Raw genomic sequence first — 56,988 nt, 5'->3', positions numbered from 1 at the left:
TCCTCGACTGCGAGAAGCCGGTGATCGCGGCGGTCAACGGCACGGCGGCCGGCCTGGGCGCCCATCTGGCCCTCGCCTGCGATCTCGTGCTGGCCGCCGAATCGGCCCGCTTCATCGAGGTGTTCGTGCGCCGGGGCCTGGTCCCCGACGGCGGCGGCGCCTACCTCCTGCCGCGGCTCGTCGGCCCCCGGCGGGCCAAGGAGCTGATGTTCTTCGGCGACGCCCTCCCGGCCGCGGACGCCGAGCGGCTGGGCCTCGTCAACCGGGTCGTCCCGGACGGGGAGTTGGACAAGACGGCCCGCGAGTGGGCGGCCCGCCTCGCCACCGGCCCGACCCGCGCCCTCGCGCTGACGAAGCAGCTCGTCAACGCCTCCCTCGACAGCGACCGCGCCACCGCCTTCGCCGCCGAGGCCGCCGCACAGGAGATCAACATGACGACGGCGGACGCACAGGAGGGCGTGGCGAGCTTCGTGGAGCGCAGGAGCCCGGAGTTCCGGGGGCGGTGAGGCTCACGTGTGCCCGGCTCTTCCTATCTGACGCACCGTCAGCTTCAATGGAAAGGTGATGGGACAAGCGGGGACGGCGGAAGCGGCCGTCCGTTATCTGAGGTCGACCGGGGCGCGGCCGGTGGAGGCACTGCCCCGGCCCGAGCTGAGGTGCGTCCGCGAGGACGAGCGCGCGCCGCTCGACCCGGCCGAGTTCCGGCGGGTGCTCGGGAACTTCGCGACCGGCGTCACCGTGATCACGGCCCCGGGCACACCTCCCGCCGGCTTCGCCTGCCAGTCCTTCTCCTCCCTCTCCCTGGACCCGCCGCTCGTCGCGTTCATGGTGGGCCGTACGTCGGGCACCTGGCCGCGGATCGCCCAGGCGGGCGTCTTCTGCGTGAACGTCCTCAGCGCCGAACAGGGCGAGCTGTGCCGGGCGTTCGCGGTGAGCGGCGCCGACAAGTTCGCGGGCGTGCGCCATGAACCGTCCCCGGTCTCCGGCTCACCGCGCCTCGCGGGCACGCTCGCGTGGATCGACTGCACGATCCACGCGGTGCACACCGGCGGTGACCATCTGATCGTGGTGGGACGGGTGGACGCGCTGGGGGCGGGAGAGGGCGAGCTGCCCCTGCTGTTCCACCAAGGGCGCTTCATCTGAGGGACCCGTCCGGACCGGTCCGGTGGGGCCGGTTGTCAGTGGCCGCCGCGATAATCGCTGCGCCACGACCGCCGGAGCGACGGAGAGCCCGCCTTGTCCCCGATCCATGAATTCACCACCTGGGAACCGCTGTTGTGGCTCCTGTACACCGACAACGCGGAGCGCCTCGCCGCGCCGGGCGGCCATGTGGCCGGGCACATCAGCCACGGCGCGTGGAGCGTGCCGGTGCGACGGCGATCGCCCCCTCCCGGCCAGGCCGCCCAGATCGAGGACATGCAGGAGGAGTTCGACGCGGTGCGGCGGGTGCACACGGCGCTCGCCGAGTCCGGGGTCGACGGCGTCGCGTTCGTCGCGGAGATCTCACCGGCCGGCCGGGCCGTCCTGCACCTCATCGAGACCGGTCCCGCCGTGGAACCCGGCATCGGCGGACCGCACCCGGGCTCGATCCTGCTGGTCGAGGGCGCCGTACCCGAGCCCTGGCGGCGGCTGCCCGACCCCGTGGCCGGGGCCGCCCCGGACCCGGCGGCCGATCCCGCGCTGCTGGAGCGGACCCTGCGCGAGCGGCTCCCCGACGCGATCGGCGCCACCGAGGCGGAGATCGCGGCCGCGGAGGAGCGCCTCGGCAGCACGCTGCCCGAGGAGCTGAAGGCGCTGTACCGGGTGACGCGGGCGCGGTGGGAGGACTGGGGCGACTACGACACGGCGGAGCCGGTCTATGACGCGGTGGGCTGCGAGCTGTTCCCGCTGGACCGCCTGTACGTCGCCGACGCCGCGTCCCGCAGGAGTCCTTGGCAGTTCGCGGCGATGGAGGCGGTCGTCACCCCGCCCGACGCGGCGGTGCAGGGCCTGGTCGGCTCCCCCGGCTGGATCGTCTTCGGTGACAACGGCGGCGGTGACCGGCTCGCGGTCGACCTGACCCCGGGTCCACGCGGTCACACAGGGCAGATCATCCTGATCGGCCACGAGGAGAACATCGGCGCCGACCTGCTCGCGGCCTCGCTGACCGGCCTGGTGCGCGACGGGGAGCGCGAGGAGCGCGCTCACCGCAGAGAGGCGCCGGAGGTGGCGTACGTCAATGTCGCGAGCCTCGGCAGTGTGGAGGAGGCCGCCGACCCCGCCCTCGAAGTCCTGTCCATCGGCGTGTGGGAGGGCGCCCCCGTCAGCCTGGCCCCCGTCGTCGGGCTCCCCCGGCTGCGGACGCTCAGCGCGTATCCCGGGACGCTCGCCGACCCGCTGGAGATCGCGAAGCTGACCGGCCTCGAATATCTGGAGCTCGCCCCGGAGGACTGGCGGACGCTCCTGGACGCCGACGCGGTCCCCCGGAGCCTGCTCGCGGCCGGCATCGAGGTCCACGGCGAACGGCACCCGCTCCCAGTGGTCGACCTCGCCAACGAACTCCTCGCCCGCTGGGACCGTCCGCCGATGACCCGGACGGTCCTGGAGGGCGACCTGTGAGCGGGGGCCGGCGCTAGGCGATCGCGAGCGCGGGGGCGGCCGGCCGGCGCCGGATCACGAGGGCCATCAGCGCCGCCGCCGCGCACAGCGCCCCCGAGGCGTACCAGACCATGTCGTACGTGCCGAACACGTCCCGGGCCACTCCGCCGAGGAAGGCGATCAGGGCCGCGCCGACCTGGTGGGAGGCGAGGACCCAGCCGAAAACGATCGCGCTGTCCTCGCCGTACTGCTCACGGCACAGCGCGACGGTGGGCGGGACGGTGGCGACCCAGTCGAGGCCGTAGAAGACGATGAAGAAGAGCATCGGCGGGTGCACCGACGGGGCCAGGAGCATGGGCAGGAACAGCAGCGAGATGCCGCGCAGGGCGTAGTACACCGCGAGCAGGCGGCGGGGTTCGAAGCGGTCGGTGAACCAGCCGGAGGCCACCGTGCCCACGACGTCGAAGACGCCGATGACCGCGAGCAGCGAGGCGGCGGCCGTGACGGGCATGCCGTGGTCGTGGGCGGCGGGCACGAAGTGGGTCTGGACGAGGCCGTTGGTGGAGGCCCCGCAGATCGCGAAGGTGCCGGCGAGCAGCCAGAAGGGGCCGGTGCGGGCGGCCTTGAACAGCACCGTCACCGCTCGGCGGGCGGCACCGGGGACGGGCTCCGGCTTCGGTACGAACTCCTTCGCGCCGTACGGCCTGAGGCCCACGTCGGCCGGGTGGTCGCGCAGCAGCAGCCAGACGAAGGGAACGACCGCGAGGGCGGCGAGTGCGACCGTGATCGCCGCGGGCCTCCAGTCGTGCTCCTCGACCATCCAGGACAGCAGCGGCAGGAAGATCAGCTGGCCGGAGGCGGAGGCGGCGGTCAGGATGCCGGTGACCAGGCCGCGCCGCTCGGTGAACCAGCGGTTGGTGACGGTCGCGGCGAAGGCGAGGGCCATCGAGCCGCTGCCGAGGCCGACGAGCAGACCCCAGTAGAGCATCAGCTGCCAGGCGGCCGTCATCCACACGGTCAGGCCCGAGCCGACGGCGATCACGGTCAGCGCGACGGCGACCACCCGCCGGATGCCGAAACGGTCCATCAGCGCGGCCGCGAAGGGCGCGGTCAGGCCGTAGAGGGCGAGGTTGACGGAGACGGCCGCGCCGATGGTGCCGCGTGACCAGCCGAAGTCCTGGTGCAGGGGGTCGATGAGGAGGCCGGGCAGGGAGCGGAAGGCGGCGGCGCCGATGATCGTCACGAAGGTGACGGCGGCGACGAACCAGGCGCGGTGGATGCGGAATCCTCCGGGGGACCGGGTTTCCTCGACGGCTGCGGCTTCGGTTGTCTGGGTCACGACATAGAGCGTGCGGCCTGCGGCCCGGCGAATCCATTGGCCCGAAGGACAGCATTCGTTAGGATCGGGCCATGAAGCCGCACCGCGTCGTCGTCCTCGCCATGGACGGTGTCCTCCCCTTCGAGCTGGGCATCCCGCACCGGATCTTCGGCCGGCCCCGGGACGCCGAGGGGCGGCTGCTGTACGACGTCGTCACCTGCTCGATCCGCCCGCCGGGCCCGGTGCAGACCGACGCCGACTTCGCCATCCAGGTCGAGCACGGCCCGGAGACCCTGGCCACCGCCGACACCGTGATCGTCCCGGCGTCGTACGAACTGGGCCCGGTCTTCGAGCGGGGCGAGCTGACCGACGAACTGGCCGCCGCGCTCGCCCACATCCGCCCCGGCACCCGGCTCGCCTCCATCTGCACCGGTGTCTACGTCCTCGCCGCCGCCGGTTACCTCGACGGCCGCCCCGCCACCACGCACTGGGCCGACTCCGACCGGCTCCAGGAGCTCTTCCCGCAGATCAGGGTCGATCCGGAGGTCCTGTTCATCGACGACGGCGACGTCCTGACGTCCGCGGGCGTGGCGGCCGGTGTCGACCTGTGCCTGCACATGGTCCGCCGCGACCACGGCACGGCGGTCGCCAACGAGGTGGCCCGCCGCACCGTCGTACCGCCGCACCGGGACGGCGGTCAGGCGCAGTACATCCACCGCCCGGTTCCCGACCCCCAGGCGTCGACCACCACCTCGGCCCGCGCCTGGGCGCTGGGCCGCCTCCACGAACCGATCCAGCTGCGGGACATGGCCGCGCAGGAGGCCATGTCGGTGCGCACCTTCACGCGCCGCTTCCGCGAGGAGGCCGGCATCAGCCCCGGCCAGTGGCTCACCCAGCAGCGGGTGGAGCGCGCTCGGCACCTCCTGGAGTCCACCGACCTCTCCGTGGACCAGGTGGCCCACGACGCGGGCTTCGGCACGGCCCAGTCGATGCGCCAGCACCTCCAGGCGGCGCTCGGCGTCACCCCGACCGCGTACCGCCGCACCTTCCGGGCCGGGACGACAGGTCAGAAGGTCAGCACTCCTCGCGCCACCCGTCCCGCCTCCGCGTCCCCGACCGCCTTCTCGAAGTCCTCGATCGGGTAGGTCTCGGTGACCAGTTCGTCGAGGAAGAGGCGGCCCTGGCGGTAGAGCTCGGCGTACCTCGGGATGTCCCGCTGGGGCCGCGAGGACCCGTAACGGCAGCCGAGGACGGCCTTGTCGAGGAACATCGACGAGACGACGAAGGACGCCTCCGCACCCGCGGCCGGCGTCCCCAGCAGCACCGCCTGTCCGTGCCGGTCCAGCAGGTCGATGGCGGCGCGCACGAGTTCGACCCGCCCCACGCACTCGAAGGCGTGGTCCACGCCGTACGGCAGCAGCTCCCGCACCCCCTCCACCGACGTCAGGAAGTCACTCGCCCCGAACTGCCGGGCCACCGCCTCCTTGGCCGGATTGGCGTCCACGGCCACGATCCGCGACGCCCCGGCGATCCGCGCGCCCTGGATGACGTTGAGCCCGATCCCCCCGGTCCCGATCACCAGCACGCTGTCCCCGAGGTCCACCCGGGCCCGGTTGAGCACGGCTCCCGCCCCGGTCAGCACCCCGCACCCGATGAGCGCGGCGGACGTCAGCGGGATGTCCTCGGGGATCCGGACCGCCTGGACGGCCTTCACCACGGTCCGTTCCGCGAAGGCGGAGTTGCTCGCGAACTGGAACACCCGCTCCCCGCCCCGCGAGAAGGGCTTCTGCGGCCGCCCGATGGCCTTGCGGCACATGGTCGGCCGCCCCCGGTCGCAGTCGGCACAGGCACCGCAGTTGGCCAGCGTGGACAGCGCCACATGGTCCCCGGGCCCGACATGCCCGACCCCCTCCCCCACGGCCTCCACGACCCCGGCGCCCTCATGCCCGAGCACCACCGGCACCGGGAACGGAATGGTCCCGTCCACCACGGACAGGTCGCTGTGGCACAGCCCGGCCGCCGCGATCGCGACCAGCACCTCCCCGGGCCCCGGATCCCGCACCTCCAGGTCGTCGACGACCTGGATCTGCCTCCCGTCGAACAGCACGCCGCGCATCAGACGACCCCCTTGGGTTCCCTGGGCAGACCGAGCACCCGCTCGGCGATGATGGTGCGCTGGACCTGGTCCGAGCCGCCGTAGACGGTGTCGGCCCGCGAGAACAGGAACAGGTGCTGCGCCTCGTCGAGTTCGTACGGCGACGCCGGGGACCACTCCCGGGGCCCGACCGCGGCCTGCGCCCCGCGCACGAGCATCGCCAGCTCCCCGAGCCGCTGATGCCACCCGGCCCACAGCAGCTTGGCCACATTGGGCGCCCCGGTGTCCCCCGAACCGCCCAGCGTGCGCAGCGCGTTCCACCGCATGACCCGCAACTCGGCCCACTGCCGCACGAGCAGAGCGCGTACGACGGGATCGGCGACGGCGTCACTGCGTACGGCGTCCCGCACGACCCGGCTCAACTCCTGCGCAAAACCGACCTGTTGGGCCAGCGTGGACACCCCGCGCTCGAAGCCCAGCAGGCTCATGGCCACCCGCCAGCCGTTCCCCTCGCCCCCGACGACATGTTCCGCCCGCGCGTGGGCCCCGTCGAAGAAGACCTCGTTGAACTCACTGGTCCCGGTCATCTGCCGAATGGGCCGCACCTCGACGAGCCCCGGCTGATCCATGGGCACGAGGAGAAAGGACAGCCCATGGTGCCGACGCGACTCCGGATCGGTCCGGGCCAGCACAAAACACCAGTCCGCCTCGTGCGCCAGCGAGGTCCAGATCTTCTGCCCACTGATCCGATACGACCCGTCCCCGCCCCGCACGGCCCTGGTCCGCACCCCGGCGAGATCGGACCCGGCCCCGGGCTCGCTGTACCCCTGACACCACAACTCCTCCCCAGCGGCGACGGGAGGCAGAAACCGCCGCTTCTGCTCATCACTGCCGTGCGCGAGAAGAGTGGGCGCGAGCAACTTCTCCCCGATGTGCCCGGACCGCGCAGGCGCCCCGGACCGCGCGTACTCCTCGGCCCAGACGACTTGTTGGGTCAGCGTGGCGGTCCGATTCCCGTACCCGGCCGCACCCCAACCGAGCCCGATCCAACCGGACTTCCCGAGAGTGCGTTCCCAGCCACGACGGTCCTGAGCGCCATCGGCGTGACAGGAGAGCCATTCCCGCACTTCGGCACGGAACGCCTCGTCCTCGCCGGTGAATCCGAAATCCACGAGGGTCTCCTATCCACACCGGTCCAGGTATCCCACCCAGGGGCGCAGGGAACTGCGCGACCAGCCACACACGACCCGCACCCGCCAGATCACGCGCACCCCCGACCCCCTAGGCACCCGGCCCCGAAAGCAACGGCATCGGATCCACCCCCACCGACCCCGGCAGGAACTCCGCGATCGACTCGGGCGTCCACCCGCCGGAGGCATACGCGGCACGCACCTCCCGCGGCTGAGCCCACACCGCGATCTTCGCCCCCGCCACCGTGTACACCTGCCCGGTGATCTCCCGGGCCCGCGAGGACAGCAGATAGACCACCATCGCCGCCACATCCTCCGGCTCCCCGATCTCCGCCAGATCGAAGGGAACGTTCGCCGACATCCGCGTACGAGCCACCGGCGCCACCGCGTTCGCGGTCACCCCGTACTTGTGCATCGCGAGAGCCGCACTGCGCACGAGCGAGATGATCCCCCCTTTCGCCGCGCTGTAATTGGCCTGCGAAAAGGACCCCTGATGGTTCCCGCTGGTGAATCCGATCAACGTCCCCGCCCGCTGCTGCCGCATCACCGCGGAAGCCGCCCGGAACACGGTGAACGTCCCCTTCAGATGGGTCGCGACCACCGGGTCCCACTCCTCCTCGGACATGTTGAACAGCATCCGCTCCCGCAGGATCCCGGCCACGCAGACCACACCGTCGAGCCGCCCGTAGGAGGACAGCGCGGTGTCGACGACCCGCTGCCCACCCGCCATCGTCGAGATGTCGTCGGCCACGGCGACGGCCTCACCCCCGGCCGCCTCGATCTCCTTCACCACCGCGGAGGCGACCTCGCTCGTGGGGGACGCCCCGTCCACGGAGACGCCGTAGTCGTTGACGACGGCCTTCGCCCCCTCGGCCGCCGCGGCCAGGGCCACCGCCCGTCCGATCCCCCGCCCCGCGCCGGTCACGGCGACGACCTTGCCTGCCAAGAAGTTCCCCACGCCCGGCCCCTTCCCGCGGTTTCTGACGGACCGTTAGATTTTATGACCCGTCAGATGTGCGGACACAAGCCCCGGGGAGGGCCCGATGTCACTTCCGGCCGCGTTCCACGACATCGCCAAGCGCGTGAACAACTGGGGGCGTTGGGGGGCCGACGACGAGATCGGCACCCTGAACCTGATCACCGACGAGGTCGTCCGCGAGGCGGCGGCGACGGTCCGCACGGGCCGCCGCGTCCCGCTGGCGCTCCCCCTGAAGCAGGACGGCGTGCAGACCGGGATGGTGCCGGGCCGGGTCAACCCCCTGCACACGATGGTGCAGATCAACCAGGAGATCTTCGGCCCGGGGACGGTCGCGTGCAGCGACGACGCGGTGACCATGGGCCTCCAGGCGGCCACCCACTGGGACGCCCTCACCCACGTCTCGCACTCGGGGACGCTCTACAACGGCCGCCCCGCAGGCACCATCACCCCGCACGGCGGCGCCGAGTTCAGCGGGATCGACAAGGCACGGCACGTCGTCTCGCGCGGGGTGCTGCTCGACGTGGCCCGCGCGCGGGGCGTGGCGCGGCTCGACGGGGGGCACGCGGTGACGCCGGAGGACCTGGAGGCGGCCGAGGAACTCGCGGGCACGCGGGTGCGTGCCGGTGACGTCGTGCTCGTACGGACCGGGCAGGTCCAGGTGTATCTGGCCGGGAACAAGGAGGCGTACGCCTATCCGTCGCCCGGTCTGTCGGTGCGCACTCCGGAGTGGTTCCACGCGCGCGATGTCGCGGCGGTCGCCAATGACACCCTGACGTTCGAGATCTTCCCGCCCGAGATCGAGGACCTGTGGCTGCCGGTGCACGCGCTGCACCTGGTGGAGATGGGGATGCTCCAGGGTCAGAACTGGAACCTGGAGGAATTGTCCACAGCCTGTGGAGAAGCGGGCCGCTACGCGTTTCTGCTGTCGGCAATGCCCGAGCCGTTCGTCGGCGGCACCGGAACGCCCGTGGCCCCGGTGGCCGTGCTGTGACAGGTCGGTCGGCGGCGCGCGCAGGCCCGCCCCGAGCTCGGCATCGCGCGCCGCCGTCATCGACTCCCGTGCGCCCTGGGGGAGTCGACACCGCGTCACGATCCGCTCTCGTCGAGGACCTCCGTCACCGAAGCCCTCGGCGTCCCCTCGCGGCGAATCGCTGACTCCAGCGTGATCAATCGAACACTTTGCGTCAACACCCTTAGGGCGATTAATTACTTACGCCCTGTTTGCCGCGACCGCGCACCGATGCACCTCCCGGCGCACCGGCACACCGCGAGAGAGAACGGGACCGGTTTCTGCACCCATGCGCCGGTCGATCCCACACCCGACCGAGGACCGACGCCCGACGGCACAACCCCGCGCCGGGTGGCCGCCGGGTCTTCGGGCCGGGCAGGTTCGAGCGGATCCGCAACCCCACGCCGGACGCCCACCGAGACCGCAGCCCGGGCAGGTTCGGGCCGCGGGCCGAGCACGTCCGCAACCCTCCGCCGGGCAGCCACCGAGACCACAGGCCGAACACGTCCGCAACCCCACGCCGGACGCCCACCGGGCCACAAGCCGGGCAAGTGCGGGCCGCGGACCGAGCACGTCCGCAACCCTCCGCCGGGCAGCCACCGAGACCACAGGCCGAACACGTCCGCAACCACGCGCCGGACGACCACCGGGCCGCGGGCCGGGCAGGTTCGGGCCGCAGCCGGGCGCGTCCGCAATCCTGCGCCGGACGCCCACCGGGACCGCAGGCCAGGAGGTTGGGCCGCAGGCCGAGCGCGTCCGCAACCCTGCGCAGGACGGCCTCCAGGCCACGGGCCGGGCGAATTCGGGGCCGCGAGCCGGGCAGGTCCGCAGCCGAGCGCCGGGCGGATCCGGGGCCCCGCACGGTCACATCGCCCCGCGCTGCCACACCGCCCCGCACGGTCACATCGCCCCGCGCTGTCACACCGCCTCGAACGCCGCCAGCCCCTCGTACGCCGAGGCGTCGATGTCGTAGACCTTGGTGTCGTAGACCTCGGTGTTCTCCTGCGGCCGCTCGCTGCGGTCGAGTTCGCACCAGATGCTCTTGCCGGCGCCCTCCCGGCTCCAGCCCCAGCGATCCGCGAGGCCGTCGACCAGGGCGAGGCCGCGGCCGCCTGTCGCGTCGCCGTCCACACATCTCGGCACCGGAGCCCGGCCGCTGCGGTCGGCCACCTCCAGGCGGACGGGGGCCGACTCCGCCTCGGCGCCCGGCAGGGACAGCCGCAGCACGGCGGGCCGGCCGGTGTGCACCACGGCGTTGGTGACCAGTTCGGACACGAGCAGGATCAGGGTCTCGGCGAGCGGTTCGTCGACCCCTATCCCGGACCCGGCGAGCCGTGAGCGGGCCCACCGCCGGGCTCGCCCCACCTCTGCGGGGTCGGGCCGGATCTCCAGCTGCACTTGAAGCACCTGCACCGCTCACACCATCCGAACCGGCGGGCCCATGGCCTCGCGCCTCACGAGGGCCACGATCGTAGCCATTTTTTGCATGACCGGGACAATGACCGAAGCCGGGGTCACAGAACGTGAGTCCCTTACGAGACAGCATGGTTGACGTACAGTCACGCCAACAAGCGCTTCGGGCATATTCCAGCGCGAAGGAGTACCCGTGCGGGATACTGTGCGACGCTCGCGACAGGGAGTCGAACAGGGGTCAGGCGAAAGCCCTCCCACCCTGCGAGCAGCGGCGCGCACCGCCGGGTCCGGCGCGGCCCCATCGGCAACACCGGCATGGCTCAGGCTCCGAACCACTCGCATCTCACACAAGGTACCGGAGCAGGACGCCGACTCCAGGACGTGACGAGTCACACATAGGACACAACCCGATATCAACGCTCCGTGATTCCGGTATGCCACAATCCGCGACATCCGCACCGGGCGCACCGGAGACGGGGCAGGCCGCGAGCCACCTCAGGCCAACAGATCGACGGCGAGCGACTCCTCACTCTCCGCACCACCACCGCCCCGCCGGGCCCGCACCCAGGCCCGCTTCAGCAGCAGCTGCACCTCGCACTCCCAGGTGAACCCCATGCCGCCGTGCACCTGAAGACAGTCCCTGGCACCCCGCTCTGCCGCCTCGTCGGCCAGCAGCCGGGCCGCGGCGATGTCCACGGGGTCGGCGGTCACGGCGGCCGCGTACACCGCGGCCCGTGCCGTCTCGGCCCGCACCAGCATCCCCGCGCACAGATGCTTGACCGCCTGGAACGCCCCGATCGGCTGCCCGAACTGCTCCCGCGTCCGCGCGTGTTGCACGGCCAGCTCACACGCACGCGTGGCCGTACCGAGCTGCTCGGCGGCGGTGAGCAGCACGGCGACGGGATCGACGGCACGCGCGCGTGCGCCGGGCACCCGGTGCAGCGGGGTGAGCGGATCGACCGAGGCCAGGGGTACGGCCCCCGCAGCCTCCCCCCGGACGACATCGGCCTCCTCCAGCCACTCCACGAGCCCGCTCGGGTCGACGTCAGCCACGACGACGGCTCCCTCGGCGGCCCCGTCCACGACGCCCGCGGCGAGGTGGGTCGCCACCAGAGGCCCGGGCAACAGCACCCGTCCGGCCTCCTCGAAGGCCAACACGGCCTCCGGCAACCCGAGTCCGACCCCACCGTCCGCCTCGGGCACCCGCAGCGAGAAGAACCCGGCGGCCCCCAGCTCCCGCCACAGCCCACGGTCGAGCCCGGGAGCATCCGCGGCATCCCGCAGCGCCGCACCACCGAACCGACGGGCAAGCAACCCCCGTACACCGTCCCGCAACGCCACCTGATCACCGGTCAGTTGAAACCGCATGTCACGCCCCCATCTTCTCGACGAGGGCTGCGGTAACCCACCCAGGGGCGCGGGGAACTGCGCGACCAGCCCCCACCGGCCCGCACTCGCCAAACCACCGCACGCCGCACTCACCGCCCCTTCGGCAACCCCAGAACCCGCTCAGCCACAATGTTCCGCTGAATCTGAGACGTCCCCGCCGCGATCGTGTAGGACAACGACGACAACCGCTCCAGCACCCACTCACGCTCAAGATCCAGCGCCCCCACCCCCAACACCTCCGCGGCCACCTCGTACAACTCCTGCCGCGCATGCGAGTACCGAAGCTTGAAGACGGAACCCCCCACCCCCGGCACCCCCCCACTCCCCTCCGCCTCACTCACGTTCCACTGCGTGAGCCGCCACAACGCCCGGAACTCCGCGTTCAACCGCCCCAACCGACGCCGCACCACGGGGTCGTCCCAGCACCCGTTGTCCCGAGCCTCCACGGCAACGGCCCGCAGCACCCGCCGACAGGCGACCACCTCTCCCACGAACGCCGTCCCGCGCTCGAAGGACAGCGTCACCATGGTCACGCGCCACCCGTCGTTCTCCTCGCCCACCCGGTTCGCCACCGGCACCCGCACGTCGTCGAGGAACACCTCGGCGAACTCGGTGGACCCGGCGAGCGTCCGCAGGGGCCGCACCACGACACCGGGCGAGGACATCGGCATGGCCAGCCAGCTGATCCCCCGATGCTTCGGTGCCGCCGGATCGGTCCGCACCAACAGCTCGCACCAGTCGGCCACTTCGGCGTGCGAGGTCCAGATCTTGGACCCGGTCACCACGTAGTCGTCGCCGTCCCTGCGCGCGCGTGTGCGCAGGGAGGCGAGGTCGCTGCCGGCGTCCGGTTCGCTGAACCCCTGGCACCAGACCTCCTCGCCGCGCAGGATCGGCGGCAGCCAGCGTTCCCGCTGCTCGGCGGTGCCTTCGGCGGCGATGGTGGGCCCGGCGTGCAGCAACCCGACGAACCCGGCGCCCACATAGGGCGCGCCCGCGGTCTCGGTCTCCTCCAGGAAGATCAACCGCGTGGTCGGCGAGGCGTCCCAGTGCACGTGCGCGTACCCGGCGTCGTAGAGCATGCGCTGCCAGCCGAGGTCGTACGCCCTGCGCCCGGGCCAGTCCTGCGGGGACGGCTTCGGCGGGAGGGTGGGGAGCGCCTTGGCGAGCCACTCCCGCAGCCGCGCCCGGAACTCCTCCTCCTCCGGCGTGTACGCGAGGTCCATGACAGCCGTCCCTACCTGATGAACCGTCAGATTCTGGCAGGCTAAGTCCCGCACCCCTGGACCGACAAGGCATGGAGCCCTACGCTCTGCCCACGATCTGACTGCCCGTCAGATCTGTCACCGCACAAGGGGGCCGCCGTGACCGACACCGCCCACGCGCTCAGCGCGTCCCGCACCCTGTGGGAGCTGGTCGCCCGCCGCGCCGAACTGACCCCCGACCGCCCGGTCCTCCTCCAGGACGACCGCACGCTCACCTTCGGCGAACTTCGCGCGCGTGCCGAGCGCGTGGCGGCGGGCCTGTACGACAGGGGCGTACGCCCCGGCACGGTCGTCGCCTGGCAGCTGCCCACCCGCATCGAGACGGCCCTGCTCTCCTTCGCGCTCGCCCGCCTGGGCGCGGTGCAGTCGCCGGTCATCCCCTTCTACCGGGACCGTGAAGTCGGCTTCGCCCTGAGGGAGTCGAAGGCGGAGTTCTTCGCGGTGCCGGGCGTCTGGCGCGGCTTCGACCACACCGAGATGGCCCGGCGGCTCGGCGCCAAGGGCATCTTCGAGGCGTACGACGACCTCCCGGACGGCGATCCGGCGATCCTGCCCGCCCCGCCCGCCGACGGCACCTCGGTCCGGTGGATCTACTGGACCTCGGGGACCACCTCCGACCCCAAGGGCGTGCTGCACACGGACCGTTCACTGATCGCGGGCGGCTCCTGCCTCGCGCACGCGCTGCGTCTGACGGCGGACGACGTGGGCTCGATGGCCTTCCCGTACGCGCACATCGCGGGCCCGGACTACACCGTGATGCTGCTGCTGTACGGCTTCCCGGCGGTGATGTTCGAGCAGTTCGCGCTGCCGGACGCGCTGGCGGGCTACCGCAGGCACGGGGTGACGGTGGCGGGCGGTTCGACGGCCTTCTACTCGATGTTCCTCACCGAGCAGCGCAAACAGCCCGGTGTTCCGGTGATTCCCACGCTGCGGCTGCTCGCGGGGGGCGGGGCGCCCAAGCCGCCGGAGGTCTACCACGCCGTCGTACGGGAGCTGGGCGTGCAGCTCACCCACGGGTACGGCATGACCGAGGTGCCGATGATCACCATGGGGGCGCCGGACGACACGGTGGAGAACCTCGCGACGACCGAGGGGCGGCCGCCGGAGGGGATGTCCGTGCGGATCGTGGACGGGGAGGTGCGGCTGAAGGGGGAGGCGGTGTGCCAGGGGTATCTGGATCCGGCGCAGACCGCCGAGGCCTTCGACGAGGACGGCTATCTGCGCACCGGTGACCTGGGGTTCGTGAAGGACAGCGGCCATCTGGTGCTCACCGGACGGCTCAAGGACGTGATCATCCGCAAGGGCGAGAACATCTCGGCGAAGGAGATCGAGGACCTGCTGGCCGCGCATCCGGCCGTCGGGGACGTGGCGGTGATCGGGCTGCCGGACGCCGAGCGCGGGGAACGCGTGTGTGCCGTGGTGGAACAGCCCGAGGGCGCCGAGGAGTTGACCCTGGACGCCGTAGCGGACTACCTGCGCGCGGAAGGACTGTCGACGCACAAGCTGCCCGAGCAACTGGAGGTGGTGCCCGCCCTGCCGCGCAACGAGACCCTGCGGAAGGTGCTCAAGTACAAGCTGCGGGAGCGCTTCGGGGGGCCGGTGACCTAGCGGGCGCTGCTCGGGGGACGTGAAATCGGCGGGCGCTACTCGGGCACCGTGAAGTAGCGGGCGAAGGCGGGGACGATCTCGGCCTCGCCGACCCTGCCGTCGCCGTCGGTGTCCAGGCCGGCGGCGACCGTCCGGGCGAGGTCCTCGGCGACGCCCAGGATCCTGAGCACGCGCGCGGTGTCCTCCACCGTGGCGCGTCCGTCGCCGTCCTGGTCGGCCACGTCGATCGCCGCGTGCAGGAAGGGGCGCGCGATCTCGGCGAACCGGTCCGGGTTGTCGCGCAGCCGCTTGACCGCGCCGTTCACGAACTCGTCCCGGGTGATCCGCTGGTCGCCGTCCCGGTCCGCGATCCCCGCCATGCCCTGCCAGAACGCCTCCGCGCCGGCGTACAGCGCCTGCCCCTTGTCGGAGCGTGCCGTGGTGCCGAACTCCGCGAGCAGCGCCTTGGCCGCCACGTTGAAGTCCTCGCGGTCGATGTAGCCGTTGCCGTCCTGGTCGAAGGTGAGGAACCGGCCGGCGATCCTGCGCTCGTACTCGCTGCTGACCATGATTCTTCGGACCGCCTCACATCACATCGGGTGCATCTCGCACGGAGCGTACGACGCGAGCGGCGCCCCGGGGGCCGGAAGGCGGCGCTTGTGCCAAGACCGGGGGAATTTCGGGACAAAGGTGTGGCAGAGGCGAGGCCTATGCCGACAGTGGTCCCGCCTCCTCGTCGGTCGCCGAGTCGACGTCCGGATGGACCTCGAACAGCCGGCGCACGCCCAGCGCCCCGAGGACGCGATTGACGTGGGAGCCGTCGGCGGCGCCCTGGGCGGGCAGGATCAGCCGCAGGTCACCCCCGCAGGAGCGGATCAGCCGACGGGAGGCGATGAGCACGCCGACCCCGCTGGAGTCGCAGAAATACACGTCGGAGAGGTCGAGGACGAGACTGTGACGGCCCTCGGCCACCACGTCGTGGACGCGCTGGCGGAGCACCGGTGAGGTCACCAGGTCCAGCTCGCCCGACACACGGAGCACGGCCCACTCGCCCTGCTCGTCGCCGGTCACCTTGAACGCCACCACCATGCCCTTCCTTCGCCGGAAAGCAACCGGAAGCCTTTCCTTCGCTTCCTTGGAGCGCGGCTGCCCAGCGGCCGTTCCCTGAAACACAGACCGAGAAACGGGAAACGTTCGAAAGAGGCTTGTTTTAGTCGACTTCGATCCTGTTCGATCGTGTCTGATCAGAGAGGGAAGGGGTAGGCAAGGTCCACTACCACTCGCGGGCCCTCGGGGGGCGCGCATTGGAACAAAGGGGCGTGCGCCGTCGGGGGTGCCGACTACATTCGAGGAGACGGTGGGCGCAGGCTTGACTCGGGCACTTCCAGGGTGAGGGGGCCGTATGGCGAAGAAGGACGCACCGCCCCGCTGGGACCGCAAGATGCAGCAGCGGCTCGCACGCGGTGAGGCGGCCGCCCTCGGCGAGCTCTACGACCGTTTCGCTTCGCTTGTGCACGGTCTCGCCCACCGCGTGCTCGGAGACGAACACGCAGCCGACGGCATCACCCGGGACGTCTTCGCCCACGTCTGGGAACACCCCGAGACCTACGACCCCCAGCAGGGCCCCCTGCGCTCCTGGGTCGCCGGACTGACCCACCGCCTGGCCGTGCAGCGGCTGCGCGCCACCGAGACCGCCGCGCTCACCCAGGGCGGTGAGGGCGCGGTCGCCGACACCGAGGAGCTGGAGCGCAAGGTGCACCGCGCCTCCGTCGCCGCCCGCGCCGACTACATCGTCCAGGCCATGCCCACCCCGCTGCGGGCCGCCCTGGAGCTGGCCTACTTCCAGCGCCGCGACTACCGCCAGGCCGCCGCCGACCTCAGCATCACCGAGGACGAGGCCCGGCGCCGTCTGCGCCTCGGCCTGCAACTCCTGTCCACCGCCCACGACTCCGGAGCGCCGGGGTCCCCGCCGGGATACGGGGGCGCGGCGTGAGCGACCGTTTCGAGGCGTACGACGACCCGCGCGACGGTGACGAGGGCCAGGTTCCGGGCGGCACCGGCCACACGGGCGGCCGCGGGAACGGAAGCGACGGCACCGGCGACCCCGACGGCACCCCCGAGCGGGACGGCGACCCCCTCGCCCCGGGTGCGCCCGGCGGCGGCCACGGCTCGCCCGGCATGCCCGGCGACCGTGACGGCCGGGGCGGCCCCGGTCTGCCCGGCGGCGGTGACGGTCCCGGCGTTCCCGGCCCCGACCGCCCGCCCCGCATACCCCTGCCCCGCGCCTCCGTGGAGGACACCGGGCGCCCCCTGCCCGAGCCGGCCGAACCGCCCGCCCCCCTGATCCTGGAGCACCCCGTGCTCAAGTCACTGCTCGGGGCATGGGCACTGGCGGCGTGTTCCGCGGCGGAGACGGCCGCCGTGGAGGATCACCTCGGGGTCTGCGGCACCTGCGCCGAGGAGGCACTGCGGCTGCGCGGCGCGGTCGGGCTGCTCCAGCGCCCGGAGAGCCTCGACCTGGACCCCGGTCTGCGCACCCGCGTCCTCGACGGCTGCCTCGACCGCCGCCCGCCGCGCATCCCGATCCCCAAGTGGGCGACGCCGTACGACGCCGAGACCGCCCGTCTCGACGCCCTGCTCCAGGACTTCGGCGACGCCGAGTGGCACGCCCCGGTGCGGCTGCGCTGGTTCGACGCCGACGAGGCCACGAGCCGCCGTACGACGGTCGCCGGGGTCATGGCCCACCTGCTGTCGGTCGACGGCCTGGTCGCGGTCGCGCTGGGCCTGGACGACCCCATGGGCGAGGTCCCCGCGGACGCGCCCACCCCGGCCGGCCGCACCGAGGCGTACTGGCGCGCGTCGCACTTCCCGCCGACCCGCTCCGTGCGCACCCCCTGGCGCGAGCAGAGCCACGACCTGGTGCGCACGGTGTCCTTCACCGGCGGCACCACCGGCGAACTCCCCGTGCCCTACGGCGACTTCTCGCTGCCGCTGCGCGACGCGATGCTGGACCGCGCCTTCGAGTGCTGGGTCCACGCGGAGGACATCGCGGAGGCGGTCGACTACCCCTACGACCCGCCGTCCCCCCGCCACCTCAACAAGATGATCGACCTGGGGGCGCGGATGCTGCCGGCGGTGCTGGCGGAACGGCGGAAGAAGGGCCTCGCGGCCCCGGCCCACGGCAGGCACCTGGTCCCGGCCGGCCGCCCCGGCCGCAGCCTGCGGCTGGAGATCGAGGGCCATGGGGGCGGCGAGTGGCTGATCCCTCTCGACTCCCCCGCGGAGGTGGGTTCGGCGGAGCACGAGGTGGCCCATGTGGCCCTGGACGGCGTGGAGTTCTGCCAGCTGGTGGCAGGCCATGTACCTCCGGCGGAGGCGGCGGCGGGGCAACTGGGTGACCGCGAAGCGATCAGGGACGTCCTGTACGCGGCGGCGAGCATGAGCCGTCTGTAGGGACGGGTTGCGCTTTCGGGCCGACAGCAGGTGAGTGGGGGCTGGCCGCGCAGTTCCCCGCGCCCCTGAAGGCGCGTCCAGCTGAGCTCTTTTAGGGGCGCGGGGAACTGCGCGACCAGCCACAAACGACCCGCAGCCGCCCCACGACAACCAGCCCCGAGTTCCTAGGCGAACACCACCGTCCGCCGACCGTTCAGCAGGATCCGCCGCTCCGCATGCCACTTCACCGCCCGCGCCAGCGCCTGGCACTCCACGTCCCGCCCGATCGCGACCAGCTGGTCCGGCGTCACGCCATGCCCCACCCGCTCGACCTCCTGCTCGATGATCGGCCCCTCGTCGAGGTCGGCGGTCACATAGTGCGCCGTCGCCCCGATCAGCTTCACACCCCGCGCATGAGCCTGGTGATAAGGCTTCGCACCCTTGAAGCTCGGCAGGAACGAGTGGTGGATGTTGATGATCCGCCCGCTCAGCTGCTTGCACAGGTCGTCCGACAGGACCTGCATGTACCGGGCGAGCACGACCAGCTCGACGTCCTGCTCCCGCACCAGCTCCAGCAGCCGCGCCTCCGCCTCGGCCTTGTTCTCCCGCGTCACCGGAATGTGGTGGAAGGGAATGTCGTACGACCCCACGAGCTCGGCGAAGTCGGTGTGGTTGGACACCACCGCGGCGATGTCCACCGGAAGGGCTCCGATCCGCGCGCGGAACAGCAGGTCGTTCAGGCAGTGCCCGAACCTGCTGACCATGAGCACGACCCGCATCCGGTCCTCGGCCCGGTGGATCTGCCAGTCCATGTGGAAGGAGTCACCGATCGCCGCGAAGGACGCCCGCAGCTTGTCCACGGTGACCGGCGCCTCCGCCGAGAAGTGGACGCGCATGAAGAACAGACCCGTGTCGTGGTCGCCGAACTGCTGGCTGTCCTCGATGTTGCAGCCGGTCATGAAGAGGTAGCTCGACACGGCGTGCACGATGCCCTTCCTGTCGGGGCAGGACAGGGTCAGCACGTACTGGTCGGCCGGGGCCTCGGCTCGGGGGGACTGCGCGTTCATGCAGGACAGGGTCGCATATCCACCGCCGCGGCCGGGACCGCGTCCGTCACGCGGACCGGGTCATGATCTGGAGCACCTGGAGCGTGCGCGGCGGGGCGTCCGGGTCCTCCCCGTCGGCCATCGCCATCCGCACGTGCGCGTCCCGCGCCGCCCGCACGGCGTCCGGCCACCCCGGGTTCTCCATGTACACGGAGACGGGGGCATCCGGACCGACCTGGTGCATGATCCGCAGGACGCGCAGGACGGCGGTGTCGACGAGGGCCGCCTCCTGGGAGTCCCGGAAGATCGTGCCGACGTACTTCTCGGCGGACCAGTTGTCCAGCCAGGTGTCCTCGACGAGGCGGTACACGGCGTCGGTGACGTCCCCGTACCCCTCGACACCGGTCAGCCAGACGTTCTGCTGGAACGTGGGGTCGGAGAGCATGTGCAGCGCGGAGCGCACATTGCTGCGCCAGCGCCACCACGGCATGTCGTTCAGTGGCATGCCGCCCATGGTGGAGGAGCGACGGCCGCGACGGGAAGAGTTCTCCGAACCTTGCACGGTCACCGATCGTACGTTCTCGCCCGAACGTGCCCCACAGGCCCCCGCTGTTCACCTTTACGTCACCGTTCGTTGACCGAGGGTCACTCCCGAGTTGGCGGTGTGACGGAAGCGTGTAGGTCCATGACCGGCAGGCGACGCATCCGCAGCACCTTCCTCTCCCGGCACCACCGACCCGTCAGAGCCGCCCTCGCGGCGGGGGCGCTCGCGGCGTGTGCCGCCCTCGCCGCCGGTTGCGGGGTCGTCCCCGGTACCACGGGGGGTTCCGGGGACGGCTCGATCAAGGTCATGACCTGGGCCCCCTCGGGCACCGAGGCGACCAACAAACCCGGCATGCCCGCCTTCGCCCAGGCCTACGCCCGCTGGATCAACGCCTCGGGCGGCATCAACGGCCATAAGCTCACCGTCCTGACCTGCAACGACAACAACGACGGCGTGTCCGCCGCGAAGTGCGCCCGGCGCGCGGTCAAGGAGAACGTCGTCGCGGTCGTCGGCTCCTACAGCCAGTACGCCGACTCCTTCTTCCCGCCCCTGGAGGGCGCGGGCATCCCCTACATCGGCGGCTACGGCGTGACCAACGCCGAGTTCACCAGCCCGCTCTCCTATCCCGTCAACGGCGGCCAGCCCACCCTGCTGGCCGGTCTCGGCAAGGAGCTCGCCCGGGACTGCGGCGACGTCACCCTCGTACGGCCCGACACCATCGCGGGCGACGAGCTGCCCGTGCTCCTCGACTCCGGGCTGACCACCGGTGGCCACCGGGCCGCGAGCGACGTGCGGGCGGCGGACGACGCCAGCGAGTACTCGTCGCAGTCCGTCAAGGCGCTCGACGGCGCGACGGCCGGTTCCGCGGCCTCGGGCGGCTCGGGTGCCGGGGCGGGCAAGCAGGGGTGCGTGGTGCCCGCGCTGGGCGATCGGACCAGCACCTTCATGGACTCCTTCCGGCGCGCCCGCGCCGAGTACCCGCGGGTGCGCACGGCCATGGCGATGGGCAGCGTCGACCAGACGGAGATCGACGCGTCCGGCGGCGCCTCGGGGCCCTACGAGGGGTCGTACATCACCGGCTGGTACCCGGTGGAGAGCGACGCCCGCTGGGACGCGATGAAGAAGGTCATCAACAAGGAGGCCTTCGGCGACAACCGCATCGACTCGGCGGACGCGGGCGTGCAGACCACCTGGATCGCCTACACGGTGTTCAGGAAGGCCGTCGAGTCGCTCGGTGGCGGCGAGGTGTCCGCCGACAGCGTGCGGGGCGTCCTCAACGACGGCCTGAAGATACCGACGGGCGGGCTGACGCCGACCCTCCAGTGGCCCCGGGACACCTGGGCCTCCACGAACCACCTCGCCTCGGTGGGCTTCCCGCGCATGGTCAACGCCAACGTGACCCTCCAGGTCGTCCGCCAGGGGCAGCTCGTCGCGGCCCGCAAGGGCTTCACCGACGTGACGCAGACCCTCAGGAACGCCGACATCGACTGACGCGACCGACGCGACGGAAGCGACCGACGGGCGGGGGTGCGGAAGGCGCCCCCGCCCGTCCGTTCACAGCTGGGTCGCCGAGCGCTCCGTCAGGCTGTACTTCTTCGCGATGGCGTTCCACAGCCGGGCCGCCCTGGCCTTCTCGGTGCTGGCGGTGCCGCTGTCCCGGTTGCCGGCCGCGGTCTGGCCCGTGGTGCGGGCCTGACCCTTCTTGCAGCCCTTCTTGCCGGCCGCCTGGTCGGCCCAGGCCGCGTAGTGGTTGTCGGCGGACGCCGACGCCCGCCAGGCCTTGGTGAGGGCCTCGGTCAGCTCGGCGTGGCTCGGCAGCTGGTCGACCGAGAGGCCGCCCAGGCGGGTCACCAGCTCGGTGCGCTGACCCGCCGCCGCCCGCAGGTCCTGGGCGGCCTGGCCGAGGTTCTTGCAGGACTTCACGTTCGCGACCGCGTTGATCACCGAGGAACGGCTGTTGCCGCTGTCGGCGAGCAGCTTGTCCAGCTCGACGGCCTGCGCCTTCGCCGGGTCGGCGGCCGGCGAGGACGATCCCCCGGTCGCCGGAGCCGTCGCCGACACGGTCTGGTTCTTGTCGCCCCCGTCACCGCCGCCGCCCCCGGCGAGCAGCGCGCCCGCGCCGATGCCGAGCACGACGATGCCGACGCCCACGGCGGCCAGGACCGGCACCCGCGAGCGCCCACGGCCGCCGCGACCGCCGTCGTCGTACCCGTCACCGCCCGGCGGGACGTACGGCGGCTGCGGGGCGCCGTACGACGGCTGCGGGGCGCCGTAGGCGGGGGGCACGGCCTCGGGTGGGGTGAAGCGCGGCATCTGCTGGGTGGACGCGGCGCCGCCGTCGGCGCCCTGGCCGCGGAAGAGGTTGTCGAAGTCGGAGGGCGGCTGCCGGTCGCCCCCCGCGGCCTGACCCGGCACGGGCGCGATGAACTGGGTGGCCTGGGCGTCGGGGCCGTACCCGGCCTGCGCGCCGTAGCCGGCCTGTGGGTGCTGCCCCGCCTCGGGCGGGAGGGCGCCGGGGTGCACCGGCGGGATGAACTGGGTGGCGCCCTCGTCGGCGGCGGCCGGGATCGGCGGGATGACCTGCGTGGCGCCCTCGTCGACGGGCGGCAGGGGCGCGGAGGCGGGCGTGCCGGAGGCCGACGGGAGGGGCTGGCCGACCGGCGGGAGGTAGTAAGACGTCGGCTCGTCGGTCTGGTAGCCGGGCGCGGGCTGCTGTGGTGCGGGCGCGGCCCCGGGGGCCTCGTAGGGCGCTACCTGGCCCTGCTGCGGGGGCAGCGGCTGGGACTGCGCGGCGGGCGCCGACGGGAGGGGCCCGCCGACCGGCGGGAGGTAGTAGGAGGTGGGCTCGTTGGTGTCGTAGCCCGGAGCGGGCTGCTGCGGGGGCGGCAGCGGCTGGGACTGCGGCGGTATGCCGCCCGGCTGCTGCGGGGTGCCCGGGGGCTGCTGCGGGACGCCCCAGGTCTGGGTGGGCGGCTGCGACCAGTCCTGGGCGGGCGGCTGGGCCTGGCTCTGCTGCTGGTCGGGGCCCCACGGGGTGCCCCAGGCCTGACCGCCGGGCGGCTGGGCGTAGGCGGGGCCGGCGGAGGGCCCGCCGTACGCCGGGTCGGGCGCCGGACGGGACGGGTCCGCCTGCGGAGAGCCGCCGTAACCGTCCTGCTGCGGGGCCCCGTAGCCGGGTTGCGGCGGGCTTCCGTAGCCGCCCTGCGGCGGGGTGCCGTAACCGGGTTGCGGGGTGCCGTAGCCACCCGTCTGTCCCGGCAGCAGGGGTTCCCCGCCGTCGGAGGGCAGCACGATGCCTTCGCGCGCTTCGCGCGCCGAGGGCTGCTCGCCCTGTCCACTCTGCGTCACCGGGACTCCTACTTATGGGGGAACTTCGGAATCGTCGGCTCACGCTACCGGGTCCGCCGAGCCCGGTGCCACGTAGCACAGGTCGTGACCTGCGCCGCTGTGACCGCGGTAACAAATCCCGGGAGATCCCGTGACAGTTCCGGGCTCGTGTCCGCTGTATACGTCTCTCCTGCGCGGCCTCCCTTAGGCGGCTGCCTGAAGGTCGAGGCGGGCCCCGAACTCCCTGACGACGGCCTCGTCCCGGAACGGCTCCAGGCGCTGCTGGAAGTCGTCGAGGTACTCCGCGCCCCGGTTGGAGCGGACGGTCTCCAGCAACTCCACCGCTTTCAGGCCGGTGTTGCAGGCCTGCTCGATCTCGCGCTGCTGCACCTGCGCGGTGGCGAGCAGGACGTACCCGATGGCCCGGCGGCGCGCCTTGTTCTCCGGAAGGCCGTCCAGGGACTCCTGTGCGCACCGGGCCGCCGCGTCGGCCTGACCGAGGTCGCGGTGGCAGTGCGCCAACTCGTCGGCCAGATAGGCCTCGTCGAAGTGCGCGATCCACGCCGGGTCGTCACCGGAGGAGGGGTCCGCCGCCTCCAGCGCGCTCACCGCCCGCCCCGACGCGACCTGGGTGGCCCGCGCGTCGCCCATCAGCGCGTGCCCGCGGGCCTCCGCCGCGTGGAACATCGCCTCCGCGCGCGGAGTCACCCGCCCCCGTGCCCCTTCCTGCGCCGCCCGCGCCAACTGGGCGATCTCGCGCGGGTTCCCGAGCTGCGCGGCGAGGTGGCTCATGGACGCGGCGAGCACATAGCCGCCGTACCCGCGGTCGCCGGCCGCCTGCGCGAGCCGCAGTGCCTGGATGTAGTACCGCTGGGCCAGGCCCGGTTGACCGGTGTCGATCGCCATGTATCCGGCGAGCTCGGTGAGTCGGGCCACCGCGGCGAACAGATCGCGCCCGACGGCCTCCCGGTACGACCCCGCGAGCAGCCCGGAGACCACGCTGTTGAGGTAGTGCACGACGACCGGGCGCACATGCCCGCTGCCGTACTGGTGGTCGAGGTCGACGAGGGCCTGGGTCATCGCGCGCACGGCCGCCACGTCGGACTGGCCCACGCGCGGGCCCGCCTGGCGGGCCACCTGTGAGTCGGGCGAGGAGATCAGCCAGTCCCGGCTGGGCTCGACCAGCGCGGACGCGGCGACCGAGGAGCCGGACAGGAAGTCCCGGCGGCCCACGTCACTGCGCCACAGCTCACACACCTGCTCGATGGCGCCCAGTACCGTCGGCGAGAACTGGAGGCCGACACCGGAGGCGAGGTTCTTGCCGTTGGCCATGCCGATCTCGTCGATCGTGACCGTCCGGCCGAGCTTGCGCCCGAGCGCCTCCGCGATGATCGCGGGCGCCCGGCCCCGCGGCTGCTGTCCCCGTAGCCAACGGGCCACGGACGTCTTGTCGTAGCGCAGGTCGAGGCCGTGCTCGGCACCGCACATGTTGACGCGGCGGGCGAGCCCGGCGTTCGAGCACCCCGCCTCCTGGATGAGCGCCTGCAGTCGTTCGTTCGGCTGCCGCGCGACGAGTGGCCTTGCGGCCATGGCGTACCCCCTGTGGCTGCGGTGCCTGCCCACGCACCGAGTTGACGTGTCTTCCACTCCCGGACCTCGTCGGTGTGAACGAAAAGATCCGGCCGTGAAGATCAATGCCCCGCTGAGACAGCTAAAATGCGAGGCATGCGAGGATTGCCGGGGTAAAGGCGGAAGCCTGCCCCTCTCGTGGCTACCCAGCTCACGCCCCGGGCCCTCCCGCGCGCCCCCACACGTGCATCCATGCGCCCCAGATGCCGAATCAATGCTCCTCCCCCGCGCGCGCTACAGCCGTAACCCGAGGTGGGCGCGGGAGTTGTGTTGAGCGTGGAAGAGACGATCGCGGGCCCCGAGGCCGCTCAGATTCCGCAGCAGCGCGGGGAATCGCTGCTGGAGACAGCCGTACGATACGCCGAGGAGCGCCACTGGGACGTCTTTCCCGGCACCTGGCTGGAAGCCGTCGACGGGGTGCAGCGCTGCTCCTGCGGTGACACCGCGTGCGCCGCCCCGGGGGCGCATCCCTCGCGGGAGGACTGGGCGACGCAGGCCACGGGCAGTGCGACCGTCGCGCGCCGGATGTGGCAGAAGCAGCCGACGGCTTCCATCCTGCTGCCGACGGGACGGACGTTCGACTCGATCTCGGTGCGGGACACGGCGGGGTTCCTCGCGCTGGCCCGCATGGAGCGCATGGAGTTGACGCTCGGTCCGGTGACGTTGACGCCCGATCGCCGGATGCACTTCTTCGTGCTGCCGGGTGCCTCCGCGAAGGTGCCGGATCTCGTGCGCAGGCTGGGATGGGCTCCCACCTCGCTCGACCTCGTGGTGCTGGGCGAGGGGTCGTTCGTCGCGGCGCCCCCGACCCGGTACGGCTCCTCCGGGGCGGTGCAGTGGGCCTGTCGGCCCACCGCGGCGAACCGGTGGCTGCCGGACGCCGAGGAGCTGATCTCGCCGCTCGCCTATGCGTGCGGCCGGGACAGGTGAGGTGCCCCCCTAGAGTGGGCGTTCATGACGTCGGCTGTGCGTGTGCGGGGGCTCTGGAAGCGGTTCGGGCAGCAGGTAGCGGTTGCCGGCATTGATCTGGAGCTGCCCGCGGGGAAGTTCATCGGGCTCGTCGGGCCCAACGGAGCCGGGAAGACCACCACGCTCTCCATGGTGACCGGGCTGCTGCGGCCCGATCAGGGATCCGTCTGTGTGGCCGGGCACGACGTGTGGCGGGACCCGGTGGCGGTGAAGGCCCGGATCGGGGTGCTGCCCGAGGGGCTGCGGCTGTTCGAGCGGCTCTCCGGGCGGGAACTGCTCGCCTACTCCGGGCGGTTGCGGGGGCTGCCCGGGGGCGAGGTCGACCGGCGGGCCTCGCAACTGCTCGACGTGCTGGATCTCGCGGGGGCCCAGCACAAGCTGGTCGTCGACTACTCGACCGGGATGCGCAAGAAGATCGGGCTCGCGGCCGCCCTGCTCCACAATCCCGAGGTGCTGTTCCTCGACGAGCCCTTCGAGGGCGTCGATCCGGTCTCCGCGCAGACCATCCGGGGCGTGCTGGAGCGGTACACCGGCTCCGGCGCCACCGTCGTCTTCTCCTCGCATGTGATGGAGCTCGTGGAGTCCCTGTGCGACTGGGTGGCCGTCATGGCCGCCGGTCGCATCCGCGCGCACGGTCCGCTCGACGAGGTGCGCGGTGCGGCGCCCTCCCTCCAGCGCGCGTTCCTCGAACTCGTGGGCGCACAGGCGCAGGACGCCGGGGCGAACCTGGACTGGCTGGGCGGCGGGGCCCGATGACGGCGTCCGCCTCTGCGGCCGGGGTCGCGCCGGGCCCGGCGACGCAGGACGTCACCCCGGTCGTCGTACGGCTGAAGCTGTCGCTGCTCCGGAACGGTCTGCGGCAGTCCGGTGGGCGGCGGGCCGCCTACATCGGCTCGGCCGTCGCCGTGCTGCTCTTCTCGGTCCTCCAGCTGATCGGGCTGGTCGTGCTGCGCGGCAACGAGCACGCGGACTCCGTCGTCGTCCCGCTCATCGCCGTCCTCGCGGTCGGCTGGGCCGTGATGCCGCTGTTCTTCCCCGGCGGCGACGAGACCCTCGACCCCACCCGGCTGGTGATGCTGCCGCTGCGCCCCCGGCCCCTGGTGCGGGCGCTGCTTGTGGCCTCCCTGGTCGGCATCGGGCCGGTGTTCACGCTCAGCCTGCTCGTCGGGTCCGTGGTCGCCGTCGCGCACGGAATGGTGGCGTACGTCCTCTCCGCGGTCGCCGTCCCGCTCGCGCTGCTGGTCTGCGTGGCCCTCGCGCGGGCGGTCGCGGTGGCCAACCTCCGGCTGCTGAGCAGTCGCAAGGGCCGTGATCTGGCGGTGCTGAGCGGACTGGTCGTCGCCGTCGGGGCGCAGGTCGTGAACTTCGGTGCGCAGCGGCTGGGTTCGGGTGGACTCGGGCAGCTGGACGGACCGGCCGGCGTGCTGGAGTGGATCCCGCCCGCCTCCGCGATCGGGGCGGTCGGCTCGGCGAGCGAGGGGGCGTACGGGGTCGCCGTACTGCAACTCGCCCTGTCCGCAGTCGCGTTGGCGGGCGTTCTCGCCCTCTGGTCGCGTCATCTCACCCGGCTGATGACCTCGCCCGACGGCTCCACGCTGCCGTCCTCCCAAGGGGCCTCCCGGGAGCGGGGCTCAACCGGGCTCGCGCGGCTGCTGCCCGGCGGCCGCACCGGCACCGTGATGGAGCGCAGCCTGCGCTATGTGTGGCGCGACCCCAAGACCAAGGCAGCGTGGGTGACTTCGCTGGCCATCGGTCTGATCGTGCCGGTGTTCAACGCGGTGCAGGGCACGGGCTCGATCTACTTCTCCTGCTTCGCCGCCGGGATGCTCGGTGTGCAGATGTACAACCAGTTCGGGCAGGACACCTCCGCGTTCTGGATGGTCGCGCTGACCATTTCCTCCACGCGGGACGCCTATGTCGAACTACGCGCGCGTGCACTGGCGTTGCTGGTGATCACCCTGCCCTACGCCACGCTCGTCACCGTGGTGACCACCGCGCTGATCGGCGACTGGCCGAAGCTGCCCGAGGTGCTCGGCATGTCCTTCGCGCTGCTCGGGGCGATGCTGGCGACCGGGGCGTGGACGTCGGCACGCTTCCCGTACTCGATTCCGCAGGAGGGCTACAAGAACGTGGCCCCGGGGCAGTCCGGACTCGCCGCGGCCGCCGTCGTCGGCGGGATGGTCTCGGCCGCGCTGCTGTGCGCTCCGGTGATCGCCCTGGCGATCTGGGCCAACGTCAGCGCGGGCGGCGACGAGTGGAGCTGGGTGCTGCTGCCGGTGGGCGCGGTCTACGGGGCGGTGATCACGCTCGCGGGGCTGCGGCTGGCGGCGCCGCGGACGGCACGGCGGCTGCCGGAGATCCTGATGGCGGTCAGCAAGGGCTGACGGATCGTCGGGGTGGGTGGCCGGGGCCGGTGTCGGACCCCTTGTCTAGAGTGCACTGTGCGACTCCTGTGAGGTGTGGACCCGGGTAGGTCGCACGGGGGATCAGGGGATTCAGGGGCAAGGGGATTGATTCATGAACGGTGTTCGAAGATCCGTCGGGGCTGCGCTGTGCGGGGCGGTACTGACCGCGTCCGTGCTGCTCGCGCCTTCGGCCGGGGCGGCTCCGGGGCAGGCCGGGACCACTCCGGTGCACGCCGGCACAGGGACGGTGCACGCTCAACAGGGCGCTGAGGGCGTCGAGTTGGGCAACGGTGACCGCGTCGACCTGGTCGGCGGCCGGAACCTGCACATCACCGCCGCGGACCGCGCGGAGCGGACCCGCTACTCGTTCGCGTCGCTCGACGGCCGGGTCTCCGTGCGGCCGAGCGCCGAGCGCGCGGCGGACCGGGAGCCGGCGAGCCTCGCGGTGAAGCCGGCCACCGCCACCGCTGCGACGGCCGCGACCACGACCGCCGCCGCGGGGACGTACTCCGTCAAGCTGACGATCACGCACGCGGACTACGTGGCGAGCAAGCTGTTCTACGTCTGGGACCGCACGAACTGGACGTCGTACCCGGTCAACAGCGACGGGCGCGGGCCGACCTCCACCGTCAAGCTGCCGCCGGGCGACTACTTCGCCGTGGCGCTGCACGTCGACTGGCAGCAGCCGAGCTACCTGCTCACACAGTCCTTCACGGTCGGCTCGGCCGCGAAGACGGTGAACTTCGACCAGCGGGCGGCCAAGGAGACCGGCATCCGCACCGACGACACCACCGCCACCCGGCAGTCGGCCGCGGTCTGGCTGACCGTGCCGGGCGGTGGCCTGGCGGGCTTCGCGGGGTCCGGCGACGACAAGGTGTACGTCACGCCCTTCACCCTGCCGGGCGTCTCGCTGCGCATCCATGACGTCCTGGCGAAGAAGGGCTCCTCGGCGAGCGTCCCGAGCCCTTACCGCTACGACCTCACCCACAGCTTCACCAGCACCGTGCCGACCTCGCCCATCAAGAAGGTCGCCCAGGCCTCCCTGGCCAGGACGGTCACCACGATCGGCGCCCCGGGCACCCGAACGACCGCCTTCCTCCAGTCGGTGCCCAACTTCGGCGAGTGGACCGGCGTCTACATCGGCAACGCGGTGCCGGTGGCCGGTTCGGTCACGGAGTACGTCACCCCGGGCGTCGCCTACGGCCGGATCCTGGACTACGGCACCTTCGACCAGTACCTCAACCTGCCGGCCCGCACCCTGCCCGCCGGCACGAGCACGGGCGAGACGCTGGGCGCGGCCCCGCTCCAGCCCGTCCTCGGCGAGGGCACCGGCTCGCAGCTCTACAACCACCGGCTCCACCTGGACGAGGGAAGCGCCTTCGGCGACGCCGACGGACACCAGGGGACCGACGGCCGCGCGCTGTCCTCGTACCGGGTCACCGGCGCGGACGGCGTCGTCTACGCCGACGGTTCCGGCATCGACGCCTACCACTCGCTGACCTCCTCGGCGCTGCCGTCGCGGGAGCAGTCGTACACCCTGGAGCAGACCACGCACCGCCGGGTGCCGTACGCGCGGCTGGCCACAGACGTGCGCACCACCTGGACGTTCCGCGCCGGCAGCACCTTCGGGGGCGTCTCCGGGCGGGTGCTCCCGCTCATCGACACCCAGGTGAAGGTCTCGGGCCTCGACGGCTCGGGCCGGGCCGCCGCCGGGACCGTGCGGGTCGCCGCGAGCGCGTCCACCCGCAACGCCGACGCGGACAGCGCCCACACGCGCGTGACCGGCCTCGCCGCCTCGACCGACGGCGGCACCACCTGGACCGACCTGCCGCTCGCGGCGGACGGTTCGGCGCCGTACACGGTCCCTGCCGACGCCGCCTACGTCACCCTGCGCGTGACGGCCGTCGACGACCTGGGCGGCAGCCTCAGCCGCACCCTCGTGCGGGCCTTCGCGGGCCCCGCCCGGCTGGGTGACGAGACGGTCGGCTCGACCCGGATCTCTAACGTCGTCGTCAACGGCGGCAAGCCGGTCCGGCTCGACGACCAGCCGCTCCAGGAGTTCACCGCGAAGTTCACCGCCACCGACCCGTCCGGCATCGCGGGCGGCGACATGTACCTGTACAAGGGGTCCTACGACGCCCCGAGCGCGGTGCTCTACGCCACCTGGCCCGCGTCCTGCACCAAGGTCGACGCGACGACGGCGACCTGCACGGCCGAGTTCGCCTACATCCAGCCCCGCTGGGCCTTCGGGCGCAACGCCCTCGCGGGCACCTGGAACACGGCCGCCTGGGCCGAGTCCGGGGACGGCAGCGGGTTCACCGACCGGCACGCGGTGAGGTCGGTGCCGGTGCTGCGGGACGCGGCCCTGACGGTCAACGCCTCGCCGGAGCCCGTCGCGAAGAACAAGACCCTCACCGTCACCGGGAAGCTCTCCCGGGCCGACTGGGAGACCCTCGGGGGCTTCCACGGATACGCGGGGCAGAAGGTGCGGCTCCAGTTCCGCAAGAAGGGCGCGAGCACGTACACGACCGTCAAGACGGTCACGACGAACAGCACCGGGAACCTGAAGACCACGGTCAAGGCCACCACCGACGGCTACTGGCGCTACAGCTTCACGGGCAGCGCCACGACGGCGACCGCCACGGCGGGCGGCGACTACGTCGACGTGCGCTGAGCCTGCACGGCCCCCGGCGGACGTGGTTCGCCGGGGGTCTCGCCGTGCGTCAGCCAGGGGTGGAGCCGCTCAGGCCACCCGGACCGAGTCCGTCCAGGAACGGCTCTATCGCGGCCCGCCAGGCCTCCGGCTGGTCGTAGTGGACGAGGTGGCCGGCGTCGGCGACCTCGGCGTACTCGCCGCGGGGCAGGACGCGGACCATCTCCTGGGCCTCCGCGCGGCCCAGCTCGCCGTCGAGGCCGCGGACGACCAGGGCGGGACACCTGACCTGGGTGAGTTCCTCCCAGTGGGCGTCGTAGACCCAGGTCTCACGGGACTGGAGCATCTGCTCGGGCTCGAAGACGGGGCGCCAGCCGTCGGGGGACTCGGCCATCACCTCGGCGTAGAACTCGCCGCGCGCCGGGTTGGGCCGCTCGACCCAGGGGTCGTCCTCGCCGAACCACTTGCGTACGTCGGCGAGGGTGGCGAAGGGGACCGGCCAGGCCTTGAACCACTCGCCCCACTCCCGCTGCGAGGCGGCGCCGAGGGCGGAGGCCCGCATGTCGCAGATGATCACTCCGCGGACCAGGTCGGGGCGGCGGGCGGCGAGCTGCCAGGCGGTCAGGGCGCCCATCGCGTGGCCGATGAGGACGACGGGGGCGAGGTCCAGCTGTTCGAGGGCGGCCTCGGCGTCCTCGACGTACGCGTCACGGGTGAAGGCGGCCCGAGGGGGCTTGTCGCTCTGGCCGTGACCGCGCTGGTCGAGCGCGACGGCCCGGTACCGCTCGGAGAGCCAGCGGGCGGTGGACGCCCAGTGGGAGGCACGGCCCATCAGGCCGTGGAGTAAGAGGACCCCGGGTGATCGTTTCTCCGGGGGTTCATGGGGGTCGGTCTTGGGAGGATCGCCGAACTCCCAGGCCGCGAGACGTACGCCGCCCGCCCCGGTCACGTCGATGCGCCGCGCCATTGGCACCCCCCTTGGCCTGCCGTGCCTGTGGTGTCTGTCCTGTCTGCCGCTGTCATGTCGTACATCTGTGCAGCGCACGCCCCGCGCGCCCCGTCACCCTCACACTATCGAACTTGTATTCGAAAATGGGTTCTCGCGCGGCAACACCCCTCGTTCGAGTGACCGCACTCAAGGAATGATCGCCGCCGCCGAGGGGAGATCTTCAGCGGGAGGCGGACCGCTCGGGGAAACCGGTCCGAGGGGAATGACCCTGAGAGCTCGGGGCTCCGGGTCAGCACAGGGGAGGACAGGCCCCGGCGCCGAAAGGTGCCGGGGCCATCCCCACATCTACGGCACATCCGCCCGCCCCCTCAGGTCATATGCCTCACGCGACAGCCTCGCACGGGAAGCGTCGAAGCGCTGCGATTCCGCACAGTGAATCTCGGATCGACGAGCCCTGTACGACACCGGGCACCAGTCCCGGACAGACCACAACTACCCCGCACAACCGGGAAGTTGAGCTCAGCGCTTGGCCACGAACACATGCGAGGCGACGTCCGACTCCAGCTCGGCCGCCTCACCACCGCTGCCCACCAGCACCCCGCCGGCCGACTCCGTCACGCTCACCACCGAACCGGGCTGCACACCCGCGCGGCGCAGCGTGTACATCAGCTGCGCGTCCGTCTGGATCGGCTCGCCGATACGGCGTACGACGACCGTCTTGCCGTCGAGACCCGGGTCCAGCTCGGCCAGCGACACCATGCCCTCGTCCAGGAAGGGGTCGGCGCCGTCCTTCTCGCCCAGCTCCTCAAGGCCCGGGATCGGATTGCCGTACGGCGACTCGGTCGGGTGGCGCAGCAGCTCGAGCACCCGGCGCTCCACCGCCTCGCTCATCACATGCTCCCAGCGACACGCCTCCGCGTGGACCTGCTCCCACTCCAGGCCGATCACATCGACCAGCAGACACTCCGCGAGGCGGTGCTTGCGCATCACGCGCGTGGCCAGGCGGCGGCCCTCGTCCGTCAGCTCCAGGTGGCGGTCGGTGGCGACGGACACCAGGCCGTCACGCTCCATCCGCGCCACGGTCTGGCTGACCGTGGGCCCGCTCTGGTCCAGCCGCTCGGCGATCCGGGCGCGCATGGGGACCACACCTTCCTCCTCCAGCTCGAGGATGGTGCGGAGATACATCTCCGTGGTGTCGATCAGTCCGGACATACGTGCCCCTTGATGAGATCTGCCGGAAGCACGACAGCTTCCCGGCGCGTGCGCTGGCCCTGGCCTCAATTCTGCCGGATACCACTGACAAGCGTGCCGCGCCGGTGTAACCGAGCGGTGACGAGCAGGCTCGCGACCGTATTGACATCCCAGTGGTCCAGACCGCACGGTGATCCGCGACACAGCGACGAAGGGTGGATGACGCATGGGCGAGACGGGCTCCGCGCGCGCCGACGGCAAGCTGTCCGGGCAGTTCTTCGATGCCGCGATCGGGCTGCTGGAACGGGTCCGGGACGAGGAGGGCGAGTCCGTCGCGGCGGCCGGCGAACTGCTCGCCGACACCGTCGCCGCCGGGGGGCGCCTCTTCGCCTTCGGCGCCGGGCACTCCTCGCTCGCCGCGCAGGACCTGGTCTACCGGGCCGGCGGGCTGGCCCTGATGAACCTGCTCACCGTGCCGGGGGTCGTGGGCGTCGACGTCATGCCCGCCACCCTGGGCTCCGCCCTGGAACGGGTGGACGGCCTCGCGAGCGCGGTCCTGAACTGCTCCCCGCTCCGCGCCGGCGACGCCCTGGTGATCATCTCCCTGTCCGGCCGCAACGCGCTCCCCGTCGAGATGGCCCTGACCGCCCGCGCCCTCGGCGTGAAGGTCATCGGCGTCACGTCTCTCGCCTACACGACCGCGACGAAGCCCCGCCACAGCTCGGGCACCTTCCTCAAGGACCACTGCGACGTCGTCCTCGACTCCAAGATCTCCGTCGGCGACGCGGAACTCACCCTGGACACCGTCCCGGCCCCCTTCGCCCCGGCCTCCACGGTGGTGACCTCGGCCCTGCTCCAGGCGGTCATGGCCACGACCGCAGCCGCCCTCGCAGCCCGCGGAATCGACCCACCCCTGCTCCGCTCGGGCAACGTGGACGGCGGCCTGGAGTGGAACGACCAGGTCTTCGAGGAGTACGGGGACCGGATCTTCTACCGGCACTGAGGGGTGCGTCCGACATGGAGGCGCGGGAGCGGAGCTACCGGTACGTCGGACCGGCCGAGCTGAAGGCCACGGTCGGGCCGGGCGACGGCGGGTACCGGATCGGCTCGACGGCCGAGTTCGCCGGCTGGATCGCCGACCGCTCGGCGGCCGAACTGGCCGAACCGTTCACCTTCGTGGTCGGCACGGACGGCGTGCTCCGGCTGGCGCCACGCCGAAGCGAGCACGTGGCCTGTGCCGGCGGTGCCGAGGTACTGAGCGCCGGTGAGATGGGCTTCGTCCGGGAGGCGGACGGGTGGGCGGTGAGCGAGGTCAGCAACCAGTCCACGGGCTACTGCCCGGACGTCACGTCCTGGCCCACGGTCGCCCGCGCCCTGGACCATGCAGGACTCGACCGGCCCTCCGGCTTCACTCACGAGGTGGTGTTCCGCCGGTGCCCCGACTGCCGGCAGCACAACATCGTCCGCGAGGGCGATTTCGTCTGCGTCTTCTGCGGCGGTGACCTGCCGCGGACATGGAACGTGGACCCCACTGCCTGACGGGCTCCACACGCAGACGACCCGCGAGCTCGGGTCCCTCCGCCTGGGGCGGAGGAGCCGGCCGGACGTTACCGGCGAGCTCGCGGGTCGGGTGACTGCGTTGAATTGGCCGGCTGCGCGCATCTCGTACGCGCTGGTCCGGCACCGCACTGAATGTGGTGGCAGGCCGCTAGCCCGCAGCCACCTCGCGCGTCCGGGTTTCATACATGTACCCGATCACCTCCTTTCGGCGTGAAGCACACACTAGGAAGCGATCGGCCGCCGATCAACCAATTTTAGGATGGCGTTGCTGATCGAGTCGGAGGCATGGAGGGGGACCCGTGACTGATCTGCGGATCAAGCCTGTCGTCGGGGACGGCATGGCTGAGGAGTGGCGGTTTGTGCACAACGTGATCGTGCCGCCCGCTGCCCTGGGGGTGGATGAGGTGCGGGCGCGGCTTGGGCGTAATCGGATGGAGAACGCCTATCTCGGGGACGTGCTCGTGGGGTGTTCCACTGTGCGGCCGCCGGGGGACGGTGGCGTCGTGACCGTCATCGCGCGTGTGCTGCCCGATTACCGGGGGCGGGGTTTCGGGACGGCTCTCTACGAGAAGTGTCTTGATCATGCGCGTGTGCTCGGTGCGCGGGTGATCGAGACGTGCGTGCTGGCCGTCAATGAGGACGGCACCCGGTTCGCGCGGGCGCGCGGGTTCGTCGAGGTCGACCGGTATGTGCTGGACGGCGGAAGCGACGAGTGGGTCGACCTGCGGCTGGAGCCCGGCAGGTGGGCCGCTTAGGGGGATTCGGCACGTTTCCGGCGTACAACGATTCCCTCAATCTTGCGGGAACCCGGTGTGTGCTGCGTCACGTTCGAGTTGAATTGATTGTTAGTGAGCGGCTGGCAGGGGGTCCAGGTGAGTGCTTCCCGGCGTAGTGGGACCACCGACGAGCTGGGGCCCGACGGCCCCGGGCCGGACGGCCCGGAGGGTTCTGAGGGCTCGGGCGGTTCGGATCTGCTCGCTGCGCTGCTGGACGGCATGGACGCGGCGCTGTGCGCCTTCGACGCGGAGGGTGTCGTCACCCACTGGAACCGTGAGGCCGAGCGCATCCTCGGGTGGAGTTCCGCCGAGGCGGTGGGCCGGCACGGGTTCGCGGGGTGGGCCGTACGGCCGGCCGACGCCGAGGAGGTCGAGGGGCGGCTGATGTCCGCCATGCGGGCGCCCGGCCGCCAGGTGCACGAGTTCGCGCTGCTGACCAAGGACGGCGGCCGGGTGCTCGTGCGGACCCAGTCGGCGGCCGTACGAGGGCCCGACGGCGAGCCCGCCGGGGTGTACTGCGCCTTCAGCGAGGTGCACACGCAGATCGACCTGGAGCGGTCGATCGCGTTGAGCGAGGCCCTGTTCGAGGACGCGTCCTGGGGTGTCGTGCTGGTCGACGCCGATCTGCGGCCCGCCGTGGTGAACGCGCACGCGGCCCGGTCGCTGGGCGTCGGCCGTACGTCCGTGCTGGGGCGGCCCCTCGGGGAGTTGCTGGCGCAGGGCGTGGAGGAGCTGGAGAGCGCGCTGACCCATGTGCTGGCCGAGGGCGCGCCGCCGGCGCCGGCCGAGATCTGGGTCGGGGTGCGGACGCCGGACGGCGACAAGCGGCGCTGCTGGCGGTGCGGGTTCGTCCGGCTGGCCTCGCCGCTCGCGGAGGAGCCGGTGCCGTTGGGTGTGGGCTGGCTGTTCCAGGACGTGACCGAGGCCAAGCAGAGTGAGCAGGAGGCCTCGCTGCTGCGGTTCCGGACGAATCAGCTGCACCGGGCGGCGCGGGCGGCGGCGGAGTGCGAGGACCCGGCGGAGGCGGCGGTCGTGCACCTGGACTTCGCGCTGGCCGGGTTCGCCGATCACGCGCTGATCGACCGGGTGGCCGGTGCCGCGGTGGCCGACGGCGAGGCGGAGGGTCCGGTCCGGCTGGTGCGGGTCGCCGCGACGCCCTCCGGGGCGCCGGGACCGAGTCTGCTGTCGGGTGCGGCCGGGCTGCCGGTGCGCTACGGCGAGGGGCATCCGGCGTTGCAGTGCGTGGACCGGGTGGGGTCGGTGCGGGCGAGCGTCGGCTCAGTGCCGGCGGACCGGGCCCGTGAGTGGGCCGAGGCCCGCCAGTGGCCCGGGGACGTGGTGCACGCGCTGTGCGCGGTGCTGCGCAGCAGGGGGCGGACGCTGGGGGTCGTGACGTTCCTGCGGGGTGCCGGCCGGGGTCAGTTCGAGCGCAGCGACGCGGTGTACGCGGAGGACGTGGCGGTACGGATCGCGTCCGCGCTGGATCTGGGCGGCGTGGTGGGACGGGCGTGACCCCACGTCCGGCCGGGTCTGAAGCCTGCGGCCCGGCCCGGTCTCACGGGCTGAGGCGTTCCACCCGCCAGGTTCCGTCCGCCTCCGCCACGTAGCGCAGTCGGTCGTGGAGGCGGTTCTCGCGGCCCTGCCAGAATTCGACCGTCTCCGGTGCCACCCGGAAGCCGCCCCAGTGCGGGGGGACCGGGACCTGTTCGCCCTCGGGGTAGCGCGCGGCGAGGTCGGCGTAGGCGGTGTCGACCTGTTCGCGTGAGGCGATGACCGAGGACTGGGCGCTGGCCCAGGCGCCGAGCTGGGAGCCGTGCGGGCGGGTGCGGAAGTACGCGGCGGTCTCGTCGCGGCCGGTGCGGCGGGCGAGGCCGGTGACGATGACCTGGCGGGCCATCGGGTGCCAGGGGAAGAGCAGGCAGACGTACGGGTTCTCGGCGAGGTCGCGCGCCTTGCGGGAGTCGTAGTTGGTGAAGAAGACGAAGCCCTGTTCGTCGAACTGCTTCAGCAGCACCGTGCGGGAGCTGGGGCGGCCCCGGGCGTCCGCGGTGGAGACGACCATGGCGTTCGGTTCGAAGAGGTGCGCCTCGGTGGCCGCCTGCTTGAACCAGCGCGCGAACTGTTCGACGGGGGTCGTGGCCAGGTCGGTCTCGGCGATGCCCTCCGCGCGGTACTGCTCGCGCATGGAGGCGGGGTCCGGGAAGACGGCGTGTGCTGCGTCGGTCACCCGGTCATCTTGCCGTACGGACGCCACTGCCACAGGTGGTGGCACTGAGTGCCGCGCACCTCCCCAAAGGTGGCACTCGGGGATAGTGTGGCGTCATCCGTCGTACGCATCACGAGTCATCCGTCGTACACATCATGAGGAGCCGCCTGATGTCCGACCACGACCCCGGCTTTGTCCCCGGCCTCGAAGGAGTCGTCGCGTTCGAGACGGAGATCGCCGAACCGGACAAGGAGGGCGGCGCGCTGCGGTACCGGGGCGTCGACATCGAGGACCTGGTCGGCCATGTCTCCTTCGGCAACGTGTGGGGGCTGCTGGTCGACGGCGCCTTCAATCCCGGTCTGCCGGCCGCCGAGCCGTTCCCGATCCCGGTGCACTCCGGGGACATCCGCGTGGACGTCCAGTCGGCGCTCGCCATGCTCGCGCCGGTGTGGGGCCTCAAACCGCTGCTCGACATCGACGCCGAGCAGGCGCGGGCCGACCTCGCCCGGGCGGCCGTGATGGCGCTGTCCTACGTCGCCCAGTCCGCGCGCGGGCAGGGCCTGCCGATGGTGCCGCAGCGGGAGATCGACAAGGCGCAGTCGGTCGTCGAGCGGTTCATGATCCGCTGGCGCGGGGAGCCGGATCCCAAACATGTCGCGGCCGTCGACGCGTACTGGACCTCGGCCGCCGAGCACGGCATGAACGCGTCCACGTTCACCGCGCGCGTGATCGCCTCCACCGGTGCGGATGTCGCCGCGGCGCTCTCCGGGGCCGTGGGTGCCATGTCCGGGCCGCTGCACGGCGGTGCGCCGTCCCGGGTGCTCGGGATGATCGAGGAGATCGAGCGGACGGGCGACGCGGAGGCGTACGTCAAGCAGGCGCTGGACCGGGGTGAGCGGCTGATGGGGTTCGGGCACCGGGTCTACCGGGCCGAGGACCCACGCGCGCGTGTGCTGCGTCGTACGGCTCGTGAGCTGGGGGCGCCGCGCTTCGAGGTGGCCGAGGCGCTGGAGAAGGCGGCGCTGGCGGAGCTGCATGCGCGGCGGCCGGATCGGGTGCTGGCCACGAATGTGGAGTTCTGGGCGGCGATCGTTCTCGACTTCGCGGAGGTGCCGGCGCACATGTTCACGTCGATGTTCACGTGTGCGCGTACGGCTGGGTGGTCGGCGCACATTCTTGAGCAGAAGCGGACGGGGCGGCTTGTGCGGCCGTCTGCGCGGTACGTGGGGCCGGGGTCCAGGGATCCTCGGGACATTGAGGGGTACGGGGGGATCGCCCACTGAAGGGCGTGCCTGAGGCTTGCGGGCGGCTGCGGGTGCGTGGGGGCTGGTCGCGCAGTTCCCCGCGCCCCTGACGAGTTACAGCAGCGCCTCGTTCAACAGCGCTGTCCATTGAGTCACCACTCTGTCCCGCCTGGCCTTGTCGTCCGTCAGCAGGTTCGCGAGGCCCAAGCCTCTCGCCATGTCCAGGAGGCCCTGGACCGTTTCTCGGACGCCTGGCTTCGACTCGTCCGCGCCCAGTAGGTCTACGGCGATCCTGTGGGTCTCTCGGCCTACCCGCGCCTCCAACTCCGTCACCCGGGGGCGTAGTTGCTCCTCGTTGGAGGCGGCCACCCAGAGGTGGAGGGCGGCTCGGAAGAGGGGGCCCGTGTAGAGGTCCACCAGGGCGGAGATCACCGCTCTGCGGTCGTCCGCCGCGCCCTGCGGGAACAGGGCGCGGAGGGCTGTGGAGCGTTCCTCGGCCACGTACTCGACGGCCGCGGTGAAGAGGTCCTCGCGGGTCGGGAAGTGGTGTTGGGCGGCGCCTCGGGAGACTCCGGCGCGTTCGGCGACCACCGTGACCGTGGAGCCCGCCCAGCCGTGTTCGGCGAGGCAGGACACGGCGGCTTCCAGGAGGCGCTGCCGGGTTGCGCGGCTGCGGTCCTGCTTGGGCCGGCGTTCGGCCCGGTCGCCGATCGTGGTCACACCACCCATGAGGGATCCCGTCGTTCCAGGAAGGCCGTCATGCCCTCGCGCGCGTGCGGTGAGGCGAACAGCCGGGCCGAGAGCGCGGTCAGGGCGGCCGCGTCCCGGTCGAAGGTCTCCAGCACCCTAGCCGTGAGCAGCCGTTTCGTCTCGGCCAGGGCCTCGGGTGCGGACCGGCGCAGCCCGTCGAGGATCGGTTCGAGTACGGCGTCCACGTCGTCGCCCGCCGCGGTCACCAGGCCGATGCGGGCGGCCTCGGCCGCGTCGAAGCGCTCGCCGGTGAGGTAGTGGCGGGCCAGGGCGCGGGGGTCGGTGCGGGGCAGCAGGGTCAGGGAGATGACCGCGGGGGCGACGCCGATCCGTACCTCGGTGAAGGCGAACGTCGACACCGTGGACGCGGCCGCGATGTCGCAGGCGGCGAGGAGGCCGAGGCCGCCCGCGCGGACGTGTCCGGTGACGCGGGCGACGACCGGTTTGCCGAGTTCGACGATCTGGCGCAGGACGCCGACCAGGGATTGCGGGTCCGGGGGGTCCTTGAGGTCGGCGCCCGCGGAGAAGGTGGTGCCGGTGTGGGTGAGGACGATCGCGCGGACGTCGGGTTCCTTGGCGCAGTCCGTCAGCGCGGCGGCCAGCTCTCCCACCAGGGCGGCCGAGAGGGCGTTGCGGTTGTGCGGGGAGTCGAGGGTGAGGGTCTCGACGGCACGCGCGCGGGTGCGGGCGACGAGGGTCATACGCGTTCCCTGAGCTGTCGTCGGAGGATCTTGCCGGAGGCGGCGCGGGGCACTCCGGCGATGAAGGTGACCTGGCGGACACGTTTGTAGGGGGCGACGCGTTCGGCGACGTACATCATGACCTCGCTCTCGGAGAGCTCGGGGGCGGTGGGCCGGCGGACGACGTAGGCGTGCGGGACCTCGTTGCCGTCCTCGTTGTAGACGCCGATGACGGCCGCGTCGGCGATGCCGGGGTGGGTGAGCAGGAGGGCCTCCAGTTCGGCGGGGGCCACCTGGAAGCCCTTGTACTTGATGAGCTCCTTGACCCGGTCGACGACGAACAGCCAGCCGCCGGCGTCGACATGGCCGACGTCCCCGGTGTGCAGCCAGCCGTCGGGGTCGATCATGGCGGCGGTGTCGTCGGGGCGGTCGAGGTAGCCCTTCATGATCTGCGGGCCGCGGATGAGGATCTCGCCGGCCTCGCCGGTGCCGAGGTCCTTGCCGGGGTCGTCGAGGGACACGATCCGCATCTCGGTGCCGGGGATGAGCTTGCCGACCGTCCCGGGCGGTGCCTCGCGCATGGCCGACAGGGGGACGACGTGGGTGCCGGGCGAGAGCTCGGTCATGCCGTACGCCTGGCCGACGGGCGGGAGGCCGAGCCGGGCCGAGCAGGCGGCGGCGAGTTCGGCGTCCAGCGGGGCGGCGGCGCTGACGACGTACCGCAGGGACGAGAGGTCGTACCGCTCGATCAGCGGGTGCTTGGCGAGGGCGAGGACGATCGGCGGGGCCACGTACAGGCCGGTGATGCGGTGGTTCTGGATGGCGGCGAGGAAGGTCTCCAGGTCGAAGCGGGGCAGGACGACGACCGAGGCGCCCTGGCGCAGGGGGGCGTTCATGAGGGCCGTGAGGCCGTAGATGTGGAAGAAGGGCAGGACGGCGAGGATGCGGTCCTCGGGGCCAGCCGACATCAGCGGTTCGAGTTGGGCGAGGTTGGTGGCGATCTGCCGGTGGGTGAGCATCACCCCCTTGGGGGTGCCGGTGGTGCCCGAGGAGTACGGCAGGGCCGCCACGTCCGCCGCCGGGTCGATGTCGATGTGCGGCTCGGGGGCCGTGGAGGCAAGCATGTCGATCAGGGAGCGGTGGCCGGGGGCGCTGTCGCAGACGAAGATCTCCCGTACCCCGCCCGCGAGTTCGGCCGCCCGGCGGGCGGTCTCGAGCAGCGGGGAGACCGTGACGATCCACCGGGCCGCGGAGTCGGAGAGCTGCTTGGCGAACTCCTCCGGCGTGGACAGCGGGTGCACGGTCGTGACGGAGGCGCCCGCGCGGGTGGCGGCGTAGAACGCGGTCGGGAAGGCGATCGTGTTGGGGCTGTGCAGCGCGAGCACGTCCCCCTGGACGACGCCCGCCTCCGCGAGGCCGGCCGCGACCCGGCGGTGGAACGCGTCGAGCTGTCCGTACGTGAGGGCGGTGCCGTCGGTGCCGTCGATCAGGGCGGGCGCGTCACCGAACTCGGCGGCGCGGGCCAGCACCGCGTCGTGGATGGGGAGTTCTACGGGCTGGACGTCTGCGTACTCGCTGCGGAACACGGTTCCTCCAAGACGGCCGATACCGGGCGGGTCTGATCCCAAGACGGCCTAGTACGACTTGGGCAGGCCCAGGGTCTGGTGGGAGACGTAGTTGAGAATCATCTCCCTGCTGACCGGTGCGATACGAGCCACGCGCGCGGCCGTTATCAGCGAGGCGATCCCGAACTCCTTGGTGAGACCGTTGCCGCCGAGGGTGTGAACTGCCTGGTCCACGGCCTTCACACAGGCCTCCCCGGCCGCGTACTTCGCCATGTTGGCGGCCTCGCCCGCTCCCACGTCGTCGCCGGCGTCGTAGAGGTGGGCCGCCTTCTGCATCATCAAACGGGCGAGTTCGAGGTCGATGTGGGCCTGGGCGAGGGGGTGGGCGACGGCCTGGTGGGCGCCGATGGGGGTGTTCCAGACCGTGCGGTCCTTGGCGTAGGTGATGGCCTGTCCCAGGGCGTAGCGGCCCATTCCGATCGCGAAGGCGGCGGTCATGATGCGTTCGGGGTTGAGGCCGGCGAAGAGTTGCAGCAGGCCCGCGTCCTCGTCCCCCACCAGGGCGTCGGCGGGGAGGCGTACGTCGTCGAGGGTCAGCTCGAACTGCTTCTCCTGGGCGTTGAGTTCCATCTCGATCCAGCGCCTGCCGAAGCCCGGGGCGTCCCGCGGGACGATGAACAGGCAGGGCTTCAGGCGGCCGGTGCGGGAGTCCTCGGTGCGGCCGACTATGAGGGTGGCGTCGGCGATGTCGACTCCGGAGACGAAGACCTTGCGGCCGGTGAGCAGCCAGTCGGCTCCGTCGCGGTGAGCCGTGGTGGTGATGCGGTGGCTGTTGGAGCCGGCGTCCGGTTCCGTGATGCCGAAGGCCATGGTGCGGGTGCCGTCGGCGAGCGCAGGGAGCCATTCCTGTTTCTGGGACTCGGTGCCGAAGCGGGCGATCACCGTGCCGCAGATGGCCGGGGAGACGATCATCATCAGGAGGGGGGCGCCTGCTGCGCCGAGCTCTTCCAGGACGATGGAGAGTTCGGCTATTCCGCCGCCTCCGCCTCCGTACTCCTCGGGCAGGTTGACTCCCAGGTAGCCGAGTTTGGCTGCCTCGGACCAGAGTGCCTCCCTGTCGTAGTCGCGGCCGTGGCGTTTGCCCAAGGCGGATACGGCCGTGCGGAGGGCTTTGTGCTCATCGGTTTCGATCGTGGGCATGTGGCTCCTTCGTGGGGGCTGGTCGCGCAGTTCCCCGCGCCCCTAAGCAGTTCGGACTACGGCCAGTAGAGAGCCGACCGTTACTTGTTGGCCGACCACTGCATTGAGCTCGCTGAGCGTTCCTGTCTGTGGCGCTGTGATCTTGTGTTCCATCTTCATCGCCTCCAGCCACAGCAGCGGCTGGCCCGCCTCCACCGCGGATCCCTCCGTCAGGCCGTCCGCGACCCGTACGACCGTTCCCGGCATGGGGGCCAGCAAGGAGCCCGGGGCAAGCTGGGCCGTCGGGTCCGGGAAGCGGGGCAGGGCCGTCAGCGACACTCCCCCGACGTACAACTGGTCGCCGTACCTCGACACCTCGAACTTCCGCTGCACTCCGTCCACTTCGAGTACGACCCCGCCCGCGTCCGCGTGCAGCACCCGCACCCCGTCCGCCTCCAGGCCCTCCCTCGTGTGCCGGTAACGGACCTCGTGCTCCTCGCCCGCCATCTCGTAGCGCCTGGTCTGGGGGGTCGAGGGGAGGTTGCGGAAGCCGCCGAAGCGGGAGCGGCCCACCGCGTCGGTGAGGGCCGCCGCCAGGGGGGCGAGCGGATCGGGGCGCGGCTCGGCGAGTTCAGTCAGGTGACGGTCGTAGAAGCCCGTGTCCATGCGGGCCGTCGTGAACTCCTTGTGGCGCAGGGAGTTGACCAGCAGGTCCCTGTTGGTGGTCGGGCCGTGGAGGGTCGCCGTCTCCAGGGCGCCGGCCAGTCTGCGGACCGCCTCCGCGCGGGTGGGGGCGTGGGCGACGACCTTGGCGAGCATCGGGTCGTAGTGGACCCCGATGGCGTCGCCGTCCTCGTAGCCGGTGTCGAGGCGGACGGACGGGGACAGGGAGAGGCGGTGCAGGGTGCCGGTCTGCGGGGTCCAGTCCCTCGACGGGTCCTCGGCGTAGAGGCGGGCCTCGATCGCATGGCCACGCGCGTGTGGGGGCTCGGCGGGCAGGGCGGCCCCCTCCGCGATCCTGATCTGCTCGGCCACCAGGTCGAGGCCGAACACCGCCTCCGTGACCGGGTGTTCGACCTGGAGGCGGGTGTTCATCTCCAGGAAGTGGGCCCGGCCGTCGGCGACGAGGAACTCGACCGTGCCCGCGCCCACGTAGTCGACCGCGCGGGCCGCCCGGACCGCCAGCTCGTGCAGTTCCCGGGTGAGGGTCTCCGAGAGGCCCGGCGCCGGGGCCTCCTCGATCACCTTCTGGTGGCGGCGCTGGAGGGAGCAGTCGCGGGTGCCGAGGGCCCAGACCGTGCCGTGGGTGTCGGCGAGGATCTGGACCTCCACGTGGCGGCCGTCCTCGACGTACGGCTCGACGAAGACCTCACCGTCGCCGAAGGCGCTCGCGGCCTCGGCGCGGGCGCTGCTCAGGGCCTGGTCCAGGTCCTCCAGCCGGCGCACGATCCGCATTCCGCGGCCTCCGCCGCCCGCGGCCGCCTTGACCAGCACGGGCAGGTCGGCGGCCGTGACGTCCTCCAGGGGAGCGAGGCCCATCAGCTGCTTCGCGCGCGTCTTGGACGCCATCGCCTCGATCGCGGTCGGGGGCGGGCCGATCCAGACCAGGCCCGCGTCCAGGACCGCCCGTGCGAAGTCGGCGTTCTCGGAGAGGAAGCCGTAGCCGGGGTGCACGGCGTCGGCGCCGGCGGCGACGGCCGCCTTCACGATCAGGTCGGCGCGCAGATAGGTGTCGGCGGGGGCCGCGCCAGGGAGTCGTACGGCCGTGTCCGCCACGCGTGTGTGGAGGGCGTTCGCGTCCGGGTCGGAGTGCACGGCGACCGTGCGGATGCCCGACTCGGCGCAGGTGCGGAAGATCCGGCAGGCGATCTCGCCCCGGTTGGCGACCAGCACAGAAGTGATCACTGAAGGTTCCTCACATCCGGAAGACGCCGAAGCCGCCGCGGGCGCCCTCGTAGGGGGCGGTGTGGATCGCGGACAGGCACATGCCGAGGACCGTGCGGGTGTCGCGGGGGTCGATGACGCCGTCGTCGTAGAGCCGCCCGGACAGGAACATGGGCAGCGACTCGGACTCGATCTGCTGCTCCACCATGGCGCGCAGGGCCGCGTCGCCCTCTTCGTCGTACGGCAGCCCCTTCGCGGCGGCCGACTGGCGGGCGACGATGGAGAGGACGCCGGCGAGCTGCTGGGGGCCCATGACGGCCGACTTGGCGCTGGGCCAGGCGAAGAGGAAGCGCGGGTCGTAGGCGCGGCCGCACATGCCGTAGTGGCCGGCGCCGTAGGAGGCGCCCATGAGGACGGAGAGGTGCGGGACCTTCGAGTTGCTGACCGCGTTGATCATCATCGCGCCGTGCTTGATGATGCCGCCCTGCTCGTACTCCTTGCCGACCATGTAGCCGGTGGTGTTGTGCAGGAAGAGCAGCGGGATGTCGCGCTGGTTGGCCAACTGGATGAACTGGGCGGCCTTCTGGGACTCCTCGGAGAACAGGACGCCCTGTGCGTTGGCCAGGACGCCGACCGGGTAGCCGTGGAGTTCGGCCCAGCCGGTCGCGAGGCTGGTGCCGTACAGGGGCTTGAACTCGTCGAAGTCGGAGGCGTCGACGATCCGGGCGATCACCTCGCGCGGGTCGAAGGGGGTGCGCAGGTCGCCCGGGACGATCCCGAGGAGTTCCTCCTGGTCGTACTTGGGCGGCTCCGCGGGGCCCGGATCGCCGTACGCCTTGCGGTGGTTGAGGCGGGCGACGACCCGGCGGGCCTGCCGGAGCGCGTCCGGCTCGTCGACGGCGAAGTAGTCCGCGAGGCCCGACACGCGCGCGTGCATCTCGGCGCCGCCGAGGGACTCGTCGTCGCTCTCCTCGCCGGTGGCCATCTTGACCAGGGGCGGGCCGCCGAGGAACACCTTGGCGCGTTCCTTGACCATGATCACGTGGTCGGACATGCCGGGGATGTAGGCACCGCCCGCCGTGGAGTTGCCGAAGACGACGGCGACGGTCGGGATCCCGGCCGCGGACAGCCGGGTCAGGTCCCGGAAGATCGCGCCGCCCGGGATGAAGATCTCCTTCTGGGACGGCAGGTCGGCGCCGCCGGACTCCACCAGGCTGATGCAGGGCAGCCGGTTGGCGAGGGCGATGTCATTGGCCCGCAGCGCCTTCTTCAGCGACCACGGATTGCTCGCGCCGCCGCGCACGGTCGGGTCGTTGGCGGTGATCAGGCACTCCACGCCCGCCACCACCCCGATCCCGGTGACGAGGGAGGCGCCGACCGTGTAGTCGCTGCCCCAGGCGGCCAGCGGGGACAGCTCCAGGAAGGGCGTGTCGGGGTCGAGGAGCAGCTCGATGCGCTCGCGGGCGAGCAGCTTGCCGCGCTTGCGGTGCCGTGCGACGTATTTCTCGCCCCCGCCCGCGAGCGCCTTGGCGTGCTCGGCGTCCAGGTCGGCGAGCTTGGCGAGCATGGCCTCGCGGTTGGCCCGGTGGTCGGGGCCGGTCGGGTCGAGGGTGGTCCGCAGGATCGTCACAGCAGGGCCTCCGGGATGTCCAGGTGGCGGGAGCGCAGCCATTCGCCGAGGGCTTTGGCCTGGGGGTCGAAGCGGTGCTGGGCGGCGACGCCCTCGCCGAGGATCGACTCGACGACGAAGTTCAGGGCGCGAAGGTGCGGGAGGTCGTGCCGGGTGACGGTCAACTCCGCGGTCTCCGGGAGGAGTTCGCGCAGTCGGTCCACGGTCAGCGTGTGGGCGAGCCACCGCCAGGCCTCGTCGGTGCGCGCCCAGACCCCGATGTTGGCGTTTCCGCCCTTGTCCCCGCTGCGGGCACCCGCGACCAGCCCGAGCGGGGCCCTGGCCACCGGCCCCGCGGCGAGCGGCTCCGGCAGAGGTGGCTGAGGGACTTCTTCGAGTACGGCGGTCTCCTGGGGCGGCGCCACAGGGATCCGTCGGCCGTCGTGGAGGACGGCCACATGGTCCACGGCTCCATGGGGGACGTACACCTCCTCGAAGACCCCATAGGGCGAGCCCTTCCCCGGGGGCGCCAGCACATGGAAGCCGGGGTAGCTCGCCAGGGCCAGTTCCACGGCGGCCCCGCTGAGCGCCCGTCCGACGACCTCCTGGTCCGCGTCCCGGACGACCAGTCGCAGCAGTGCGCTCGCGGTCTCCTCGGTGTCGGCGTCGGGGCGGTCGGTGCGGGCCAGGTCCCAGCGCACGTCGGCGACCTTGGCGAGGACCGGTTCCAGCTGCTCCCGCACCAGCGCGGCCTTGGCCTCGATGTCCAGGCCGGTCAGGACGAAGGCGACCTCGTTGCGGAAGCCGCCGAGCCGGTTGAGGCCGACCTTGAGGGTGGGCGGCGGGGCCTCGCCGCGCACCCCGGTGATCCGGACGCGGTCGGGGCCGTCCTGGGTGAGCCGGACCGTGTCGAGGCGGGTGGTGACATCGGGTCCCGCGTACCGGGCGCCCTGCGTCTCGTACAGGAGCTGGGCCGTCACGGTGCCGACGTCCACGAAGCCGCCGGTGCCGGGGTGTTTGGTGATGACGGCGGTGCCGTCCTCGTGGAGTTCGGCGAGGGGGAAGCCGGGCCTTCTCAGATCGCGGGCGCCCTCGGCGAAGAACGCGTAGTTGCCGCCGGTCGCCTGCGTCCCGCACTCCAGGACGTGCCCGGCGACGACGGCTCCCGCGAGGCGGTCGTACTCCCCGGGTCCCCAGCCGAAGTGGGCGGCGGCGGGCCCGGTGACCAGGGCCGCGTCCGTCACCCGGCCGGTCACGACCACGTCCGCGCCCTCGCGCAGAGCGGCCGCGATGCCGAAGCCGCCGAGGTAGGCGTGGGCGGCGAGGCTGCCGGGGTGCCGGGCGGTGAGGTCGTCGCCCTCGACGTGGGCGACGCGGACCGGTAGGCCGAGGCGGTCGGCCAACTCCCGTATGCGGTCCGCGAGTCCGGACGGGTTCAGGCCGCCCGCGTTGGTGACGATCCGGACGCCCCGCTCGTGCGCGAGACCGAGGCACTCCTCCAGCTGGCGCAGGAAGGTGCGGGCGTATCCGGCGCCCGGGTCCTTCAGGCGGTCCCGGCCCAGGATGAGCATGGTCAGCTCGGCGAGGTAGTCGCCGGTGAGGACGTCGAGTTCACCGCCGGTGAGCATCTCGCGCAGGGCGTCGAAGCGGTCGCCGTAGAAGCCGGAGGCGTTGCCGATGCGGACGGTCATCCGGCGGCCCCCTTCGCCGGGTCTCCGGGAGCCTTAGCCGGATCTCCGGGAGCCTTAGCCGGGTCTCCGGGAGCCTTGGCCGGGTCTCCGGAAGCGGCCCCCTTGGGCGCGCGTCCCTTGCCGGGCGGGCCCGCGAAGGCCTGGGCGATGTCCAGCCAGCGGTCGGCGTACTCGCCGTGGGCGGTCAGGGCGAGGTCGGCGCGGTGGGCGCGCTGGGTGACCAGGAGGCAGAGATCGAGGGCGGGGCCGGTGACGCGATCGGCCGCGTCCTCGGGGCCGTAGACCCACAACTCGCCGCTCGGGCTGGTGAGTTCAACGCGGAACTCCTCGAAGGGCGGGGTCAGTCCGTGCACCCCGAAGGCGAAGTCCCGGGTGCGGACGCCGAGGCGGACGATGTGCCGGATCCGGTCGGTGGGCTCGCGGGTCACGCCGAGCGCGTCCGCCACGTCCAGGCCGTGGGCCCAGGTCTCCATGAGGCGGGCGGTGGCCATGGAGGCGGTGGACATGGGCGGGCCGTACCAGGGGAAGCGGGCGCCCTCGGGGGCCTCGCGCAGGGCCTCGGCCAGGTCCTCGCGGCCGGCCCGCCAGTACGCGAGCAGCCGCGCGGGAGGCTTCCTCGCGCCTTCCTCCGCGCCGTTGTCCACGAAGTCCCCGGGGGCCGCGAGCGCCTTCTCGACCTCGCGGGAGAAAGCCCTCGGGTCGGTCACGGCGAGCAGGGAGGAGTGGTCGGTCCAGGCGAGGTGGGCGATCTGGTGGGCGACGGTCCAGCCGGGGGCGGGGGTCGCGAGTGCCCACTGCTCGGGAGTCAACTCGGCCACGAGACAGTCGAGTTCCTCGCTCTCGGCGCAGAGGTCGTCGATGACGGGCGTGGGGTCTGCCATGGGGTGAGGATGGCAGCGACCCAGGAAACAAGCAAGCGTGCTTGCATTGTTTTTGGTCGTGGGTGGTACGTGGTGGTCAGCACCTGTCGGTCAGATCCAGTCGCCGAGGCCTCGCCACTGGCGGACCTTCACCACGGTGACTCCGCCCATGACGGCCGCGGCCAGGAGCGGCACGAGCGGGAACATGATCGCGATGCCCCACGACAGGAAGCCCGTGTCCACGCCTTCGTAGCCGCCCCACGGCTCCCGGGCCACCTGGGCGGTCTCGCCCGGGTGGCCGTCGTACGTGACCTTCACCGTGTGCGCGGGGGCACCGACCTGCGGGCCGCTGCACACGGTGTGGGACCCACCGCGTCCGCCGCCCTCGCTGTGGCATTCCGCGAACCGGACCTGCACGGGGTGCGCCAGCACCTCCACCCGCGTGAGCCCGGTGATCACCGCCCAGGCCGTCGCCGCGAGGCACAGCACAGTGATCATGCCGTAGCCCACGGAGGCCCGCCCCAGCCCCTTTGTCATGGGTTCAGCATGCGCCTCGGCGGCCGTGTCCGGTACGGCGGGTGCCCTCGGTACGGCGGGTGCCCTCGGTACGGCGGGTGCCCCGGATAAATCGCGCGCCCCTCCCCCACCCCCGCCGGTACCGTCGCCCGGTGACCGATCACGAGGACTACTTCGGAGAGACCGTCGCGGCGACCTACGACGCGTCGGCGGCGGGGATGTTCACGGCGGGCGCGGTCGATCCGGCCGTGGCCGTGCTGGCGGAGCTGGCCGGTGACGGGCGGGCCCTGGAGCTGGGGATCGGGACCGGGCGGATCGCGTTGCCGCTGGCTCGGCGCGGGGTCGAGGTGCACGGGATCGAGCTGTCCCGGGCGATGGCGGAGCGGCTGCAGGCCAAGCCCGGCGGCGAGACGGTCGGGGTGACGTTCGGGGACTTCGCGACGGCCCGGGCGCCGGGGAGTTTCTCGGTGGCCTATCTGGTCTTCAACACGATCATGAACCTGACCACCCAGGACGCCCAGGTGGACTGCTTTCGCAACGCCGCGGCACACCTCAAGCCCGGGGGCACCTTCGTCATCGAGGTCATGATCCCCCAACTGCGGAAGCTCCCGCCCGGACAGAACACCGTGCCCTTCCACGTCGGCGAGACGCGCCTGGGCTTCGACACGTACGACACCGCCACCCAGGCGATGGCCTCCCACCACGTCAGCGTCGAGGACGGCCGGGGCTCCTTCCGCTCGATCCCCTTCCGGTACGTCTGGCCCGCGGAACTGGACCTCATGGCCCGGCTGGCCGGGATGCGGCTGCGGGACCGCTGGGCGGACTGGAACCGGGCGCCCTTCACCGGCGACAGCGAGTCCCACGTCTCGGTGTGGGAGAAGACCGGGGACTGACCGGCCGCCGGTCAGCTCACGGGGTGCTCGCCAGGTCCGCCCGCCAGGTCCGCCTTGCCGCGTCCCACCTGGGTGCGGACCGCTCCCATGCTCGCCGCGATCACCAGCGCGATGGCGAGTGCCTGGAGGACGGAGAGGGCCTGGCCGAGGATCAGGAAGCCCGCGAGGGCGGCGATGCCCGGCTCCAGGCTCATGAGGATCGCGAAGGTGGACGCGGGCAGGCGGCGCAGGGCGAGGAGTTCCAGGGTGTAGGGCAGCACGGAGGACATCACGGCGACCGCCGCGCCCAGGCCCACGGTCACCGGGTCGAGGAGCCGGGTGCCGGACTCGACGGCGCCGAACGGCAGGAACGCCAGCGCGCCCACCGCCATCGCCAGGGCGAGCCCGTCGGCCTGCGGGAACCGGCGGCCCGTGCGCGCACTGAAGACGATGTACGCCGCCCACATGGCCCCCGCCGCCAGCGCGAAGGCCACGCCGAGCGGGTCGAGGCTGCCGAAGTCGCCGCCGCCGAGGAGGAAGACACCGGCGAGCGCGAGGCCCGCCCAGACGGCGTTGACCGCGCGGCGGGAGGCGAGCACCGACAGGGTGAGGGGGCCGAGGACCTCCAGGGTGACCGCGGGTCCGAGGGCGATGCGGTCGACGGCCTGGTAGAAGAGGCCGTTCATCGCGGCCATGGTGAGGCCGAAGACGACGACCGTGCCCCAGTCGGTGCGGGAGTGGCCGCGCAGCCGGGGCCGGCACACCAGGAGCAGCACGATCGCGGCGGCCAGCAGCCGCAGGGTGACCACGCCGAGCGCGCCCGCCCTCGGCATCAGGGTCACGGCCAGCGCGGCGCCGAACTGCACGGAGACACCACCGGCGAGGACCAGGCCGACGGGCCCGAGCGAGCCGAGGCGACGGGCACCGCCGACGGGCGCCGCGGCGACCGGGGGCGAGGACGGCAGGTCGGTGCTGGGGGTGGTCACGGGGCTTCCAGGAGGTCGGTTCGGGGGCCGGCGTTCATCGTGCTGCACTGCTGAGTCCAGGGTAGTGGACTTGGTCAGGTGCGTAAACCCGCTATACGACTGTCTCGATGGATGGAATCAGCCCCGCACCATGAACACGTCGACCGAGTCCTCGGACTCCACCGTGAAGCCGTGGCGTTCGTAGAGGCGGCGGGCCTTGCTGCCCTGGAGGACGTTGAGGCGTACGGTCACGCCGTCCGCGTCGGTGCGAGCGAGCAGGGTGCGCAGGACGGCCGAGCCGAGGCCGCGGCCCTGGAGTGCCGGGTCGATGAAGAAGTGCTCCAGCCAGTGCCCGTCCTCGTGCCCGTCCTCGGCTGGGCGCAGCGCGACACAGCCCGCGAAGCGGCCCTCGGCCACGATGACCGACAGCTGCTCGGCCACGAAGGCGTCCCGGAACCGCTGGCGCACCCGCCGCTCGTCGAATCGCCCCAGCCGCTCCAGGTCGGGCCGCAGCACCACGGCCCGCAGCTCGGCTATCGGCTCGACGTCGTCCGGGGTCGCGGGGCGCAGGCTCCAGGTCAGCGTGTCCATGATCGGAGTCTCTCAGGGCGAGGCGGGCCTGCCGTCCCGTGGCCCGAAGGCCGCGAGCGCCTCCGCGTCCGTCGCCCTCGCGCTCAGGTAGTACTCCGCCCACTCCGCGATCCCCGGCCAGTCGCACTCCGCGACCAGTCGCCGCACGGCCGCCGGGATGTCGTACGGCGTCACCCGCAGGTCCGTCCCCGGGCCCAGCAGGCACCAGTGGGCGCCGGGGCGGCCGTACGGCATGCCGACGCTGCCGGGGTTGACGACCAGGCGGCCGTGGGCGAGCCGGACGTACGGCATGTGGGTGTGGCCGCAGACGATCGTGCGGACGGGGTCGGGGACGCCGGCGAGGACCTCCGTCCAGCGGGCGGGGCGGGAGTCGACCAGGACGACCTCCTCGTCGTCGCGCGGGGTGGCGTGGCAGAACAGGACCTCGCCGAGGCCCTGGACGGTGAGGGTGCGGGTGGCGGGGAGCGAGGCCAGGAACTCCACGTCGGTGTCGGTGAGTCGGGCGGCGGCGTAGGGGCCGATCGGTCGGGGATGTCCGCCCGCTCTCCCCTGCGGTACTCGACGAGCTCGCGGTCCGCGTTGCCCGAGATCCACAGCACGCGCTCCCCCTGGCTCCTCAACAGGGCCAGGACTTCCGCCGGTTGGGGGCCTGCGGTGATGTCCCCGGTCAGCACGATCCGGTCGGCGCCGGCCACGTCCGGCTCGGCGAGGACGGCTTCCAGGGCGGGCAGGACACCGTGGATGTCGGAGAGGACGGCGACGCGGTCGAAGGGGGGCATGGTGCCGAGTCTGCACGGGGGGCGAAAGTACCGCGCCGTTTCAGGGGTGTTGGTGCAGAGCTGCTGGTTCAGGGCTGTTGGTCCAGTGCCTCCGCCAGCACCTCCGCCAGATGCCGGCCCCGCACCCCCGCGAGCTGCTCCAGCTGGGTCCGGCAGGAGAAGCCGTCGGCGAGCACCACCGCGTCCTCGGGCGCCCGGCGCACCGACGGCAGCAGCTGTTCCTCCGCGCAGACCCGGGACACCTCGAAGTGCCCTTTCTCGAAGCCGAAGTTGCCCGCAAGGCCGCAGCAGCCGCCGGTCAGCTCGCCGGTGAGGCCCGCGGCCTCGCGCAGTCGGCGGTCGGAGGCGTCCCCCAGTACCGCGTGCTGATGGCAGTGGGTCTGGCCCACGACCGGGCGGTTCAGGGCCGGTGGCCGCCAGTCGGGGGCGAGCCGCTCCAGCGCCTCCGCGAAGGTGAGAACCCTGCGGGCCAGCCGGGCGGCCCTCGGGTCGTCGTGCAGCAGCTCCGGGAGGTCGGTGCGGAGCGCGGCGGCACAGCTCGGCTCCAGGACGACGAAGGCGGGCGGCTCCGTCACCTCGTCCAGTTCCGGCAGCAGGAACGGCTCCACCAGGTCCAGCGTGCGGCGCAACACCGCGCGAGCGCGGTCGAGTTGGCCCGTGGACAGATACGTCAGGCCGCAGCAGGCACGGACGCGGGGGCGGCCCAGGGACGCCGACGTGCCGACGCTCTCGACCTCGTCGTCCTGCGACCGCCGCACCGTCCACGGCCGCCCCGGCAGCTCGACGGCCCCGATCCCGGCCGCCTCCAGCACCCGCACCGCCGCCCGGCCGACGTCCGGCGAGAGGTGCTCGGTGAAGGTGTCGGGCCACAGGAAGACCATCTTCCCGGGCATGCCAGGCTGCCCGGGCGCCCCGGGATGCGCAGGCACCCCTCCCGTCCGGGCCTCGCTCATCCACCCCCGCACCCGCTCACGGTTCCGCCGCCGCAGCCACCGGCTGAACGTCACCGGGGCCAGCCGAGGGATCCGCCGCTCGGCCGCGATCCCGCCGAGCCGTTTCGCGACGGCCGCCAACGGCCTTACGGAGGCGAGGGCGTTGACCAGCGGGGCCAGCCGCAGCCGGTCCACCCGGCGCAGCCACTCCGGCAGCCGGCCCATGCTGTAGTGGGCGGCCGGCCGGCGGCGCCCGGCGTAGTGGTGGTGCAGGAACTCCGCCTTGTACGTGGCCATGTCGACCCCGACCGGGCAGTCGGACCGGCAGCCCTTGCAGGACAGGCACAGGTCGAGGGCGTCCCGCACCTCCGTCGAGCGCCAGCCGTCGGTCACGACACCGCCCGCCTCACCCGCGAGCATCTCGTGCAGCAGCCGCGCCCGTCCGCGCGTGGAGTGCTCCTCCTCCCCGGTGGCCCGGAAGGACGGGCACATCACGGCGGGCCCGGACGCCGATGTCGTACGGCATTTCGCGACCCCGACACAGCGCCGTACGGCCGCGGAGAAGTCACCGCCGTCGGCCGGGTACCCGAAGGCGACGTCGACCGGCTTCCGGGGCAGGACGGAGAAGCGGAGGTTCGCGTCGAGGGGGGCCGGGCGGACCAGCACGCCGGGGTTGAGGAGGTCGTCCGGGTCCCAGACGCCCTTCGCGCGCTCGAAGAGGGCGACCATCTCGTCGCCGTACATCCGCGGGAGCAGTTCGGCACGGGCCAGGCCGTCGCCGTGCTCGCCGGACAGCGAGCCGCCGTGGGCGACGACCAGGTCGGCGAGCTCCTCGGAGAAGCGCCGGAAGCGTGCCACCCCGGCCTCGGTCAGCAGGTCGAAGTCGATGCGGACGTGGATGCAGCCGTCGCCGAAGTGGCCGTACGGCGTGCCGCGCAGTCCGTGGGAGCCGAGCAGGCGCCGGAAGTCCCGCAGGTACGCCCCGAGCCGCCGCGGCGGCACCGCGCAGTCCTCCCAGCCGGGCCACGCCTCGGAGCCGTCCGGCATGCGGGTGGCCGTACCGCTGGCGTCCTCGCGGATGCGCCACAGGGCCCGCTGTCCTGCCGGGTCGGTCACCACGAGGGCGTCGAGGACGTCGGCGGCGCGCACGATCCGCTCCGCACGCGCGCGTGCCTCGGCCACGCTGTCCGCGCCGGTCTCCACGAACAGCCAGGCGCCGCCCCTGGGCAGCGCGGCCGCCGCGGGCACCAGGTCGGCCGCCATGCCCTCCACCGTCAGGGGGCAGTGTGCCAGGAGCCCGGCGGCGGCCTCGGCGGCCGCGCCCTCGTCCGCGTAGCCGAGCACCGCGAGCGCACGCGCGCGTGGCGCCCGGACGAGCCCCACGACGGCCTCGGTGAGGACACCGAGGGTGCCCTCGCTGCCGCAGAACGACCGGGCGACGTCGGCCCGGTGCTCCGGCAGCAGGGCGTCCAGCGCGTACCCGGAGATCCGGCGGGGCAGCTCGGGGAACCCGGTCCGCAGCCGCGCGAGCTCCCCGTCCACCAGCTCCCGCAGGCCCGCGGGCGCCCCGGCCCACTCCTGTCCGAGCCGGAGCCGCTGCCCGCGCGCGGTGACGACGTCCAGCTCGCGCACGCTGTCGGCGGTGGTGCCCCAGGCCACCGAGTGGGAGCCGCAGGAGTTGTTGCCGATCATCCCGCCGAGGGTGCAGCGGCTGTGGGTGGAGGGGTCGGGCCCGAACCGCAGCCCGTGCGGGGCGGCGGCCTCCTGGAGCCGGTCCAGCACCAACCCGGGCTGCACGACCGCGGTGCCCGCCTCGGGGTCCAGCGACAGGACCCGGTTCATGTGCCGGGTGAAGTCGAGTACGACTCCGGTCCCGGTGGCCTGCCCGGCGATGGACGTACCGCCGCCCCGGGGCACGACGGGTACCCCGTGCGAGCGACACACCTCCAGCACGGCGGCCACGTCGTCGGCGTCCACCGGCGCGACGACCCCGAGCGGGACCCGCCGGTAGTTGGAGGCGTCCATCGTGGTCAGCGCCCTGGAGGTGACGCCGAAGCCGACGTCACCGCGCACGGCCTTGCGCAGTTCCGCTTCCAGACCGGTCTTGGGTCCACTCATGGGTCCAGCCTCCCAGGCCGTCCGGGCGGCCACGTCTCAGCCGACGGACGAGGTTTCACCCAGGTTTCCCCCAGCGGCTAACCTCGGTCCGTGGCTGAGATCCAGATTCCCGCTGACATCAAGCCCGCCGACGGACGTTTCGGCGCGGGCCCCTCCAAGGTGCGGGTCGAGGCGCTCGACGCCCTCGCCGCGACCGGTACGTCCCTGCTCGGGACCTCCCACCGCCAGGCCCCGGTGAAGAACCTGGTCGGCCAGGTGCGTGAGGGCATCTCCGAGCTGTTCTCGCTGCCCGAGGGCTACGAGGTCGTCCTCGGCAACGGCGGCTCGACCGCGTTCTGGGACGTGGCGACGCACGGCCTGATCGAGAACAGGTCGCAGCACCTGAACTTCGGCGAGTTCTCGTCGAAGTTCGCGAAGGCGTCCAAGCTCGCGCCCTGGCTGGCCGAGCCCACCGTCATCGCCTCCGACCCCGGCACGCACCCCGAGCCGCGGGCCGAGGAGGGCGTCGACGTGTACGCCTTCACCCACAACGAGACGTCGACGGGTGTCGCCGCCCCGATCAAGCGGGTCGCGGGCGCGGACGCGGGCGCCCTGGTCCTGGTCGACGCGACGAGCGGCGCCGGCGGCCTGCCGGTGGACGTGTCGGAGACGGACGTCTACTACTTCGCCCCGCAGAAGTCCTTCGCCTCCGACGGCGGCCTGTGGATCGGCGTGTTCTCCCCGGCGGCGATCGAGCGCGCGGAGCGGATCCACGCGTCCGGCCGCCATGTCCCGGAGTTCTTCAGCCTCCCCACGGCGATCGACAACTCCCGCAAGAACCAGACGTACAACACCCCGGCCCTCGCCACGCTCTTCCTGCTGAACCAGCAGCTGGAGTGGATCAACGGCCAGGGCGGCCTCGCCTGGTCGACGGCCCGCACCAAGGACTCCTCGACCCGCCTCTACAGCTGGGCGGAGGAGTCCAAGCACGCGACGCCGTTCGTCACCGACCCGGCCAAGCGCTCCCAGGTCATCGGCACGATCGACTTCTCCGACGAGATCGACGCGGCCGCGATCGCCAAGGTCCTGCGCGCCAACGGCATCGTCGACACCGAGCCCTACCGCAAGCTCGGCCGCAACCAGCTCCGCGTCGCGATGTTCCCGGCGATCGACCCGGCGGACGTCGAGGCCCTGACGAAGTGCATCGACTACGTGATCGAGAAGCTCTGATCACTTCGCTACGACGACGAGGGGCGCCCGGCGAACAC

At 72.3% G+C, this 56,988-nt stretch carries 48 protein-coding genes and 1 pseudogene (1 of these 49 only partly in view); 20 read left to right on the top strand and 29 right to left on the bottom strand.

Annotated elements, in window-relative coordinates; translation table 11 throughout:
• The 3 genes from ACFULQ_RS13875 to ACFULQ_RS13865 all read left to right on the top strand — a co-directional run.
• Window positions 1–506 carry the 3' portion of an enoyl-CoA hydratase/isomerase family protein gene (locus ACFULQ_RS13875; protein WP_383542626.1) on the top strand. Its footprint begins 325 nt before the window's first position, so 506 of the gene's 831 nt are visible here — the last part of the coding sequence; its start codon lies off the left edge, out of view; it ends in the stop codon at window positions 504–506.
• 58 nt (window positions 507–564) lie between these two features.
• Complete coding sequence (locus ACFULQ_RS13870) at window positions 565–1,143, top strand: flavin reductase family protein (protein WP_383542623.1); 579 nt, start codon at window positions 565–567, stop codon at window positions 1,141–1,143.
• 93 nt (window positions 1,144–1,236) lie between these two features.
• The gene (locus ACFULQ_RS13865) at window positions 1,237–2,598 is read left to right on the top strand and encodes an SMI1/KNR4 family protein (RefSeq protein WP_383542620.1); all 1,362 of its coding nucleotides are present in this window, start codon (window positions 1,237–1,239) and stop codon (window positions 2,596–2,598) included.
• A 13-nt stretch (window positions 2,599–2,611) separates the two neighbouring features.
• On the opposite strand, the gene ACFULQ_RS13860 is transcribed toward ACFULQ_RS13865, so the two are convergent.
• A complete protein-coding gene (locus ACFULQ_RS13860) occupies window positions 2,612–3,916 on the bottom strand; it encodes an MFS transporter (RefSeq protein WP_383542617.1) in 1,305 nt (434 codons plus the stop codon).
• A 71-nt stretch (window positions 3,917–3,987) separates the two neighbouring features.
• Here ACFULQ_RS13860 and ACFULQ_RS13855 point away from each other — a divergent pair, with 71 nt between their 5' ends.
• Entirely contained in the window at window positions 3,988–5,040 is a 1,053-nt protein-coding gene (locus ACFULQ_RS13855) for a GlxA family transcriptional regulator (RefSeq protein WP_383542614.1), read from the top strand.
• Here the strand turns inward: ACFULQ_RS13855 and ACFULQ_RS13850 are convergent.
• The 3 genes from ACFULQ_RS13850 to ACFULQ_RS13840 all read right to left on the bottom strand — a co-directional run bounded on the left by ACFULQ_RS13850 (window position 4,962) and on the right by ACFULQ_RS13840 (window position 8,138).
• Window positions 4,962–6,011: a Zn-dependent alcohol dehydrogenase gene (locus ACFULQ_RS13850; RefSeq protein ID WP_383542611.1), complete on the bottom strand. Its 1,050-nt coding sequence runs from the start codon at window positions 6,009–6,011 to the stop codon at window positions 4,962–4,964. The genes ACFULQ_RS13855 and ACFULQ_RS13850 overlap by 79 nt on opposite strands.
• Window positions 6,011–7,162, bottom strand: coding sequence for an acyl-CoA dehydrogenase family protein (locus ACFULQ_RS13845; RefSeq protein WP_383542608.1), 1,152 nt, complete (start codon window positions 7,160–7,162; stop codon window positions 6,011–6,013). Before ACFULQ_RS13845 ends, ACFULQ_RS13850 begins: the two co-directional genes overlap by 1 nt.
• Window positions 7,163–7,271: 109 nt before the next feature.
• Window positions 7,272–8,138 (bottom strand): SDR family NAD(P)-dependent oxidoreductase, encoded by an 867-nt coding sequence (locus tag ACFULQ_RS13840; RefSeq protein ID WP_383542605.1) that lies wholly within the window; start codon window positions 8,136–8,138, stop codon window positions 7,272–7,274.
• A gap of 85 nt (window positions 8,139–8,223) precedes the next feature.
• On the opposite strand from ACFULQ_RS13840, the gene ACFULQ_RS13835 reads away from it, so the two are divergent.
• Entirely contained in the window at window positions 8,224–9,150 is a 927-nt protein-coding gene (locus ACFULQ_RS13835) for a cyclase family protein (protein WP_383542602.1), read from the top strand.
• Window positions 9,151–10,086: 936 nt separating this feature from the next.
• Here ACFULQ_RS13835 and ACFULQ_RS13830 read toward each other — a convergent pair.
• The 3 genes from ACFULQ_RS13830 to ACFULQ_RS13820 form a co-directional block, all read right to left on the bottom strand.
• Window positions 10,087–10,566 carry an ATP-binding protein gene (locus tag ACFULQ_RS13830; RefSeq protein WP_383542599.1) on the bottom strand — a complete coding sequence of 160 codons (480 nt, stop codon included), beginning with the start codon at window positions 10,564–10,566 and terminating at the stop codon, window positions 10,087–10,089.
• Between the two features lie 510 nt (window positions 10,567–11,076).
• Complete coding sequence (locus tag ACFULQ_RS13825) at window positions 11,077–11,949, bottom strand: acyl-CoA dehydrogenase family protein (RefSeq protein WP_383542597.1); 873 nt, start codon at window positions 11,947–11,949, stop codon at window positions 11,077–11,079.
• Between the two features lie 110 nt (window positions 11,950–12,059).
• Window positions 12,060–13,193: an acyl-CoA dehydrogenase family protein gene (locus tag ACFULQ_RS13820; protein WP_383542594.1), complete on the bottom strand. Its 1,134-nt coding sequence runs from the start codon at window positions 13,191–13,193 to the stop codon at window positions 12,060–12,062.
• A gap of 138 nt (window positions 13,194–13,331) precedes the next feature.
• On the opposite strand from ACFULQ_RS13820, the gene ACFULQ_RS13815 reads away from it, so the two are divergent.
• The gene (locus tag ACFULQ_RS13815) at window positions 13,332–14,840 is read left to right on the top strand and encodes a class I adenylate-forming enzyme family protein (protein WP_383542591.1); all 1,509 of its coding nucleotides are present in this window, start codon (window positions 13,332–13,334) and stop codon (window positions 14,838–14,840) included.
• Window positions 14,841–14,875: 35 nt separating this feature from the next.
• Here ACFULQ_RS13815 and ACFULQ_RS13810 read toward each other — a convergent pair whose 3' ends face one another.
• Window positions 14,876–15,388: an EF-hand domain-containing protein gene (locus ACFULQ_RS13810; protein ID WP_383542588.1), complete on the bottom strand. Its 513-nt coding sequence runs from the start codon at window positions 15,386–15,388 to the stop codon at window positions 14,876–14,878.
• Window positions 15,389–15,527: 139 nt separating this feature from the next.
• Window positions 15,528–15,908 (bottom strand): STAS domain-containing protein, encoded by a 381-nt coding sequence (locus ACFULQ_RS13805; protein ID WP_383542585.1) that lies wholly within the window; start codon window positions 15,906–15,908, stop codon window positions 15,528–15,530.
• A gap of 313 nt (window positions 15,909–16,221) precedes the next feature.
• Between ACFULQ_RS13805 and ACFULQ_RS13800 the strand changes: the two genes are divergently transcribed.
• Together ACFULQ_RS13800 and ACFULQ_RS13795 are read left to right on the top strand one after the other, a co-directional pair.
• The gene (locus tag ACFULQ_RS13800; protein WP_383542583.1) at window positions 16,222–16,812 is read left to right on the top strand and encodes a sigma-70 family RNA polymerase sigma factor; all 591 of its coding nucleotides are present in this window, start codon (window positions 16,222–16,224) and stop codon (window positions 16,810–16,812) included.
• On the top strand, window positions 16,809–18,272 hold the full coding sequence (locus ACFULQ_RS13795; RefSeq protein ID WP_383542580.1) for an MDMPI N domain containing protein: 1,464 nt from the start codon (window positions 16,809–16,811) through the stop codon (window positions 18,270–18,272). The genes ACFULQ_RS13800 and ACFULQ_RS13795 overlap by 4 nt, the downstream gene beginning before the upstream one ends.
• A 164-nt stretch (window positions 18,273–18,436) precedes the next feature.
• Here ACFULQ_RS13795 and purU read toward each other — a convergent pair whose 3' ends face one another.
• A complete protein-coding gene (gene purU / locus ACFULQ_RS13790; RefSeq protein WP_383542578.1) occupies window positions 18,437–19,318 on the bottom strand; it encodes a formyltetrahydrofolate deformylase in 882 nt (293 codons plus the stop codon).
• Window positions 19,319–19,364: 46 nt separating this feature from the next.
• Window positions 19,365–19,865: a hypothetical protein gene (locus tag ACFULQ_RS13785; protein WP_383542576.1), complete on the bottom strand. Its 501-nt coding sequence runs from the start codon at window positions 19,863–19,865 to the stop codon at window positions 19,365–19,367.
• 117 nt (window positions 19,866–19,982) lie between these two features.
• On the opposite strand from ACFULQ_RS13785, the gene ACFULQ_RS13780 reads away from it, so the two are divergent.
• Window positions 19,983–21,332: an ABC transporter substrate-binding protein gene (locus ACFULQ_RS13780; RefSeq protein ID WP_383542573.1), complete on the top strand. Its 1,350-nt coding sequence runs from the start codon at window positions 19,983–19,985 to the stop codon at window positions 21,330–21,332.
• Between the two features lie 63 nt (window positions 21,333–21,395).
• Here the strand turns inward: ACFULQ_RS13780 and ACFULQ_RS13775 are convergent, their stop codons facing one another.
• The gene (locus ACFULQ_RS13775) at window positions 21,396–23,189 is read right to left on the bottom strand and encodes a hypothetical protein (protein WP_383542570.1); all 1,794 of its coding nucleotides are present in this window, start codon (window positions 23,187–23,189) and stop codon (window positions 21,396–21,398) included.
• 183 nt (window positions 23,190–23,372) lie between these two features.
• Entirely contained in the window at window positions 23,373–24,758 is a 1,386-nt protein-coding gene (locus tag ACFULQ_RS13770; RefSeq protein WP_383542567.1) for a transcriptional regulator, read from the bottom strand.
• A 306-nt stretch (window positions 24,759–25,064) separates the two neighbouring features.
• Between ACFULQ_RS13770 and ACFULQ_RS13765 the strand changes: the two genes are divergently transcribed.
• The 4 genes from ACFULQ_RS13765 (at window position 25,065) to ACFULQ_RS13750 (ending at window position 30,845) form a co-directional block, all read left to right on the top strand.
• Entirely contained in the window at window positions 25,065–25,727 is a 663-nt protein-coding gene (locus ACFULQ_RS13765; RefSeq protein ID WP_383542564.1) for a bifunctional DNA primase/polymerase, read from the top strand.
• 24 nt (window positions 25,728–25,751) lie between these two features.
• A complete protein-coding gene (locus ACFULQ_RS13760) occupies window positions 25,752–26,522 on the top strand; it encodes an ABC transporter ATP-binding protein (RefSeq protein ID WP_383542561.1) in 771 nt (256 codons plus the stop codon).
• Window positions 26,519–28,150, top strand: a complete 1,632-nt coding sequence (locus ACFULQ_RS13755; RefSeq protein WP_383542559.1) for a transporter — start codon at window positions 26,519–26,521, stop codon at window positions 28,148–28,150. The genes ACFULQ_RS13760 and ACFULQ_RS13755 overlap by 4 nt, the downstream gene beginning before the upstream one ends.
• 133 nt (window positions 28,151–28,283) lie before the next feature.
• Window positions 28,284–30,845: a hypothetical protein gene (locus ACFULQ_RS13750; RefSeq protein ID WP_383542557.1), complete on the top strand. Its 2,562-nt coding sequence runs from the start codon at window positions 28,284–28,286 to the stop codon at window positions 30,843–30,845.
• 49 nt (window positions 30,846–30,894) lie between these two features.
• Here ACFULQ_RS13750 and ACFULQ_RS13745 read toward each other — a convergent pair whose 3' ends face one another.
• A complete protein-coding gene (locus ACFULQ_RS13745) occupies window positions 30,895–31,791 on the bottom strand; it encodes an alpha/beta fold hydrolase (protein ID WP_383542554.1) in 897 nt (298 codons plus the stop codon).
• Between the two features lie 501 nt (window positions 31,792–32,292).
• Window positions 32,293–32,985, bottom strand: coding sequence for a metal-dependent transcriptional regulator (locus ACFULQ_RS13740; RefSeq protein WP_330266159.1), 693 nt, complete (start codon window positions 32,983–32,985; stop codon window positions 32,293–32,295).
• 205 nt (window positions 32,986–33,190) lie between these two features.
• Here ACFULQ_RS13740 and ACFULQ_RS13735 point away from each other — a divergent pair, with 205 nt between their 5' ends.
• The 4 genes from ACFULQ_RS13735 (at window position 33,191) to ACFULQ_RS13720 (ending at window position 36,812) form a co-directional block, all read left to right on the top strand.
• Window positions 33,191–33,967, top strand: a complete 777-nt coding sequence (locus tag ACFULQ_RS13735; RefSeq protein ID WP_383542551.1) for an SIS domain-containing protein — start codon at window positions 33,191–33,193, stop codon at window positions 33,965–33,967.
• A 14-nt stretch (window positions 33,968–33,981) separates the two neighbouring features.
• Entirely contained in the window at window positions 33,982–34,503 is a 522-nt protein-coding gene (locus ACFULQ_RS13730; protein ID WP_383542549.1) for a hypothetical protein, read from the top strand.
• 320 nt (window positions 34,504–34,823) lie between these two features.
• Window positions 34,824–35,279: a GNAT family N-acetyltransferase gene (locus ACFULQ_RS13725; protein ID WP_383542546.1), complete on the top strand. Its 456-nt coding sequence runs from the start codon at window positions 34,824–34,826 to the stop codon at window positions 35,277–35,279.
• A 117-nt stretch (window positions 35,280–35,396) separates the two neighbouring features.
• Complete coding sequence (locus tag ACFULQ_RS13720) at window positions 35,397–36,812, top strand: PAS domain-containing protein (RefSeq protein ID WP_383542544.1); 1,416 nt, start codon at window positions 35,397–35,399, stop codon at window positions 36,810–36,812.
• A 43-nt stretch (window positions 36,813–36,855) separates the two neighbouring features.
• Here the strand turns inward: ACFULQ_RS13720 and pdxH are convergent, their stop codons facing one another.
• Complete coding sequence (gene pdxH, locus ACFULQ_RS13715) at window positions 36,856–37,485, bottom strand: pyridoxamine 5'-phosphate oxidase (RefSeq protein WP_383542769.1); 630 nt, start codon at window positions 37,483–37,485, stop codon at window positions 36,856–36,858.
• A 191-nt stretch (window positions 37,486–37,676) separates the two neighbouring features.
• Here pdxH and ACFULQ_RS13710 point away from each other — a divergent pair, with 191 nt between their 5' ends.
• Entirely contained in the window at window positions 37,677–38,789 is a 1,113-nt protein-coding gene (locus ACFULQ_RS13710) for a citrate synthase 2 (RefSeq protein WP_383542541.1), read from the top strand.
• 75 nt (window positions 38,790–38,864) lie between these two features.
• On the opposite strand, the gene ACFULQ_RS13705 is transcribed toward ACFULQ_RS13710, so the two are convergent.
• The 9 genes from ACFULQ_RS13705 to ACFULQ_RS13665 all read right to left on the bottom strand — a co-directional run bounded on the left by ACFULQ_RS13705 (window position 38,865) and on the right by ACFULQ_RS13665 (window position 49,505).
• Window positions 38,865–39,479, bottom strand: a complete 615-nt coding sequence (locus ACFULQ_RS13705) for a TetR/AcrR family transcriptional regulator (RefSeq protein ID WP_383542539.1) — start codon at window positions 39,477–39,479, stop codon at window positions 38,865–38,867.
• The gene (locus ACFULQ_RS13700) at window positions 39,467–40,201 is read right to left on the bottom strand and encodes an enoyl-CoA hydratase family protein (protein WP_383542536.1); all 735 of its coding nucleotides are present in this window, start codon (window positions 40,199–40,201) and stop codon (window positions 39,467–39,469) included. The genes ACFULQ_RS13705 and ACFULQ_RS13700 overlap by 13 nt, the downstream gene beginning before the upstream one ends.
• Complete coding sequence (locus ACFULQ_RS13695) at window positions 40,198–41,766, bottom strand: 4-coumarate--CoA ligase family protein (RefSeq protein WP_383542533.1); 1,569 nt, start codon at window positions 41,764–41,766, stop codon at window positions 40,198–40,200. Before ACFULQ_RS13695 ends, ACFULQ_RS13700 begins: the two co-directional genes overlap by 4 nt.
• A 48-nt stretch (window positions 41,767–41,814) precedes the next feature.
• On the bottom strand, window positions 41,815–42,945 hold the full coding sequence (locus ACFULQ_RS13690) for an acyl-CoA dehydrogenase family protein (RefSeq protein WP_383542531.1): 1,131 nt from the start codon (window positions 42,943–42,945) through the stop codon (window positions 41,815–41,817).
• A gap of 42 nt (window positions 42,946–42,987) precedes the next feature.
• Window positions 42,988–44,829 carry a biotin carboxylase N-terminal domain-containing protein gene (locus ACFULQ_RS13685; protein WP_383542529.1) on the bottom strand — a complete coding sequence of 614 codons (1,842 nt, stop codon included), beginning with the start codon at window positions 44,827–44,829 and terminating at the stop codon, window positions 42,988–42,990.
• Between the two features lie 10 nt (window positions 44,830–44,839).
• Window positions 44,840–46,438: an acyl-CoA carboxylase subunit beta gene (locus ACFULQ_RS13680; RefSeq protein WP_383542527.1), complete on the bottom strand. Its 1,599-nt coding sequence runs from the start codon at window positions 46,436–46,438 to the stop codon at window positions 44,840–44,842.
• Window positions 46,435–48,108, bottom strand: a complete 1,674-nt coding sequence (locus tag ACFULQ_RS13675) for an acyclic terpene utilization AtuA family protein (RefSeq protein WP_383542524.1) — start codon at window positions 48,106–48,108, stop codon at window positions 46,435–46,437. Before ACFULQ_RS13675 ends, ACFULQ_RS13680 begins: the two co-directional genes overlap by 4 nt.
• The gene (locus ACFULQ_RS13670; protein WP_383542521.1) at window positions 48,105–48,989 is read right to left on the bottom strand and encodes a TIGR03084 family metal-binding protein; all 885 of its coding nucleotides are present in this window, start codon (window positions 48,987–48,989) and stop codon (window positions 48,105–48,107) included. The genes ACFULQ_RS13675 and ACFULQ_RS13670 overlap by 4 nt, the downstream gene beginning before the upstream one ends.
• Window positions 48,990–49,079: 90 nt before the next feature.
• Window positions 49,080–49,505 carry a hypothetical protein gene (locus ACFULQ_RS13665; RefSeq protein ID WP_383542518.1) on the bottom strand — a complete coding sequence of 142 codons (426 nt, stop codon included), beginning with the start codon at window positions 49,503–49,505 and terminating at the stop codon, window positions 49,080–49,082.
• A 131-nt stretch (window positions 49,506–49,636) separates the two neighbouring features.
• Here ACFULQ_RS13665 and ACFULQ_RS13660 point away from each other — a divergent pair, with 131 nt between their 5' ends.
• On the top strand, window positions 49,637–50,377 hold the full coding sequence (locus ACFULQ_RS13660; RefSeq protein WP_383542515.1) for a class I SAM-dependent DNA methyltransferase: 741 nt from the start codon (window positions 49,637–49,639) through the stop codon (window positions 50,375–50,377).
• An 11-nt stretch (window positions 50,378–50,388) separates the two neighbouring features.
• On the opposite strand, the gene ACFULQ_RS13655 is transcribed toward ACFULQ_RS13660, so the two are convergent.
• The 4 genes and pseudogenes from ACFULQ_RS13655 to ACFULQ_RS13640 all read right to left on the bottom strand — a co-directional run bounded on the left by ACFULQ_RS13655 (window position 50,389) and on the right by ACFULQ_RS13640 (window position 55,741).
• Window positions 50,389–51,342, bottom strand: coding sequence for a DMT family transporter (locus ACFULQ_RS13655; RefSeq protein ID WP_383542513.1), 954 nt, complete (start codon window positions 51,340–51,342; stop codon window positions 50,389–50,391).
• A 117-nt stretch (window positions 51,343–51,459) separates the two neighbouring features.
• On the bottom strand, window positions 51,460–51,912 hold the full coding sequence (locus ACFULQ_RS13650; protein ID WP_383542510.1) for a GNAT family N-acetyltransferase: 453 nt from the start codon (window positions 51,910–51,912) through the stop codon (window positions 51,460–51,462).
• 12 nt (window positions 51,913–51,924) lie between these two features.
• Window positions 51,925–52,691 (bottom strand): annotated as a pseudogene (locus ACFULQ_RS13645) (metallophosphoesterase family protein).
• A 68-nt stretch (window positions 52,692–52,759) separates the two neighbouring features.
• Entirely contained in the window at window positions 52,760–55,741 is a 2,982-nt protein-coding gene (locus tag ACFULQ_RS13640) for an FAD-binding and (Fe-S)-binding domain-containing protein (RefSeq protein ID WP_383542508.1), read from the bottom strand.
• A gap of 90 nt (window positions 55,742–55,831) precedes the next feature.
• Between ACFULQ_RS13640 and serC the strand changes: the two genes are divergently transcribed.
• A complete protein-coding gene (gene serC / locus ACFULQ_RS13635; protein WP_383542505.1) occupies window positions 55,832–56,950 on the top strand; it encodes a phosphoserine transaminase in 1,119 nt (372 codons plus the stop codon).
• The last annotated feature ends 38 nt before the right edge of the window (window positions 56,951–56,988 follow it).

It is taken from the genome of Streptomyces sp. NPDC057253 (assembly GCF_042669125.1).
Classification (GTDB): Bacteria; Actinomycetota; Actinomycetes; order Streptomycetales; family Streptomycetaceae; genus Streptomyces.
This window is presented reverse-complemented; position numbering and strand designations above follow the sequence as displayed.

Excerpts from the sequence above, each read along its gene's own strand:
- ACFULQ_RS13820 (WP_383542594.1), bottom strand. The coding sequence starts at position 13,193 with ATGGACCTCGCGTACACGCCGGAGGAGGAGGAGTTCCGGGCGCGGCTG.
- ACFULQ_RS13690 (WP_383542531.1), bottom strand. The coding sequence starts at position 42,945 with ATGCCCACGATCGAAACCGATGAGCACAAAGCCCTCCGCACGGCCGTA.
- purU (WP_383542578.1), bottom strand. The coding sequence starts at position 19,318 with ATGAACGCGCAGTCCCCCCGAGCCGAGGCCCCGGCCGACCAGTACGTG.
- ACFULQ_RS13675 (WP_383542524.1), bottom strand. The coding sequence starts at position 48,108 with ATGACCGTCCGCATCGGCAACGCCTCCGGCTTCTACGGCGACCGCTTC.
- ACFULQ_RS13745 (WP_383542554.1), bottom strand. The coding sequence starts at position 31,791 with ATGGCGCGGCGCATCGACGTGACCGGGGCGGGCGGCGTACGTCTCGCG.
- ACFULQ_RS13730 (WP_383542549.1), top strand. The coding sequence starts at position 33,982 with ATGGAGGCGCGGGAGCGGAGCTACCGGTACGTCGGACCGGCCGAGCTG.
- ACFULQ_RS13710 (WP_383542541.1), top strand. The coding sequence starts at position 37,677 with ATGTCCGACCACGACCCCGGCTTTGTCCCCGGCCTCGAAGGAGTCGTC.
- ACFULQ_RS13705 (WP_383542539.1), bottom strand. The coding sequence starts at position 39,479 with ATGGGTGGTGTGACCACGATCGGCGACCGGGCCGAACGCCGGCCCAAG.
- ACFULQ_RS13780 (WP_383542573.1), top strand. The coding sequence starts at position 19,983 with ATGACCGGCAGGCGACGCATCCGCAGCACCTTCCTCTCCCGGCACCAC.
- ACFULQ_RS13735 (WP_383542551.1), top strand. The coding sequence starts at position 33,191 with ATGGGCGAGACGGGCTCCGCGCGCGCCGACGGCAAGCTGTCCGGGCAG.
- ACFULQ_RS13855 (WP_383542614.1), top strand. The coding sequence starts at position 3,988 with ATGAAGCCGCACCGCGTCGTCGTCCTCGCCATGGACGGTGTCCTCCCC.
- ACFULQ_RS13700 (WP_383542536.1), bottom strand. The coding sequence starts at position 40,201 with ATGACCCTCGTCGCCCGCACCCGCGCGCGTGCCGTCGAGACCCTCACC.
- ACFULQ_RS13740 (WP_330266159.1), bottom strand. The coding sequence starts at position 32,985 with ATGTCCGGACTGATCGACACCACGGAGATGTATCTCCGCACCATCCTC.
- ACFULQ_RS13665 (WP_383542518.1), bottom strand. The coding sequence starts at position 49,505 with ATGACAAAGGGGCTGGGGCGGGCCTCCGTGGGCTACGGCATGATCACT.
- ACFULQ_RS13760 (WP_383542561.1), top strand. The coding sequence starts at position 25,752 with ATGACGTCGGCTGTGCGTGTGCGGGGGCTCTGGAAGCGGTTCGGGCAG.
- ACFULQ_RS13750 (WP_383542557.1), top strand. The coding sequence starts at position 28,284 with ATGAACGGTGTTCGAAGATCCGTCGGGGCTGCGCTGTGCGGGGCGGTA.
- ACFULQ_RS13805 (WP_383542585.1), bottom strand. The coding sequence starts at position 15,908 with ATGGTGGTGGCGTTCAAGGTGACCGGCGACGAGCAGGGCGAGTGGGCC.
- ACFULQ_RS13640 (WP_383542508.1), bottom strand. The coding sequence starts at position 55,741 with ATGAGTGGACCCAAGACCGGTCTGGAAGCGGAACTGCGCAAGGCCGTG.
- ACFULQ_RS13850 (WP_383542611.1), bottom strand. The coding sequence starts at position 6,011 with ATGCGCGGCGTGCTGTTCGACGGGAGGCAGATCCAGGTCGTCGACGAC.
- ACFULQ_RS13870 (WP_383542623.1), top strand. The coding sequence starts at position 565 with ATGGGACAAGCGGGGACGGCGGAAGCGGCCGTCCGTTATCTGAGGTCG.
- ACFULQ_RS13670 (WP_383542521.1), bottom strand. The coding sequence starts at position 48,989 with ATGGCAGACCCCACGCCCGTCATCGACGACCTCTGCGCCGAGAGCGAG.
- ACFULQ_RS13835 (WP_383542602.1), top strand. The coding sequence starts at position 8,224 with ATGTCACTTCCGGCCGCGTTCCACGACATCGCCAAGCGCGTGAACAAC.
- ACFULQ_RS13770 (WP_383542567.1), bottom strand. The coding sequence starts at position 24,758 with ATGGCCGCAAGGCCACTCGTCGCGCGGCAGCCGAACGAACGACTGCAG.
- ACFULQ_RS13800 (WP_383542583.1), top strand. The coding sequence starts at position 16,222 with ATGGCGAAGAAGGACGCACCGCCCCGCTGGGACCGCAAGATGCAGCAG.
- ACFULQ_RS13650 (WP_383542510.1), bottom strand. The coding sequence starts at position 51,912 with ATGGACACGCTGACCTGGAGCCTGCGCCCCGCGACCCCGGACGACGTC.
- ACFULQ_RS13825 (WP_383542597.1), bottom strand. The coding sequence starts at position 11,949 with ATGCGGTTTCAACTGACCGGTGATCAGGTGGCGTTGCGGGACGGTGTA.
- ACFULQ_RS13810 (WP_383542588.1), bottom strand. The coding sequence starts at position 15,388 with ATGGTCAGCAGCGAGTACGAGCGCAGGATCGCCGGCCGGTTCCTCACC.
- pdxH (WP_383542769.1), bottom strand. The coding sequence starts at position 37,485 with ATGCGCGAGCAGTACCGCGCGGAGGGCATCGCCGAGACCGACCTGGCC.
- ACFULQ_RS13755 (WP_383542559.1), top strand. The coding sequence starts at position 26,519 with ATGACGGCGTCCGCCTCTGCGGCCGGGGTCGCGCCGGGCCCGGCGACG.